The sequence below is a fragment of the Halomonas sp. WWR20 genome, assembly GCF_054602495.1.
This window is the reverse complement of sequence record NZ_JBTRHR010000004.1, coordinates 285,862-342,000: the sequence shown is the minus strand read 5'-3', so window position 1 is coordinate 342,000 and position 56,139 is coordinate 285,862. Positions and strand designations below refer to the sequence as shown.

The following is a 56,139-nucleotide window of genomic DNA, read 5'->3' as shown; positions in this document are numbered from 1 at the left end:
TCAAGCCCCAGTGCCGATGTTCGACGATGGCGTTGAAACCCAGGTCGCTGGGGCCGGTGACCAACAGCTCCACGGGCTGGCCCACGTGATAGCGCGCCGGGGTCGTGTTGAGATGCTTGTTCAATCGCATGGTAGCGGTCACCCGGTGGGTGCGCTTGTCCAGGAACACATAGACCACGCAGTCGTCGCCGACCTGCAACGGACGCTTCTCTTCCGAATGCGGCAGCAATAGATCCTTGGGCAGCCCCCAGTCGAGAAACAAGCCGACATTGTTGCGCGCCACGACCTTGAGACTGGCGAATTGGCCTACCTGGGCCTTGGGTGTCTGCGTCGTGGAAATGACGCGGTCATCGCTATCGAGGTAGACGAAGACTTCCAGCCAGTCGCCCACCTCGCTGGGTCGGTCACGGGGGATGTAACGTTTGGGTAGCAGGATCTCGCCATAATCTGCGCCGTCGAGGTACAGCCCGAACCCCGTATGCTTGGTCACCCGTAACGTATTGAAGCGCCCGATAAGTACCATTGCTGCCACCTCGTTAAATAGGCCGTCATTCTAGCCCTCTGGTGGCGTTTTGGTTAGCCATTCTGCCAAGTCCTCTCGGTTCCCGCCCGGGATGAAGATCACGGCACGCAGTAGTAGAAATGGGCGGGAAGGAAATTCATTGGCTCGAAGCTTTTGGTCACCTTGGAAAAGGTTCTTTGCAGGTGAGGCAGGATGTTGGGCGAAAACTGATAGAGCAGAAAGGCGCCATCCGGGGCAATCACCTTCTGCGTGGCGCGAAGAATGCTGTCCTTGACGGCGATGGGCAGGGTGCTCAACGGGATCCCGGCCACCACGTAATCGACCGCATCGAAACCTCTTTGCCGCAGCACTTCCTGAATGTCTTCCGCCGAACCGTGGACGACCTGCAGCCGGGGGTCAGGATAGGCGCGACCGACATACTCGACGAAGTCTTCGTTGGTTTCGAGCACGATCAAGGTGGCGTCGGGGTGCATCTGGCGTAGCATTTCCTTGGTGAAGGTGCCTACCCCCGGTCCGTACTCGACCAGCACGCGCGCTCTTTGCCAGTCGACGTGGCTCAGCATACGCTTGACCAGCGCAGGGGAACTCGGAATGATCGAGCCCAACATTTTGGGATGCTTGAAAAAATTTCTCGCAAACAGCGTAAACTGCTGGCGTCTGGACAAGGCGTTCTCGGAATTGCTCCTGGTATGCTCGTTGACTTCCATGTATGTATCTCTTGCTGGTGAGAAAATAGCTGCTGCCTTCTACAATAGCCCACCGCTTCCTTTAATGAAAAACTCCTGCCGACAAATACCGCCCCCACGCCTGGACACATGACTTGTCCACAAACAATTCCCAGCGCCACGGCAAGTACCGGCGGCGCTTGATTTCCCTACGTTGATGACCTGGCTAAACGCGACAAGCTCGCGTGCCAGGACGTCAGGATTTCGAGTTGTGCTCGGGCTTGCCCTTCTGTTTAGCCGATGCCATCTTTTCCAGCTCTTCTTCGCTCATGGATTCGTACATCGATTTCGAGGCGCCTTCCAACTCGCTGACCTTTTTCTCGCCGCGCTTGGCCGAGAGTGCGGCCCCGGCGGCCATCTGCTGGGCTTGGGATTTGGCGGGCATGGATTCAATCTCCTGTTTGATAAAGCGCTATTCCGGCACCACCGCTGTACGACGGCTCAAACCGGCCTGTATCTTTCAGATTAGTCAGCACGCTGCCGGTTAGCCAAGCGGGGGGAGATATGAATGCCAGACAATACTTGTAGTGCAGGATTAATCTTTGCTGGCGCCAGAGCGTTCGGGATGTGGCAGGCCCTGGCCCGATGGGCGTGCGTGCCGAGCTGACGCCGACGAGCGGCGTCAACCCGGGCGCTGGTTTTTTAAATTCACGCTTCAGATGGCTGCTAGCTCCTCGCGCCGAGGCAGGTCCGGCCCGCGCCGGGAGCAAGTCAATGCGGCGGCGGCACTGGCAAAGCTCAGCATCGCCTCGATCTGCGGTGCGCTCAACGCCGCCACGCCGGCGGGCGAGGCCAGATCATGCTCGTCGAGCCAGCACAGCATGGCGGCCTGGAAGGTGTCACCGGCCCCCACAGCATCGATCATCTCGACCGGGCAGGCGTCCAGGGTCGAATGTCCATGAGTGGCTGAAAACGCTTTCACGCCCTTGGCGCCGCGGGTCATGATGACCAGTGCACAGCGCTCGGAGAGCCATCCTGCGGCGATGGTCTGGGCATCGTGCCCGCCGTACAGTGTCTCGAGGTCCTCTTCGCTGACCTTTATGATGTGCGCCATACGCGCCATTGCCTCGATTCGTTCACGCCAGCGGGCGATATCCGGTTCGATCTGCAAGCGTATATTGGGGTCGAGCGAGATCAGCCGATGCTGGCTTTCCCGCTCGACCAGGGCCTGGAGCGTTTCGGCGGTGGGCGATACCACCAACGAGTAGGAGCCGACGTGAATGCCGCGCACATCATCGTCGAGATGAGGCAGGGCATCCGGCGTCAGGCCGCGATCGGCCCCGCGATCGTTATAGAAGGCATATTGCGGCGAGCCGTCGGCATCGAGTGCCACCATCGCCAGCGTAGTGGGGGCGTCAAGATGCACGAGATAGTCGCCGTTCACCGCTTCTCGAGCCAGGACGCGTACCAGGCGCTGGCCGAGAAAATCGTGGGATATCCCGGTAAACAATGCGGAATCACGTCCCAGCCGTCTGAGCCCGATCGCCACGTTGAACGGCGACCCGCCGGCCACGGCCTCGAAACTCAGCGATGACGCATCACTGTCGGCCGCCGTGGACTCCGCAAAGAAATCGAACAACGCCTCGCCGCAGACAAGAAACATATTTGTGCTCCGCCACATAAAATGAAGACTTGGGTTATGTCTGAAAAGTCAGCGAGCAGTGGCCAGACAAGGCAGAAATTGACGAAAGAATGGACCGGGCTCGCGTAAGAACTTGCAGAGTGTAAACGAGCATCAATTTTTAATGCCGTATGGGCATGCACAGGCACTGTTCAGACAGGCTCTAGCTTACTGTAGGAGGTCGGCTAGCGTCTCGAGGGTATTATTGCCAAAAGCGGCCTTGGGTTAAGGCGTGCCGAGAGAGGTGGCATCAAAACATCTCGCCGGCGCCTGAAATGCCGGCGGATGTCTTGATGCCAGAGCTGGAGCGGGACAGGAAGGCCTTATGCCGGCTCTTCCACTTCGGCGTTGTGATAGACGTTCTGCACGTCGTCCAGGTCGTTGAGCATATCGAGGAACTTCTCGAACAGGGCCACATCGTCGCCTGCGATCGGGGTGGCGGTCTGCGGTAGAAACTGGATCTCATCCACCTCGAAGTCGAGCTCGCCAAAGGCATCGGTTAGCGCCTGCTTGGCCTTGGCATACTCGGTATGGGGCGCGAATACGGTGATGCGGCCTTCCTCGTTCTCAAGGTCGGTGACATCGACGTCGGCCTCCATCAGCGCCTCGAGCACGGCTTCCTCGTCGCTGCCGTTGAAGGCGAGGATGGCGCAGTGGTCGAACATATGGCTCACGCTGCCCTGGGTGCCGATCTTGCTCTTGGTCTTGGTGAAACAGGCGCGCACGTCGCCGAAGGTGCGGTTGGGGTTATCGGTGAGACACTCGACAATCACCATGCAGTTGCCGGGCCCGAAGCCCTCATAGCGGGCCACGGAATAATCTTCGCCACCCCCGCCCTTGGCCTTGTCGATGGCCTTGTCGATTACGTGCGAGGGCACCTGATCCTTCTTGGCGCGATCGATCAATCCACGCAGCGCCAAGTTGCCGTTGGGATCGACGCCGCCGGACTTGGCGCAGACGTAAATCTCGCGACCGTACTTGCTGTAAACCTTGGTCTTGGCGGCGGCCGTCTTGGCCATGGATTCCTTGCGGTTCTGGAAGGCCCTACCCATGTCATTGTCCTGTTACGTTGTCATCGACGCCCGGATTTTACTCAACAAGCGAAAGAGGGGATAGCGATATTGGCCCGATCGGTGGGGATTGATCCGTCAGGGGGGGCTTGCGGGCCCGGTTTTGGGGCATTGATGACTGAGGCAGGCATCTGCGGGCCGTCTCTGTTATTCTATCCCTCTCTCTTTTCCGGGCCTCAAGGCCTTGCCCCCAGGCGCTTCGCTCAGCCTGTATCGCAATCCGTTCGCTTACTCTGTCCCAACATCTCCTACAGGACCGCCGCCGTGTCTGACCCTATCCCCGATGCCGCTTTTGCCTCCCTGCCGCTGGCGCCCGAGCTGCTGACTAACCTGGACTCGCTGGGGTATCAGGCCATGACGCCGATTCAGGCCCAGAGCCTGCCGCTGATCCTGGCGGGGCAGGATGTCATCGCGCAGGGCCAGACCGGCTCGGGGAAAACGGCGGCCTTCGGCCTCGGTCTGCTGTCAAGACTCGAGGTGGCGCGCTTTTGCGTACAGTCGCTGGTGCTATGCCCGACCCGCGAGCTGGCCGATCAGGTCGCCGGGGAACTGCGACGCCTGGCGCGCACGCTGCCCAACGTCAAGGTGCTGACCTTGTGCGGTGGCACGCCCTTCGGTCCGCAGTTGGGCTCGCTGGAGCATGGTGCGCATATTGTCGTGGGCACGCCGGGCCGAATCGAGGAGCATGTACGCAAGGGCACGCTGTCGTTGGCCGCGCTCAACACGCTGGTGCTGGACGAGGCCGATCGCATGCTCGACATGGGCTTTCAGGCCGCGCTGGAGGCCATCGTCGGTGCCGCCCCGAAGGCGCGGCAGACGCTGCTGTTCAGCGCCACTTACGCCGAGGGCATCCGCCCCATCGCCGAGCGGATGATGATCGATCCGGCCTCGGTGGAAGTCGCTTCGACCCATGATGACACCAGCATTCGTCAGCACTTCTATCGGGTCGCCAGCGAGGCGGAGCGGTTCGAGGCACTGCACCTGCTGCTGCTCAAGTACCGTCCCGAGTCCAGTGTGGTGTTCTGCAACACCAAGCGCGAGACGCAGGAAGTCGCCGAAGCCTTGGGCGATTCCGGTTTCAACGCCCTGGCCCTGAATGGCGATCTTGAGCAGCGCGACCGCGACCGGACGCTGGTCATGTTCGCCAACAAGAGTGCCTCCATCCTGGTGGCCACCGATGTCGCGGCGCGCGGGCTGGATATCGATGCGCTGGATGCAGTCTTCAATTATCAGATCGCCCGCGATCTCGAGGTGCATGTACACCGTATCGGGCGCACCGGGCGTGCCGGCGGTAGCGGCATGGCCTGCACCTTGTTCACTGCAAAGGAGGAGCATCGTCTGGCGCGGTTGAGCGAGTTTCTGCAGCAATCGCTTGATCCCGAGCCGCTGCCGCCGCGCAGCGTGCTCGAACGTGCGCCGTTTGCGCCACGCATGGCCACGCTGCAGCTCGACGGGGGCAAGAAGCAGAAGGTACGTCCCGGCGATATCCTGGGCGCTCTGACCGGCGAGGAGGGTATCAGCGGCGATCAAGTGGGCAAGATCAAGGTGCTTGAGCGCAGCGCTTACGTCGCCGTCAGACGCGACGTGGCCAAGGTCGCACTCGCGAAGCTCAGTGCGGGCAAGCTGAAGGGGCGCTCGTTTCGGGCACGCCGTGTCGGGCGTTAGCTACGCTTGCGACGTAATATGTCAGAATATATCCGAAAGCCGGTGAGCGACGAGCAGAAGGACCTATTAAAGGTGTTATGAAAATCCCCAAGAGATTACAACCGTTGGTCGACGATGGCCTGATCGATGAAGTCGTCAGCCAATTGATGAGCGGCAAGGAAGCCCAGGTGTTCGTGGTGCGTTGCGGCGAGGAGTTGCGTTGCGCCAAGGTCTTCAAGGAGGCCAAGCAGCGCAGTTTCAAGCAGGCGGTGGAGTATCAGGAAGGCCGCAAGGTGCGCAACACCCGCCGGGCCCGGGCGATGGCGAAGAAGACCCGCTATGGGCAGAAGGAGCAGGAAAATGCCTGGCTGAACGCCGAAGTCGATGCCCTGTATCGGCTGGCGGCAGCCGGTGTACGCGTGCCCAAGCCGTACGGTTTCGTCGATGGTGTGCTGTTGATGGAGATGATCGCCGACGCCGATGGATTCGCCGCCCCGCGGCTGGATGACGTGGTGCTGAGCGAGCAACAGGCCCGCGAGTATTACGCCCAGGTCATTGCCGATGTGGTACGCATGCTCTCCGTCGGGCTGGTGCATGGCGATCTTTCCGAATTCAACGTGCTGCTCGATCGCCAGGGCCCGGTGATCATCGACCTGCCGCAGGCGGTGGATGCGGCGGGTAACAACAGCGCCGAGAGGATGCTGGAGCGTGACGTCGACAACATGCGAGCCTATTTCGGACGCTTTGCCCCGGAGCTGTTGAGCACCGATTACGGCAAGGAAATCTGGGCGCTCTATGAAGCCGGCGAGCTGCATCCGGACAGCCAGCTCACCGGGCGCTTCGAGCACGATACGACCCACGTCGACGTCGACAATCTGATGGCGGTCATCGACGATGCCCTGGAGGAGGAAGCCGAGCGCCGCGAGCGCGAACGCGACGACGAAGAGGATGATTAGGGCAGGCCAGGACGTTTTCTTTATCCTGTTCGGGACTGGTATTAGGCATCACCGCCCGGTCATCTCCGGTGAGGCCAGAATGCGTTCGATGTCCTCGGCTTCCAGCGTCTCGCGTTGCTCCAGCGTGGAGGCCAGCGTATCCAGCTGGTCGCGGTGACGCTCGAGCAGCTCGCGGGCGTGCGCCTCGATTCCGGTAAGCAGCTTGCTCATTTACCCTACATCAAACAGCGCGCAGTCAACCGGTGGAGAATGATATACCGTCGTTAATGGCTCTTAACATGCGCATCGCGTCGTCCTGAGAGAAGGGGGCCTGGCGAGGGGGATCGTAGACGTCGCCGTGAGTGCCTTGCACGATCAGATCGATGGCGTAACAAGTGCCGTCGACAATGGCGCGGTAACCCTCGACATGCTGAAAGTGGTTCATGCCTGCGTCTCCCAGTATGAAACCATGGAAAGGTTGTCCCCCAATCGTAGTGTCGCTGGACATGGTCTGAGCATTGTCGGGTGGCGTCAGGCAGTGATTCACGGCTGCAGAATTGCGGCTCGCCCCCAAACGCCAGAGGCCGCCGGTAATCTCGTCGGAATCGGGCAGGGAGAGGGTAATGAGTCGATCGCCGGGGGCATCGTCGTCGACCTGCCAGTGACCGTTGTCGAAATAGCCCGAACTCGGATCGTTTACCTGTTGCAATGCGTCGTCGTAATGCAGCTCGATCGGATAGTCCGCTGGCGCGAAGGTCGTTTTGTCGTTCGCGGTGGTGGTGGTGGCGTGACTGTTGGCGATGTCCGGTTGCCCACAAGCCGTCAGGCTGGCCAAAGGCAGAATGGCTAGCATGGCGTGGTAAATTGTCATCTTCATTCATCTCTCCTCTGCGGTGCCTACTGGCCAGTTTAAAGGCCGCTGAGCGGGAAAGACGCTAGCGACGATACTGAAGCTCTCGCCGTAGGCCGACATTGACTAGTATGGGCAGCATGTCAATCAGATGAGGAGAGCGCTATGAAGGTCGTCACACTACGCAAACCCGGTGGGCTGGATCATCTCGAGGTCGGAGAACAGGATGCCCCCGGAGAGCCGGGGCCGGGCGAGATGCGGGTGCGCATTCACGCCAGCTCGCTCAACTACCACGACTACGGTGTAGTCTCGGGAGGCATGCCTACCGCGGACGGGCGCATTCCGATGTCCGACGGTGCCGGCGTGGTCGAGGCGGTCGGCGAGGGCGTCGAGGAGTTCAGAGTTGGCGATGCGGTCGTCTCCACCTTCTTCCCGCACTGGCTGGATGGTCCCGCGCGGGTCGGGGACTTCACTACCACGCCCGGCGACGGTGTCGACGGTTATGCCCGCGAGCAGGTGGTGCGTCCGGCCCACTGGTTCACCCACGCCCCCCAGGGCTACAGCCATGCCGAGGCGGCCACGCTGACCACGGCGGGACTCACCGCCTGGCGTGCGCTGGTGGTCGATGGCGGGCTCAAAGCCGGCGACACGGTGCTTGCGTTGGGTACCGGTGGCGTGTCGATCTTTGCGTTGCAGTTCGCCAAGATGATGGGCGCGCGGGTCATCGCCACGTCTTCGTCGGACGAAAAGATCGAGCGCCTCAAGCAACTCGGCGCCGAGCATACGCTGAATTACAAGGCCGAGCCGCAGTGGGGCAAGCGGGTCAAAGAGCTGACCGACGGGCGCGGCGTGGATCACGTCATCGAGGTCGGCGGCCCGGGGACCCTGCCGCAGTCCATCGAGGCGGTGCGCATCGGCGGACACATCTCGCTGATCGGCGTGCTCACCGGGCGCGGCGGTGAGGTGCCCACCGCGGCCCTGATGGCCAAGCAGGCCCGGCTGCAGGGGTTGATCGTGGGCAGCCGTATCCATCAGCAGGAGATGGTGCGTGGCATCGAGGCCGGTGGCCTGCGCCCGGTGATCGACCGCTCGTTCGCACTCGACGAGATCGCCGATGCCTTCCGTCATCAGGAAGCGGGACGCCACTTCGGTAAGATCTGCCTGGAATTCTGATCTGCGCGTTCGGAGCGTCAACGTCAAAGGGCCGCCCGGCTAGATAGCCGGGCGGCCCTTTGCAGTACGCATCTCCTGCGATGAGCGAAGCGCTGCCGCGCTAGCGCTTCTGGGCCTCGGCCAGCTGCCGGCGACGGTACTCACCCTGGCGCTCAAGCATCCAGCCGGGGTATTCGGACGGCAGGGCGCTGACCTTATCGAGAGCGGCGAGTTCGTCTTCGCTCAGTGTCACCTCGGTAGCGCCGATATTGTCGTCGAGCTGCTCGATGCGCTTGGCGCCGACGATTACGCTGGTGACGGTTTTCTGGTGCAGCAGCCAGGCCAGCGCAATCTGGGCGACGGAGACGCCGCGATCCGTGGCGATTTGGCGCATCACGTCGATGCAGTCGTAGGCACGTTCGGTGTCCACTGGCGGAAAATCGAAGGTGGTACGCCGACTGCCGGCTTCGGCCTGGGTGTCGCGATCATACTTGCCGCTCAGCAATCCGCCGGCGAGCGGGCTCCACACCATCAGACCGAGATTCTCGCTGTCGAGCATGGGGATGAGTTCGCGTTCGAGGTCGCGTCCGGCAAGGGTGTAGTACGCCTGCAGCGATTCGAAACGCGCCAGCCCGTGACGCTCGGCGATGCCCTGCGCCTTCATGATCTGCCAGGCCGCCCAGTTCGACACGCCGACATAGCGGACATGGCCGTGTTCCACGAGGGTGCTGAGCGCCCGCACGGTCTCCTCGATCGGTGTCGCCGCGTCGAAGCCGTGGACCTGATAGAGGTCGATATGATCGAGCTGCAGGCGCTTCAGGCTGGCCTTGACGCCCTCCATGATGTGAAAGCGCGAGAGTCCCCGCGCGTTGACCCCCGGGCCGGTTTCGCCGAAAACCTTGGTGGCGACGACCACTTCCTCGCGCGCGATGTTCAGGTTCTTCAGGGCCTGTCCGGTAATGACCTCCGAGCGGCCCTGGGAATAGACATCGGCGGTATCGATGAAGTTGATGCCGGCCTCGAAGGCGCGACCGATCAGCTTGTCGGCATCGGCCTGTTGCAGATCGCCGATCTGGCTCCACATTTCTCCCTCGCCGCCGAACGTCATGGTGCCGAGGCAGAGCTCGGAGACGAACAGACCGGTATTGCCGAATTTCTTGTAGCGCATGACTTGGGCTCCTTGTGCCGATTCGATCAGGGGGAAACCTGACGGGTCGGCATGATCAGCACTTCCTGCAGATTGACGTGGCCCGGCTGGGCGAAGGCGTAGGTCAGGGCGTTGGCGATGTCCTCGGCCTGCAGGGCTTCCACCTTGTCGCGGCGCTCCTGCATCTTCTCCGCCGGCACGTTGTGGCCCCAGTTGGTGTAGACCGCGCCGGGTTCGATCAGCGAGACGCGGATACCCTCTCCGCCGAGCTCCTTGCGCAGGGCGTCGTGAAAACCCACCACCGCGAACTTGGTGGCGTTATACACAGACCACCCGGCGATACCGTAGCGGCCGCCGACGCTGGAGACACTCGAGATCATCGCCCCTTCGCGTCCGCGCATCAGCGGGATGGCCTGATGCGTGCAGTTGAGCACGCCGTAGAGGTTGGCATCGATGGTCGCGCGCCACTCCTCGCGGGTGCTGTCCTCGAACAGGTTGTTGTAGCCGACCCCGGCATTGTTGAACAGCAGGTCGACACCGCCGAACTCGGACTGGATCTCGCTAAACAGCCTGGCGACCGCATCTTCATCCGCCACGTCCGCCGCCTTGACCGTGGCACGTTCACCAATCTCCTCGGCCAGATCGCGCAGCTTGTCCTCGCTGCGCGCGACCAGCACGACGCGCACGCCCTCCTTGGCCAGGGCGCTGGCCGTGGCCTGGCCGATTCCGCTTGAGGCACCGGTGATGACGGCGACGCTATCCTCGATATTGCGCAGTTCCATGCAACGACTCCTTGGGTAGGGAGGTTATCCTCGAAAAGAGTTTTGACTATCTTGAACGTTCACGCCCGATCTTATTAGAGAAGGCTGAAGCCTAGTCGCAATCGTTCGATGCGGCCAAGCGGTCGGTCGTCAGCTTGTGAGGGTGGATTTTTTGTCAGCAGTCATACAAGGAGAGAGACATGAACGTGGCCTTTATCGGGCTTGGCATCATGGGCAGCCGGATGGCGCGCAACCTGATGCAGCATCCCGAGGTGAATCTGACCGTCTACAATCGTTCGCCGCAGCCGAGACAGGCATTGGCCGAGGCGGGAGCGACAGCGGCGGATTCCGCCGCGCAGGCGGTGCGCGACGCCGAGATCGTATTCACCATGCTGGCCTCGCCCGAGGTGGTCGAGACGGTGGCGTTCGGCGAGGAGGGGTTCGTGGCGTCAATGCGTGAGGGGGCGTTGTGGGTCGACTGTTCCACGGTCAATCCCTCCTTCAGCGTGGCGATGGCCAAGCGTGCCGACGCGCATGGACTGCGCTTTGTCGATGCGGCGGTGGCGGGCAGCAAGCCACCCGCCGAGGCCGGCGAACTGTCGTTTCTGGTCGGGGGCGAGACGGCCGACTTCGAGCGCATCGAGCCGCTCTTGCAGTGCATGGGCAAGAAGGTGATGCATGTCGGCAAGATCGGGCAGGGCACCGCCTTCAAGATGCTGGTCAATGCACTGCTGGCACAATCGATGCTGGCCTACTCCGAGGCGGCGGTACTCGGCGAGAAGCTCGGCTTCTCCAGGGACTTCCTGATGGATACGCTGTCCAAGCTGCCGGTGGCTGCGCCATTTCTCGCCGGCAAGGCCGAACTGATCCGCAGCAATGATTACGAGGCGCAGTTCCCCCTGGAATTGATGCACAAGGATCTGCATCTGCTCGAACTCACCGCCTACGAGCAGAATCAACCGCTGTACCTCGCCAATCTGGCCAAGGAGCTTTACGCCAGCGCCAAGGCGGCTGGGCACGGGCGGGACGACTTCGCCGCCATCCACGCCTTTCTCGACGGACGCTGAGCGGTATCGCCCCAGCCCGATCCACGCTTCTGCCCCGGAGACCCCACATGCCTTACCGCTCCATTCTGCGCCAGCACCCCGCCTACCGCGACGACATCGGCGATCTGATCACCCGCCGCCCCTTGCCGGGCCCTGCGATCGAGCTGCTCGATCCGTTTCTGTTCCTCAATCATCACGGACCGCAGGTTTACCCGCCCGGCAATCAAGGGCTGCCCTTCGGGCCGCACCCTCACCGAGGCTTCGAGACGGTCACCTTCATTCTCGAGGGGGAGCTGGCGCACCGGGACAGCGGAGGGCACGAGAGCGTGATCGGCGCCGGCGGCGTGCAGTGGATGACCGCCGGTTCGGGACTTGTCCACGCCGAGCTCTCGCCCGAGTCGTTCAAGCGGCGCGGCGGCCCGCTGGAGATTCTCCAGCTATGGGTCAATCTGCCGGCACGGTTGAAGATGACGCCCCCCGCCTACGTCGGCGTGCAGGCTGAGCAGATCCCGGCGATTGCGGCGGACGGCGGCCGGGCCACGATCCATCTGGTATCCGGTGAATTCGATGGACATGCCGGCCCCATCGCCTCACTGACCGGCGTCACGATGCTGACTGTCGCCCTGGATAGCGGGGGGCGGGTCACGCTGCCGGCCCCGGCCGGTCGCAGCGTGTTCCTGTACATGGTGCGCGGGGAGGCGAGTCTCGATGACACGCTTCTGGAGTCCCATCATCTCATCGAGCTGAACGATGACGGCGACGAGGTCCGTATCGTAGCGCGCGCCGAGACGGTGCTGCTGTTCGGCCATGCCGAGCCTTTCGAGGAGCCGGTGGTGTCGCACGGCCCCTTCGTGATGAACACGCGTGAGGAGATCCGCCAGGCCATGCAGGATTATCAGAGCGGCCGCTTCGGGGCGGTGCCCGGGGGCTGATCTCCGGTCTGCTTGAAGGTGTCGGTTCCGGCTGCGAAAGGGCCGTCACGTGACGCATTCGGCAGCGGGCGTGGAAGGCAAACTATTACCTAAGTGATTGTCAGAGCTATCTTATCCGGTATCGTTGAAGCGGCGATCCTGACGGAGGTCAGGCGCATTGAACCGCAAATCCACGTAACTGGAATGGATTCTCCATGGCAAAGAAGTTCCTTGGTTGTTCCCTGCTGGTGGCAGGGCTGAGTGGTGCGCTGCCGGCATTTGGCGCAGGCAGCACCTCCTGGTCCTACGCCGGCGAGCATGGGCCCTCGCATTGGGGGGCGCTGGACCCGGCGTTTGCAACGTGCGAGGCCGGCAGTAACCAGTCGCCGATTAATCTCGAAGGGATGCTGGATGGCGATCTGCCCGCACTGCATGTGCACTATGGGGCAAAGAGTAGGAAAATTGTGAATAACGGCCATGCGCTGCAGATCGACTACCCGCAGGGCAATGCGATATCGCTCGAGGGGCGTCGTTATTCGCTGAAGCAGGCTCATTTCCATACGCCTAGCGAGCATGCGGTCAATGGCAGACGTTATCCGATGGAAGGGCATCTGGTACATGCCGACGATGACGGCAATCTCGCCGTGATTGCCGTCATGTTCGAGCGCGGCCAGGAGCATGCGGCACTGGCCGATGCCTGGGATCAAGTGCCGCAACAGCAGGGCGAGGCCCTGTCCCTGCTCGAGGGGATAGACGCTACGGCGCTGCTGCCGGATGACCGCGGTTATTATCGCGCCAATGGCTCGTTGACCACGCCGCCATGTACCGAAGGCGTGCGGTGGCTGGTCATGAAGCAGCCCGTGCAGGCCTCCAGGGCGCAGATGGATAGCTTGGCCGAGGCCGTGGGCCATCCCAACAATCGGCCATTGCAGCCGTTGAATGCGCGAGTCATCGCACGCTAATCCGTACTCAAGCCCCTGTCATGGCATCCTCTTTCGGCATGCAGGGGCTGCGCGAAGGGCTGCCAGTCCCGTCTGCAGGTCAGCCAATACAGTAGGCGACGACACGCTGCCCAACGGGACAGTAATGACAGCCGGTGCCTCTTGAACATGACTCATGACGTGTCCCGCTGATGCGGGGCATTACAGCCGCGAGGCAGGGCGCAGGTCGTAGTCGAAGTACTGTTCCATCAGCTCGACGAAGGTGCCGTCGGCATAGACGCTATCCAGCGCTCGGTTGAGCGACTCGGCGAGCGCTTCGTCGCGCGGGCGCACGGCGATGGCGTTGCCACGCCCGAAGATCGATTCGGGACTGTTGATGCGCGGTCCGACCTGGACGAACCTGGCATCGCTTTCGTCGATGTCCAGGGTGTCCAGTGCCACCGGATAGTTGATGAAGGCCAGGTCGATACGCCCCGACTCTAGATCCAGTACCGCGTCGGCGGCGGTACCGTAACGGCGGATGTCCAAGATGTCGCTATAGCGTTCGGTGACATAATTGTCCTGGGTGGTGCCACGCTGAACGCCGACCGATAGCCCTTCCAACGATGCTGCTTGGGCCAGGTCGATACTGTGGTCGGCGCGCGCCACCCACACCTTGGGCGACATGGCATAGGGCTCGGTGAAGCGCACCTGCTGCTCGCGGGCAGGGGTGATGCGCATCGACGACAGGATAGCGTCGTACTTGCGCGCCAGCAGCCCGGGAATGATGCCGTCCCAACCCTGCACGACCCATTCGCAGTCCAGCTCGGCGCGCCGGCAGAGCTCGTTGCCCAGGTCGATCTCGAAGCCCGCCAGTTCGCCGTCGGCGTTGCGGTATTCGAACGGCGGGTAGGGCACGTCGACGGCAATGCGCACATGACGCTCGTCTGCGGTCCGTTCGTCAGCGAGTGCGACGGAAGCGCCGGCCAATGCGGCGCCGAAGAGCGGGCCGGCGATGGCCAGCTTGAGCGATGCGGTCACTGTCGGATGAAGGTCCAGCAAGCGTGAAGGCGACATGAGCGATTTCCTTGTTGTCATCGAAGCTATTGTCGAGGCGGCCCCCGCAGGGGCCGGGTCAGGCGGGTTTCGCGGCGTGGCGCTGGCGCAGCCGGTGGCGAATCGCGAAGGCCACCGACACCACGGCGAGGATCAGCAGCGTCAGCGAGATCGGCCGGGTGAAGAACAATGTCCAGTTCTCGTCGGTCATCAGCGCGCGGCGCAGGTTGGTCTCGGCGATCGGCCCGAGGATCACCCCCAGCACCAGCGGCGCCAGCGGGTAGTCGAGCTTGCTGAGGATGTAGCCGAAGATGCCCACCCCGAGCAGCAGGTAGATGTCGGTGACGCGGTTGTTGAGGGCGAACGCGCCGATCACGCAGCACACCAGCACCACCGGCACGATCACCGAGCGCGGCACGTCGGTGACGCGCAGGAAGAAACGCATGCTGAACAGGCACACCACCAGCACCATGAACGCGGCGAGCAGCATGGCCATGAACATGCCGTAGACCAGATCGCCGTGATCGAGGATCAGTCGCGGGCCGATGCCGATGCCATGAACCATCAGCGACGCCATCAGCACCGCATCGACGGCGCTACCCGGGATACCCAGCGCGATCATCGGGATCAGCCCGCCGCCGGAGGTCGCCGAGTTGCCGGACTCCGAGGCGATCACCCCTTCGGGCGCGCCGGTGCCGAACTTCTCGGGGGTTCTGGAGGCGCGCTTGGCCTGGTCGTAGGCCAGCAGGTTGGCGATGCTGCCGCCGGCGCCGGGCACCGCGCCGATGAACACTCCGACCAGCGACGAGCGGATCAGGTTGACCGGATGGGCCAGTGTTTCGCGCAGCGCGTCGAGCGGCTTGAAGGCCACGTCGGCGGTGATCAGCTGCTTGCCGTGCTGGGTCTGTTCAGCGTCCTCGACTTCCTGGAGCAACTGGCTGACGGCGAAGATGCCGATCAGTACCACCAGGAACGGGAAGCCGTTGGCGAGCAGATCGACGTCGAAGGTGAAGCGTGCCACGCCCATCATCGGATCGGCGCCCACGGTAGCGATGAACAGTCCCAGCAGGCCGGTCATCAATCCCTTGAGCATCGACTTGCCGACCAGGCTGGCGACCACCGTCATGGCGAAGATGATCAGCGAGAAATACTCCCAGGCACCCAGCTTGACGGCGATCATCGCCAGCGGCGGCGCGGCGATGATCAGGATGATCGCGCTGACCAGGGCGCCAAAGAACGATGCCCAGATGCCCAGTGCCAGGGCACGACCGGGCTGGCCGCTGCGCGCCATCGGGAAGGCATCGAAGGTGGTGGCCACCGACGACGGCGTGCCGGGAATGCCCAGCAGGGCGGCGCTGATCAGCCCGCCCGAATAGCCGCCGACGTAGACCGCGAGCATGGTCGCCACGCCCTGCAACGGATCCATGGTGAAGGTCAGCGGCAGGGTCAGTACGATGGCCATGGTGATGGTGAAGCCGGGGATCGCCGAGGCGATGACGCCGGCGACCACACCGAGCAGCATGGTGATCATCGTCGATAGCGTGAACAGCTGGTCCATGCCGGCGAACAGCGCTTCCGTCATGTTGCTTCTCCTCTCGAGGGCGGTCGCGAAGCCGTGTGATCAGCCGGAAATCAGCTGAACGGGCCGCGGGGAAGGCTGATGATGAAGACGTCCCGGAACAGCCAGTCGATGCCGAACGAGAATGTCACGGCGATGACCGCGGCGATCGCCAGGCTACGTGGGCGGCGTACGCCGAGCGCGAGCTGGACCAGAATCAGGAACGCCAGCGAGGCCAGGCGAAAGCCCAACGCCGGCACGCCGACGATGTACAGGGCGAACAGCGCGAGCACGCCGAACGCCAGCCGGTGGCGCCACAGCCAGTGCTTGACCAGCCCCGGCGCGGCGGCCGGTGCGCCGCGATAGCGTCGCCATTCCTGAACCATGATGCCCAGGTTGATCACCATCAGAGCGGCCAGCACCAGGCGTGGAAAGCTGCCCGAACCCAGCGGTTCCCACATCGACGAGGGCAACGCCCCGGCACGCACGAACAGCGCGGCGAACAGCACAACCAGCGCGCCGTTCAGCACCAGGTGGGCGAGGGCGTTGGCGCGGCGGGTATCGGTGTCGGCGACCCGGTCCGACGACCGGGTCTGCTGCGAGGGAACCGGTGAGCTCATTTGGCCAGCTTCCCAGACAGCCGCTCGATGGTCTCGTCGGTGGTCTCGAGGTAGTCGGCGAATGCCTCGGGCCCTTCAAAATGCACCTGGGCGCCGGCGTTGTGCACCGCCTGGACGAAATCCGTATCCTGACTCATGGCCTCGAGAGACTCGGCAAGCGTCGCGATACGCGCTTCAGGGGTGCCTTTGGGCGCCACGATGCCCCGCACGATATTGAGCTTGAGCTCGGGGTGGTCGAGTTCAGAGAAGGTTGGCACGTCGGGGGTCTCCGACTGGCGCTCTTCGCTGCCGACGGCCAGGAATCGCAGGTCGCCGTTCTTGACGAACTCGCCGCTCGAGGAGACATCGCCGATGGCGGCATCGATGTGGCCACCCACCAGGGCGCGAATGCGCGATCCGGTGCCTTCGAACCCCACGTAGCGGAACTCAAGCCCCTCGGCCTCCTCCATCATCGCGGCGTGGATGTGGGGAACCCCGCCCAGGGTGACGCCGAAACGGATCTCGCCGGGATGCGCCTTGGCATAGTCGACGAATTCCGCATAGGTGGTGTAAGGGCTGTCGGCGTTGACGGTCAGGTACTGGGGCGATTGGGTGAGCGCCGCCACCGGTTCGAAATCGTCCCAGTTCTGGGGAGTGAGGCCGGTGTGGTGAGCGACCAGCAGGCCTTCATGGACCTGGCCCACCGTGTAGCCGTCGTGCTCGCGCTTGGAAAGCTCCTTGAGGCCGATGGTGCCGCTGACCCCGGGCATGTTGATCACCGGCATCGGCTGGCCCAGGTACTCCTCGGCATGGTTGGAGATCAGGCGCATCAGGGTGTCGCTGCCGCCACCCGGCGACCAGGGCACGATGAATTCCACCGGCTTGCTGGGGTAGTCTTCGGATTGGGCCAGCGTCGCGGCGCTGGCGCCGAGCGCGGTGCCCAGCACCAGGCCGCCGATGGCCAGCTTGAGCCGCATGGAACGGGGCTTGCCTGGGTATTGCGGAGTAAAGAATGACATGGCTGTTTTGTCCTTGTAGGTCATCTTATTGGTTCATTGCGTCGTTGCTGGCCCGCGAGGGCCTTGCGCGGTTCGTACGGCGCACCGCTGTACCGCGAACGGGCAGGTTCCGGCCGTTCGCTAGCCGAGTAGCAGGGCGCCGTAGCCGAGTCCGAAACACACCACAAACGCCGGATGGATCCGGGTCGCCAGGAGTAGAACGCCGGCCACGCCACCGATGATCGCGGTGTGCAGGGCACCGGCGGTTTCCAGCCCTTCGTCGAGAAAGCGCCAGGTCAGGTAGGCCATCAGCGTCATCACCACCGGGCGTACCCACTGGCTCATCGACTTGACCTTGATCGACTCGCGATAGCGATACAGCGTGCCCAGCGCGATCAGCATCAGCAGCAGCGACGGTGCGACGGTGGCAAAGGTGGCGATCAGCGAGCCCGGCACACCGGCGACATCGTAGCCAATATAGCCGGCCATCTTGGTGGCGATCGGGCTGGGCAGGGCGTTGCCCAGCGCCAGGGTCTCGGCGAAGGCCTGCGAATCCATCCAGCCGTAGCGACCGACCACCTCGTTCTCGATCAGCGGAATGATCGCCGGGCCGCCGCCGTAGCCGACGATATTGGGGATGAAGAACGCCAGGAACAGCTGCCAGTAGATCATTTGCTCACCTCGCTCGCTTCGCTGGTCGTGCGGCGCGGTTCGGGGCGCAGCAGCGCAGCGAGCAGGATCGCCCCGATCACCAGCCCCGGATGCACATCGAGCCAGTAGATCAGCCCACCGGCGGCGGCGCCCATCGCCAGCGTCAGCAGCCAACCGAGGCTGGCCCGCGACTTGTCGAAGAAGTCCCAGGTCAGCTTGGCCATCATCACCATCACTACCGGCACCACACCTTGGCCCATGCCCTGTACCCAGCGCTGGTCGCCGTGACGGGCGTACAGGCCGAGCAGTGCGATCATCGCCACGATTACCGGCACGATCACCGCAATTACCGCATTGAGCGCGCCAGGAATACCGCCGACGCGGTAGCCGATATAGCCGGCCATCTTGGTGGCGATCGGCCCGGGCAGGGTATTGCCGATCGCCAGCACGTCGGCGAACGCCTCGTCGTCCATCCAGGCATGACGCTTGACCACCTCCTGATGGACCAGCGGAATCATCGACGGGCCGCCACCGAAACCGAGCAGGCCGATGCGCAGGAAGGCTAGAAACAGCTGGGTCTGGGTACGCAGCATGGTCATAGCACCGCGATGCTGGCGTCGGTGCGCGGCTCGGTGCCGCCACAGTAGATGCCGGTTTGGGGGTCGCGGATGATCATCTGCCCGCGGCCGAAGCCGCGCGGATCGTGATCGATCTGCATGTCGTGGCCGCGCTCGGCCATCGCCCGCACCAACGGCGCCGGGTAGCCGTGCTCGATGCCGATGCGCTTGCCGCCCATCCACTGCCAGCGCGGTGCGTCGAGCGCAGCCTGAGGGTTGAGGCCGAAGTCGACCAGGTTCATCACCACCTGGACGTGGCCTTGGGGTTGCATGAAGCCGCCCATCACACCGAACGGCCCGAGCGGGGTGCCATCGTCGCGGCTCAGAAAGCCGGGGATGATGGTGTGGAAGGTCTTCTTGCCCGGCGCGAGCACATTGTCGTGACTCGGGTCGAGACTGAAACCGTGACCACGGTTCTGCATCGCGATGCCGGTGCCGGGAACCACCACGCCGGAGCCGAAACCGTGATAGTTGCTCTGGATGAACGACACCATGTTGCCGTCGCCATCGGCGGTCGCCAGGTAGACGGTACCGCCGGCCCGCGGGGTGCCCGGCACCGGCTCGAGCGCGGATTCGCCGATCAGCGCGCGACGTTCGCGAGTGTAGGCGTCACCGAGCAGCGCCTCGACGCTGTGGATCATGTGCTCGGGCTGGGTGATGTGGGTCTGACCGTCGATGAACGCCAGCTTCATCGCCTCCAGTTGACGATGCAGCACCTCGGGGTTGTCGCGGTTGTCGATCTCGAAGCCTTCGAGGATGCGCAGCGCCATCAGCGCGACCAGCCCCTGGCCGTTGGGTGGAATTTCCCAGACTTTGTAGCCGCGGTAGTCGGCAGCGATCGGCGCGACCCACTCCGGCTGGTAGCCGGCGAGGTCGGCGGCGCGCAGGTAACCCCCGGTCTTGCGCGAGAAGGCGTCGATGCGCTCGGCCAGCTCGCCACGGTAGAAGCTCTCGCTACGGCTTGCGGCGATCGCTTCCAGGGTCTGTGCCTGGTCCTCGCAGCGATGCCATTCGCCGGCGCGCGGGGCGCGCCCGGTCGGCGTGAAAGTTTCGAACCAGCCGGCGGTGGCGGCATCGCCGAGGTGTTCGCGAAAGGTCGCCTCGGCGCGCTGCCACAGGCTGGCGATCACCGGCGAGACCGGAAAGCCTTCGCGGGCCAGGCGGATCGCCGGGGCCAGCAGCGTCTGGAAGTCGAGCTTGCCGAAGCGCTGCGACAGCTCGGCCCAGGCCGCGGGGATACCGGGTACGGTAACCGGTGTCCAGCCATATAGCGGCATGTCGTCATGACCGGCGTCGCCAACCGCCTGTGGGGTCAGCGCAGCGGGGGCGGTACCGCTGGCATTGAGGCCATGAAGCTCCCCGCTACCGGTATGTTCATCCGCGATCCACACCAGCGCGAAGGCGTCGCCGCCGATCCCGCAGCCGGTCGGTTCGACCACGGTGAGTGCCGCGGCGGTGGCGATCGCGGCATCCACCGCATTGCCACCCTGGGCGAGGATGTCGCGACCGATCTGGCTGGCCTGGGGCTGGGAAGCGGCAACCATGCCGTGGCGGGCGTAGGTGGGGCTGCGCTGGGAGGCAAAAGGGGTGGCCGGGGCAAAGGGCGTCAACATGCCGTCTCCAATCGATTGTTGTGTTATAAATCGTTTTGAAAGAAAAAATCGATTTTCTTGGAATGACTATGGCGCGCGACTTGTCTAACGTCAACATGGGATTCCCGTGACGTAGCAACGTCGCCGCGGGAAAAACTTCTGAAGAACGCTCACGGGAGCGCCTTGCACACTGCATCGGGAACCACGCCATGACCGCATCGCCATCCGCCAATAGCGCCATGGCCTCCAGCCGGATATTCGAGACGCTCAAGCAGGACTTGATCCGCGGACGCTTCGCGGCCGGCGAAAAGCTCGCCATCAGCGCTCTGAAGGCTCACTACCGGGTCGGGCTCAGCCCATTGCGCGAGGCGCTCAACCGGCTGGCGGCCTACGGCCTGCTCGAGCAGGTCAATCAGCGTGGGTTCCGAGTGCCGCCGATGCGTCTGGAGGAGCTCGACGATATCGCCGGGCTGCGCACCCAGCTCGAATGCATGGCGCTGACCCAAGCCTTTCAGGAAGGCGATCCGGAGTGGGAATCGCAGCTGCTGGCGGCGCACCATCGACTGCGCCGCGCCGACGAACACCCCGAGCGGGTGGAGGAGTGGGAGCAGGCGCACCTGCGCTTTCACCGCGCGTTACTCGCCTCGTGCGGCTCGCACTGGCTGCTGCGTTTCATCGAGCAACTGCACGACCAGTTCGACCGCTACCGTCGCCTGGCGCCGCCCAACCCGGCGGTGCGCAAGGTGCTTGACCATCAGCACGGCGAGCTGGTCGAGCTGGCGCTGAGCCGTGACATAGCTGCCGCGCGAGCGCTGTTGGACGACCATATCCGGCTCTCACATGGGGTCGCTCGTGGCGGTTTCCCGCCCTCGTCGCCTGCTTCCTATGACGACTGAACAGGGGAGGGCCGACTGGCAAGTGGCCCGAAGCCTTAAGACTTCATAGTCATTGAGGGGAGTATCTGAGACGCGACTGTCCAGTTTGCTTATTCCAATATTCTATTGTCGCCATGTTTGGGCCTGGATTCACGCTTCTGTAGTGCGGGGGCTCTCGGGGCTGGTTGGGAGTTCCGCTTAACATAGTGCTCTGGGGAACGAGGCGTGGTAGCACGCGGGTTTGATCGGGGAGTTGATCGACTGGCTTCGGTTGCCGGAACCGAGGCTCGCTGAGCCCTATCCGGCGGCGACGCAATAAGGCTCGTTCATGATGCGATTTCGGTGACATGGGCGGGGGCGATACGTCATGACGGCAGTCTGGAGCGCGGGGGGGCTTGCGGCGCAAAGCGTGTCGGCAGATGTCAAGAAGCCGGCACATGGCCGGCTTGGGTTGGCGAGAGCCTAGCGAACGATTCAGGCGAAGGTATTGAGACGCGTGCCGACTGACCCCTCGGTGGCGAGCGGTGCCGTTGGCGCCGCCGACGCCATCAACTGCGATATATGATCCGCCTGGGTATCCATCGATGTCTTCATCAACTTCGCTTGGGTGTCCGTGGCGGCCTGTACCTGCTGCATGGCGAGCACTGCGCTGACTGCGCTGTTAACACTTGAGTCCATGAATATCTCCCTGTTAGAGGTATGAAAACCTCATACCTCTTTATCGGTATCGGCAGGCGAGAAGAAACATTGAAAAGGCCTTGGAGTTCTCTAAAGGGCAAGGGGTTTAATCTTTTACGGGATCAATACCGGGCGCTGAAGTAACGCCGGGCCTGCATGAGCCCGGCGGATGTGCGGCCAGTCAATCGTGCGAACTGCGCCGGACGAGGGCGACGATGCCGAGTGCCGCGCCGGCAAACAGGGCCGTTTTCAGTGCCGGATGCAGCGCTGCGCTGGTGTACGGACTCGACGTGTGAACACGGTTGGGATACTCCGCACGTTCGCGCATGTCGGTTGCCGGCTCGTGCAGGGAAAAGCGATAGCGATGCTCGGGCCGGTCGAGCTTCTGTTGGCCGATCATCTGGGACTCCATGAGCTTGTCCGCCAGGCGCGGGGCACAATTCCCCAGCAGGGTGATCAGCTTGCCGCCGCCACCGACATAAACGTCGCGCTTGGGTGACTCGGCACAATGCAGAATGCTGCGAGCGACTATGCTGGGGTCGTAAAGCGGCGGCGGCAGGGTGGGCTCCTCCGTCATGATGTTCTTGGCGTGCTCCGCGAAAGGCGTGGCGATGCTGCCCGGCTTGATAAGCGAAACCGCGACCGGTGCACCCATGTCCTCGAGTTCCATGCGCAGCGCATCGGTGAATCCCTTGACGGCATGTTTCGAGGCGGAGTACATGCCTTGCATGGGAATGGCACGGTCCGAGGCAACCGATCCGAGATTGATGATGACTCCGCCATGCTCGCCATGCTGCTCGCTGAAGTAGCGCGCGGCTTCCAATGAGCCGTACACGACGCCCCAGAAGTTGGTTTCGAACAGCCGCTGATGATCCTCGGGGGCCACGTCGAGCATGGGGCCGAAGATGGAGACCCCAGCATTGTTGATCCAGGTATCGAAACCGCCGAAGTATTCGATCGCGGTGCTGGCGATGTCGCTCACCTGAAGCTGCTTGCCGACATCCGCGACCACATAGACCGCCTCGCCACCGGTCTGGTGGATCTCGTCGACGAGCTGGCGCAGCGAGTTCTCGTCGCGCGCCGCCAGTACCAATCGCGCACCGCTCTGGGCCGCCATGCGCGCCGTGGTGAGTCCGATGCCTGTGGTCGCGCCGGTGATCACGAGGGTTTGGTCTTCGAGCTTCTTGAAGCGCACTGCCATGTCACTCTCCTTGTTGCTATCGTTCCCGGCTCCATCGCCATCGCTTCGGCTCGCCATGAGCGGAAGAGGCTTCCTTGTTACGCTGCCGGGGATATCCGCTTAAGGATAGAAGCCATGCGCGGATTGCCAAAGCTTCTCTGTCTATTCGCCCTTGGCAACGCTCTCTTGTGGATGCCGTTCACTACGCTGATAGCAGGGTGTCGGCCCGATAGCCGCTCCGGATAACGTCGCCTGTAGGGTGAGATGAGATCGCTTCGCGAACGCGTCACGGCATATACGCCATAAGTGATAAAATGCCGGTTTTTGCCGGAAGCCAGCCCCGTGTCGATCCCCTCTGCCATTGCCTTTTTCGTTATCGTTTTCATGACATCGGCCCTGTCGGGGGTGTTCGGCATGGCGGGCGGGCTGATCCTGCTGTGGTTTTTGCTGCTGGCGCTGCCGGCGAGCGTGGCGATCGTCGTCCACGGGGTCATCCAGTTGTGCGCGAACGCCTCGCGGGCGTGGTTCTCACGCCACTACATCGACGTGCGCATCGTTGCGATCATCGCCTCGGGCGGAGCGCTGTCGGCGATCGCCTTGGCATTGGCCGGCTATCATCCCAATACGGCGATCGTCTCGCTATTGATCGGTGTGATGCCGATCCTGGTGTGGATTCCCAAGGCCTGGTTCCATTTCGATGCGGCGCGGCCGAGTCACGCCTTCTGCTGCGGCATCGTCGCCGGCGGGCTGACCATCGCCGCGGGCGTCTCGGGGCCGACCATCGATCTGTTCTTCATCCGCACCGCCATGGACCGGCGCCAGATCGTGGCCACCAAGGCGGCGGTGCAGGTCATCTCGCACGCCATCAAGATCCTCTTCTACGCCGGCTCGGCGCTCGCCCTGAGCGAGGGGCAATGGGGCGTGGTGGCATTGGCGGTGCCGTTCGCGATTCTCGGCACACGTGCCGGCAACGCCGTCCTGCGCCGGCTGACCGATGCCAATTTCCGCTACTGGACGCGCTGGATCGTCACCGTGATCGGCAGCTTCTACTTTCTGCAGGGGGTATGGGCACTGGTCTGACGCTCAACCGGCTGTCGGGCGGTGGCGCTCGCTGACCGGCGGCACGCCGAAGTAGCGTTTGTAGTCGCGGCTGAATTGCGAGGCGCTCTGATAACCCACCGTATTGGCGGCGCGCGCCACGCTGTAGTGGTGCTGCCCGAGCAGCACGCGCGCCTTGAGCAGCCGCAGGCGCTTTAAGTACTGCATCGGCGCCAGCCGCGTGGTGTGCTTGAAATGATGATGGAAGTGCGAGGCGCTCATGTTGACTTGCCGGGCCAGTGCATCGACCGTCAACGGCTGGGTGTAATGCTGGTGGAGAAAGGCCAGCGCATCGGCGATCTGGGCGTACTTGCCGGATTCGCGGATCAGCCGCCGCAAAGAGTCGCCCTGGGGGCCGCGCAGTGCCCCGAAGATCACTTCGCGGATGCGTCCGCCGCCCAGCGTATCGGCGAGCAGCGGGTCGTGCAGGCATTCCAGCAGGCGCAGCACGTTGTCGCCCATCGAGGCGTTCATCGGCACCGCGGCCATCGGCGAGGGGCTTTCGCCTTCGCCATGCGTGGCGGGCAGCGAGCGGGCCAGCTCGCCGAGCATCACCCGGTCGAGACGTACCATGACCCCCAGCAACGGCTGTTCGGGGCTGGCCAGGGTCTCGCACTCGAAAGGCAGCGGCAGGGCTTGAATCAGGTAGTTGCCGGCACCGTAATGAATTACCCGGTCCTCGAGATAGCCTACCTTGCCGCCCTGGGCGACGACGATCAGGCAAGGATCGTAGATCAGCGGTGTGCGTGACTGGCCGTGGCAACTGGTGAAAAGCTCCACGCCGGGCATACGTGTCGTCATGAACCCTTCGCCGTCGACCAGCGGGGCGATCAGTGCGGCCATGCGGCGGCCGAGGTCGGCGGCCGGGGCGGCCTCGTGCAGCAGCGTGGCGGGATGGGCGGCGGGGGACATGCTCTCCTCGCGTTCGGTGGCGGTTGGGTCATCATAACATTAGGCATGCAAGAAGCCTTAAGTATGCTTGATCGACTGTAATTAAAAAGTATCGGGCATGTATCAAGCAGGATCAAGCATGGCTTGTTCGGCGGGCAGTGGCCACACTGGAGGCGTTCGCTCATTTGCCATCGGCCGTGCTCAGCGGTCGATCCTGTCTGCTGAAAAAGGAGTCTTTCATGTCGCAGGCCAAGGGTTACGCCGCGCATTCCGCTGAATCCCCGTTGACGCCGTACGCCTTCGATCGCCGTGAGCCGCGCCCCGACGACGTCGCCATTGATATCCTCTACTGCGGGGTCTGCCACAGCGATCTGCACTTCGCCCGTGACGACTGGGGGATGGCCTCCTACCCGGTAGTGCCGGGTCACGAGATCGTCGGGCGAGTGACCCGCGTGGGCAGCGAGGTCAGCAACTTCAAGGAGGGCGATCTGGTCGGCGTGGGTTGCATGGTCGATTCCTGCCGCCACTGCCAGGCCTGCAACGACGGCCTCGAGCAGTACTGCGCCGAAGGGTTCGTCATGACCTATGGCAGCCCGGACCGTCACGACGGCAGCCTCACCCAGGGCGGCTATTCCGACAAGGTGACGGTCAGCGAGCGCTTCGTGCTGCGCATGCCCGAGGGCATCGATCTCAAATCGGCCGCGCCGCTGCTGTGCGCCGGCATCACCACTTATTCACCGCTCAAGCACTATGGCGTCAAGCCGGGCGACAAGGTCGGGGTGATCGGCATGGGCGGGCTTGGCCACATGGGCGTCAAGCTGGCCAAAGCCTTGGGCGCCGAGGTGACGCTGTTCACCCGCTCGGAGAGCAAGGTCGAGGAAGCCAAGAGCAACGGTGCCGATCACGTGGTGGTCTCCACCGACGACGAGCAGATGGCGGCCATCGCCGAAACCTTCGACTTCATGCTCGATACCGTGCCGGTGCCGCATGACATCAACCCCTACCTGGCGGCGCTGAAGTACGACGGTACGCATATTCTGGTTGGCCAGTTGCAACCGCTCGAGCCCGCCGTCGAGGGGGTCAACCTGATCTTCCGGCGCCGCGTACTGGCCGGCTCGCTGATCGGCGGCATCCCCGAGACCCAGGAGGTGCTGGATTTCTGCGCCGAGCGCGGCATTAGCTGTGATGTCGAGATGATCGACATTCAGGACATCAACACTGCCTGGGAGCGGATGCAGAAGGGTGACGTGCGCTATCGTTTCGTCATCGACATGGCGTCTCTGAAGGACACGGCCTGATACTGGTCCCGCCGGCCGACCCGCCCGAAGGCGGGTCGGCTGTCTTGCTTGTCTTCCCTGAATCCTTCCTTGCGCTCGAGCGTCACTTGCTCGAGCGTCACTTTCGTTGCATCGACGACGGCTTGCCGAGGTTCTCGGGGCCGAAGGAGTCGGGCAACAGGGCATCCATGGTGTAGTGCTTGAGCATGTTTCCCTGCCCGTCGAGCACCATGATCTCGGTGTACGGCGTGGCGAATTCGCGGATGCGCTGGCGACAGTCGCCACAGGGCGAGCACAACGCCTCGCCGGGGCCGATCACATAGAGCGTGTGGATCTCGCGCTCGCCGGCGGAGACCAGCGCGGCGATGGCGCTGGCTTCGGCGCACAGGCCTTTGTAGTTGGCGCTTTCCACGTTGCAGCCCCAATAGTGCGTACCACTTTCGCTGATCAACAGCGCGCCGACCGGATGGTCCGAATAAGGCACGTAGGCGTTGTCGCGCACCTCGATCAGTGCCTGGCGCAGCGTATCGGATAGCGGTGCTGCTCTCATGACGTTGGCTCCTGCTGGTCATCGCGCAGCACGGCGTCGAGCGTGATGGCCATCATGTCGTGGAAGCTGGTCTGGCGCTTCTCGGCGCTCAGCGCCTCGCCGCGCAGAATATGGTCGGATACCGTGCACACGGTCAGTGCCCGGGCACCGTATTCGGCGGCCACGCCGTAGAGCCCGGCGGCTTCCATCTCGACGCCGACGATGCCGTAGCGCTTCATCAGTTCGAGCAGTGCCGTCTGCGGCGAGTAGAACAGATCTGCCGAGAACAGGTTGCCGACCTTGACCGATACCCCGCGTGCCGCGGAGGCGTCGACAACATGGCGCGTCAACTCGAAATCGGCGATGGCGGCGAAGTCGTGGTCCAGAAAACGCGTGCGGTTGACCTTGGAGTCGGTACAGGCACCGATCCCGACGACGATATCGTGGATCCGCACGTCGTCGCACACTGCACCGCAGGAGCCGACGCGGATTAGGGTCTTCACGTCATAATCGGTGATCAGCTCCTTAGCGTAGATCGACACCGAGGGAATGCCCATGCCGTGGCCCATCACCGAGATGCGCCGGCCTTGATAGTAGCCGGTGAACCCCAGCATGTTGCGTACGCGGTTGACCGTCGTGACCTCGTCGAGAAAGGTCTCGGCGATGAACTGTGCCCGCAGCGGGTCGCCGGGCATGAGTACGGTGTCGGCAAAATCGCCGGGCCGGGCTTCTATATGGGCGGTAGCCATGGATGACTCCTGTTGTTGTGGTCTTGGACTTGGACATTAGCGGCTGGCAAGAAAGGAGCGGCCGTAGGCCATGTCGCTGACACCGAAGTAGCCGGCCAGCGACTGGCCGATATCGGCGAAGGTCTCGAGCCGACCCAGCGAGCCGGCGCAGACGCCGTTGCCCAGCGCCAGCACCGGGACTTGCTCGCGGGTGTGGTCGCTGCCCTGCCAGGTCGGGTCGCAGCCGTGATCGGCGGTCAGCAGCAGCAGGTCGTCGGGGCGCAGCCGCTCGAGCAGTTCGGGCAGGCGGCGATCGAAAGCCTCCAGGGCGGCGGCGTAGCCGAGAGGGTCGCGGCGATGACCAAAGAGCGTATCGAAATCGACGAAGTTGGTCATAATCAGCGTGTCGCCGTCGTCGGGGCGCTCGATCTCGGCCAGCGTGGCGTCGAACAGCGCCTCGAAGCCGCTGACCTTGACCTGGCGGCTGATGCCGCAGTGGGCGTAGATGTCGCCGATCTTGCCGATCGCCACCACTTGGCCGCCGCGCTCGTCGCACAGCTTCTGCAACAGCGTGGGCGACGGCGGTTCGACGGCGTAGTCGCGGCGGTTGCCGGTACGCAGGAACTCCCGGCGGCTCTCACCGGTGAAAGGGCGCGCGATGACTCGGCCGATGTTGTAGGGCATCAATAGTTCGCGGGCGATCTCGCACAGTCGGTAGAGCCGATCGAGGCCGAAGTGGGTCTCGTGGCAGGCGATCTGGAACACCGAGTCGGCGGAGGTGTAGACGATCGGCTTGCCGCTGGCGAGATGCGCCTCGCCCAGCGACTCGATGATCGCCGTGCCCGAGGCGTGACAGTTGCCCAGCACGCCGGGCAGTCCGGCGCGCTTCACCAGTTCCTCGAGCAGCTCGGGCGGGAAGCTGTCCGTCTTGTCGTCGAAGTAGCCCCAGTCGAAGAGCACCGGCACGCCGGCGATTTCCCAGTGGCCGGACGGCGTGTCCTTGCCCGAGGAGATCTCTCCGGCGGCGGCGTAGGCGCCGACGACTTCCTCGGGTGGCGTCATGCCCGCGGCCCAGTCTCCGCCACTCAGCTGGTGGGCGTGCAGTAGGCCTAGGCGTGCCAGGTTGGGCAGCGCCAGGGGCTGGCCTCTTGCGGCGCGCTGCTCGGCAATATGCCCGAGGGTGTCGGCGCCGGCATCGCCGAACGCGGCGGCATCCGGAGCGCCACCGATGCCGAAGGAATCGAGAACCAGAACGATGGCGCGAGTCATGAGCGTGTCTCCTCGTGAATGACGGCGTGAATCAGCGTGGGCGGGGCGATGGCGTCTCCAAGCTGGAAGGCCTGGCGGATCCGTTGACGGGCCTGCTCGGCATCACGCGCGGTGCGGGCGTGGATCAACGCCAGCGGCTCGCCGGCTTCGACGTGCTGACCGAGTTCGGCGATCTCGCTGAGGCCCACGCTGTGGTCGATGGCGTCGCCGGCGTTGCGCCGCCCACCGCCCAGCGCGACCACCGCCATGCCCAGCTCGCGAGTCTCGATGGCGGCAACAGTCCCTGCATGCGGCGCAGGCACGGCCACCACCGTTTCAGCGGCAGGTAGGTGCGATTCGGGGTGCTCGAGCAGGTCGGCGGGCCCGCCGAGCCCGGCCACCATGCGCGCGAAACGCTCCGCGGCATCGCCACTGTCCAAGGCCCGGGCGAGGCGTGTGGCCGCCGCCTCCGACGTCGTGGCCAGGCCCGACTGCAGCAGCATTTCCACGGCGAGCGCCTGGGTGACCTGGTAGAGGCGGCTGGTACGGTCGTTACCGGTGAGCAGCGTCAGGGCCTGCTGGATCTCCAGCGCGTTGCCGGCGCTTCTCGCCAGCGGTTGGTTCATGTCGGTGAGCAGCGCGCTGGTGCGCGTGCCGGCACCGCTGGCAATGGTCACGATCGCCTCGGCGAGCTCGCGGGAGGCTTCCAGCGTGGGCATGAAGGCGCCGCTGCCGACCTTGACGTCCATGACCAGTGCCTCTAGTCCGCAGGCGAGCTTCTTGCCGAGGATCGAGGCGACGATCAGGGGGAGCGACTCGACGGTGGCGGTGACGTCGCGCACCGCATAGAGGCGCTTGTCGGCGGGGGCGAGACTCGCCGTCTGGCCGATGATCGCCACGCCGACCTCGCGCACCAGTCGCCGGAAGGTGGCGTCGTCAGGCGTGACGTCATAGCCGGGAATCGCCTCGAGCTTGTCCAGCGTACCACCGGTGTGGCCCAGGCCGCGTCCCGAGACCATCGGCACGTGAGCGCCGCAGGCGGCGACCCACGGGCCGAGCACCAGCGATACCAGGTCGCCCACGCCACCGGTGGAGTGCTTGTCGGCCACCGGGCCTTCGAGGCCGGCATCCTCCCAGCGCATGACGTGACCGGAGTCGCGAATCGCCGTGGTCAGTGCGATGCGCTCCTCGAGATTCATGTCCTGCAGGTAGACGGCCATGGCGAAGGCGCCGATCTGTGCATCGCCGATGTCGCCCGAGACGATACCCTGCATGAAGGTGCGGATCGCCGCAGAGGGCAGCGTCTGGCCGTCGCGCTTCAGGCGAATGATCTCCTGGGCCAGCATGCTCAGTAGCCTCCGGAAGTCGCCGGCGCACCGGCTGCATCAACGCCGAGCGTGACGAGCAGGTCTTTCAGCAGCCCCGAAGCGCCAAAGCGGAAGTGGGCCGGCGTCAGCCAATCCTCGCCCATCAATTGTGTCGCCAGGTCGAGATAGGCCTGGGCCTCCGCGGTGGTGCGGATACCGCCGGCGGCCTTGAAGCCCACGTCGCGGCCGCTGTCGCGGATGGCGGTGAGCATGATCTCGGCGGCCTCCAGTGTGGCGTTGACGGCAACCTTGCCGGTGGAGGTCTTGAGAAAGTCGGCGCCCGCATCGAGAGCGACCTGCGACGCGTGGCGGATGAGTTCCGGTGTCTTGAGCTCACCGCTCTCGAGAATCACCTTCAGCGTACGTTGACCGCAGGCCTTGCGACAGGCGGCGATCAGTTCGTGTCCCACGTCTTCGTTACCCGCCTGCAGCGCCCGGTAGGGGAATACCACGTCGACCTCATCGGCCCCGGCGGCGATCGCCGCATGCGTCTCGCGCACGGCGCGTGCCACGTCATCGCTGCCGTCGGGAAAGTTGGTTACCGTGGCGATACGCACCTGTCCGGACAGGCCGAGAGCCTCGAGCTCGCGGTGGGCGTCGGCAATGAAGCGCGGATAGATACATACGGCGGCGGGCGTGCCCGCGGGCGTCTTGGCGCGACGGCAGAGCTCGGCGATACGCGAGGCGTCGTCATCGTCATTGAGCGAGGTGAGATCCATCAGGGTCAATGCCTGACGGGCGGTTTGTTGTAGTGACGTCATACCGTGGCGTTCCTGTGCAGTTGGCGTGCGGGTGGGCGAAACGAGATATCATAAGGCCCGCGCTCGTAGATTATCGTTGTGGGCCGCTTAAGAAGTAACCATGCCATATTTCAGTGATGTTATTTTTTTAACATCTTTTTGTGATAAAAGTCACTGCTGTTCTTTGACGAGCGTTTGTTTATGCCATTGGCGCTCAGGGCGGGAGTTGGGGTAACGTTGGTCGAATGACAGCAACGTCCTGACCCGCAAGACAATTCGCCAGGAGAAGAGGATGAATGGCCGCAGTGCCGCTCGGCTTGAGCATCTGTGTGAAGTGCTGAAAGGGGGCGGGATGATCCAGCTCTCCGAGGCCGCCAGGATGTGTGGCGTCTCGGAGATGACCATTCGCCGCGATATCGCTGCCAGCAAGGGCACTATCGTCTCGCTCGGCGGACGCCTGGTGATGGGCGACGACCCTCAGTTCGTGTCGGTCTACAACCTCGATGCCCAGAAAGGCCGTTATGCGCCGGCCAAGCAGCGCTTGTGCAAGGCCGCCGCGGCACTCATCGAGGACGGCGACACGATCTTCATCGATTGCGGCACGACGCTGACGGCACTGGCGACCACGCTGAGCCGTGACATCAGCCTGACGGTGGTGACCTATGCGCTCAATATCGTCAATGCCTTCAACCAGCGGCAGCTTTCCAACGTCAGGATGATCCTGCTTGGTGGGCTCTACTATCCGGCCTCGCAATCGTTCGGTGGCCAGGAGATGGCCACGGCGATCCGGCGCCTGGGCATCAACAAGGCCTTCTTTTCCGCGGCCGGCGTGCATGTGGAAAAAGGCGTGAGCTGTTTCCACTTTCACGAGGTTACGCCGAAGCAGGCGGCCATAGAGAGCGCCGAGCAGCGCATTCTGGTGGTGGACGAAAGCAAACTGGACAGTGTGCGTCCGGCCTTCTTCGCCGATCTGAAAATGTTCGACATTCTGCTGACCAACGATGAACCGGGCAGGGCGCTGCGCGAGCGAGTGCAGTCCATGGCCGGGCGCGACTGGCCCGAGGTGCAGGTGGTCTGAAGGGATCTTCCCGGCGGTGCCCTGCGGCGGGCAGTGTCAATCGCAGACGCAGTGGTGTGTGGTCTGCCTGTCGATAGTGCGACCCGCGCCGCAGCCGCCCGGATCAGACCCAGGCAGCCGTCTACTCAGGAGGTCGGTATGGGAATTCTCGACAGGGGGGAGGCAACATGACAACGGATGCCTCTCCCCTGGCGGCCTATCAACAGGCGATCCTCGACCAAGGCTTTGTGCCCGACAGTGCCCAGCAGCATGCAGCCACGCTGCTGGATGAGTGCTTTCAAGCACTTCATCGCCGCAGTGACCACGCGGGGCAGGGCGATCCGATTGCGGGCGTGTATCTCTGGGGGCCGGTCGGCCGTGGCAAGACCTGGTTGATGAACGCCTTCCATCAGCGGCTTGCCGTGCCCGCTCGGCGTCAGCATTTTCATCACTTCATGCATTGGGTGCATCGACGCCAGTTCCAGCTGGCGGGCGTGGAAGATCCGCTGATGCAGCTCGCCGGGGAGCTGAGCGCCGAAATTCGAGTGCTGTGCCTCGATGAGCTGTTCGTCAACGATATCGCTGATGCGATGATTCTCGGCCGTCTGCTGCGCGCGATGTTCGAACAGGGCGTGGTGCTGGTGACGACCTCCAATCAGGCACCGCAACAGCTCTATGCCGAGGGATATAACCGTGAGCGTTTCACTCCCGCCATCGCCGCGATCGAGCGTCACATGCGAGTGGTCCCTCTCGACGGGGGGCAGGATCACCGCCTGCATCCCGGCGAGAAGCACCAGCGCTATTGGCTGCGTAAGCCGGGCCAGACAAGTGCGTTGGCCGCGGTGTTCGATCGGCTCGGGGCCGGCCAACCGCTGAGTGCCGAGCCCATCGTCGTCGGGCACCGGTCGATTCCGGTGGTGCAGCGAAGTGAACATGTCCTCTGGTGTCGCTATGCCGACCTGTGCGAGTCGCCGCTGGCGGCGCTCGACTTCATGGCGCTGTGTGACCGATACACGCATATTCTGTTGGGCGAGGTGCCGCGACTGGGCGGTCAGCCGCGAGAGGGCGTCATCGCGCGGGGCACCGAGGATGGGGTGGCGCGAGTCGATGCCGGAGATCGTCAGCTTCCCGAGCTGTCCAGAAAGGACGATGGGGTACGCCGCTTCATCGCTCTGGTGGATGAATGTTACGACCGCGGCATACCGCTGTATCTGGAAGCCGATGTTCCTCTGCCCGAACTGTACACGCAGGGCTATCTGATCTTCTCGTTTCGCCGTGCTCTGAGTCGATTGCAGGAAATGCAACTGGCGCGCTTTGCCGTCCAGTAACCTCCTGGGTTCCAAGTCGCCTTCATGGCTTCGCGGCTTACGCTACGGTGATGCATAGTCGCTACGGGTGACTGAAAAACACTGTCCCGCCGATTTCCAGATGAGACCTGACCGCGTCTCTCACCGGAGAAGTTCCGTATGGCCGATGATGTGCGAATCGTGCAGCTGTCTACCGCTTCGTCTCACGTCGTTAGCGTTGCCGCGTGGCAGAATGCGCAGTGGGGGCATCTGGGTCCCGAGATGTCCCTTCAGGAGCGCATCGAGGAAGTCCGCGGTGAGTGCGCCGCGAGCTGACGCCATGGCTGGCCTCGGTGTATGTGCTGCCCGCATGGCGCGGGCAGGGTGTCGCCTCCGCGCTGGTCCGGCGGGTGGAGCAGCAAGCCCGCGCGGCAGGTATCGGACGCCTTTATCTGTACACGCCCGATCAGCGGACACTTTATCGGCGTCTCGGCTGGGAGGATCGGGAAAGCCTGGGCTACCGGGGCGAGGCGGTGACGGTCATGTGTCGCTTGCTGGACAACGACGCGCCCCCGACCTGCACGCAATGAGGGACTATCTGGGCGATCAGCGCTTGCGGATCAGCCCTTCCTGGGCGACGGACGCTACCAGCTCGCCGTCGCGGTTGAAGATATTGCCGCGGGCGAAGCCACGCGCGCCGCCGGCCCAGGGGCTGTCCATATCGTAGAGTAGCCAGTCGTTGACCTGGACGTCGCGATGAAACCACAGCGAGTGGTCGAGGCTGGCCGCCTGCAGGCGCGGATCGCTGAAGTCGGTGTCATGCGGCTGCAGGGCGGTCCCCAGCAGATTGAAGTCGGAGCTGTAAGCGAGCAGGTAACGGTGCAGGGCGCTATCGTCGGGCAGGTCGCCGGCCAGGCGGAACCACAGTTGCTTGGTGGGCGGCGTGATGCCCTCGCTGTGGATGGAGCCCTTCACCGGCAGCATCTCGATGGGATGCCCGGTGACGTCGCCAATGCTCGAGGCGGTGACTCTCTGGTCCATCAGCGACTCGGGGGACGGTACCTGGGGCGCGTTGGTCTGGTGTTGGAAGCCTTCCTCCTCGCCGTGGAAGGAGGCGCTACAGAAAAAAATCGGCTTGCCGCCCTGGATAGCGGTGACGCGACGCGTGGTGAAGCTGCCGCCATCGCGCACGCGATCGACCTGGTAGACCACGGGACGCTTGGCGTCGCCGGGGCGCAGGAAATAGCCATGCATCGAGTGTGCCTTGCGCTCGGTGTCGACGGTCTGGCTGGCGGCCGACAACGCCTGCCCCAGCGCCTGGCCACCGAACAGTTGAGGAAAGCCGAGATCCTGGCTGCTGCCGCGAAACAGGTTTTCCTCGAGCATTTCCAGGCCCAGCAGGGCCACCAGATCATCGAGTGCTTGTGTCATAAACCGTGTCCTTCACAATCAGCGTTGAGTTTGGTGCCGCATGGCGCGGTGCATAGGGCAAGACCGTAAGCATACCGGAGAGTGATATTTTGCGCAGCGACACCTATTACATGCATCGTGCCCTGGATCAGGCGCGCCTGGCGTTCCAGGCGGGAGAAGTGCCGGTCGGGGCGGTGGTGGTAGACGTCGCCGGCGAAATCGTCGGCAGTGGTTTCAACGCGCCGGTTTCGCGCCATGATCCCAGCGCCCATGCCGAGATTCAGGCGTTGCGCGATGCCGGCATCCGGCGCAGGAACTACCGTCTGGACGGCTGTACGCTATTCGTGACGCTCGAGCCCTGCATCATGTGTGTCGGCGCCATTATTCATGCGCGCATCGCGCGTGTCGTCTATGCGGCAGCCGAGCCCAAGACCGGCATGGTCGAGTCGAAGGCTAACCTGATCGCACAACCCTGGTTCAATCATACGGTCGCCGTCGAGGGCGGTATCCTGGCCAGCCGCGCTGCGGCGCTGCTGCGTGAGTTTTTCGCTGCCTGTCGGGCCGGAGATCGCTGAGGTGCCGATGGGGGGCGCTTGCTTACAGTGAGACGGCACGCTCGACACGATTGCGTCCGTTGGCTTTGGCCCGGTAGAGCGCTTCGTCGGCGGCCTGAATGAGCGCTTCCAGTTCCATTGGCGGGCCTGCCGCGGTGGCGATCCCCACGCTGAGCGTCACCGGCGAAATGCCGTTGGGCTGCTTGAGTCCGGTATCGTATGTGGCGTGGCGCAACTGCTCGGCCAGCGCCAGGGCCTGCTCGGCATCACACTCGGGAATGCAGGCCACGAACTCCTCGCCGCCATAGCGCGCCAATAGCCCGCCTGCGGCATCTACCGGAATACGTCCGGCTTGCGCCAGACGCTGTAAATAGCGATCCCCCTCCAGATGGCCCAGGCTGTCATTGACCGCCTTGAAGTGATCGATGTCGCAGATCATCACCGTAAGCGGCAGGCGTGTCTGCTCCGCGGCGGCCCACTCCATCAGCCGGCGGCGATTGGGCAGTCCGGTCAGCTCGTCGTGGTGCGCCAGCCAGGCGATCTCCTGCTGCAGACGCGAACGTTCGATCACTTCCTCGCGCAGCGAGGTGTTAGCGCGGAATAGGGCGCCCTGCTGGGTTTTCAACCGGCGATAGATGTACAGCACTAGATACACCAGATAGGCGAAAACCAGACTGCAGGTGAGGGTGATTTCCGGCAGGCGCGGGCGCAAGGCGAGCAGAAACGGCAAGCTGGGGCGAATGCTCAATTGCAGCGTGTGGCCCCCGAAATCGATGTCGACGTCGTGCTGCCAGTCGGCCAACTGCCGGGTCGGTCCAAGCCGAACGTATTGCTGCTGGTTTGCGGTCAGGCTGATGGCCAGGTTGCGCGTGTCGACCCGTTCCAGGATCGTTTCGAGCAGCGTCTGCAGGCTAACCACCATGGCGATGGCGCCGAACAGAGTGCCGTCGACGGGGTCGCGCACCGGCAGGTAGCTGATCATGCCCCTGCCGCCCTGCAGCAGGTCGATGACGCCGGTTTGCCCCTCGACGCCCCAAATCAGCGGGCGCTCCAGGGCCGCGTGAGTTGCCGGCTGCGCGTCAAAAAGGCGCACGCCGAGCACGTTGTCGTTGTTCTGGTAGGGATAGAGACGCAGGACCCAGCTGTCGCGGTCGATGAAGGCGATGGCGCGAAAATAGCCGAAGTCCTGAGAGTAGCGGCTCGTCTGCTGCTCCCATTGCGCGACGCTGGGGATATGGCCGAGCATGCCCCAGAAGCTCGAGAAACGACGCATGGCCTCGAGATGGGTCTGTACCTCGAGGCTCAGCAGCTGGCCGAGCTGATTGCCGGTGTCGGCGATGTTGCGCGAGACGTGAATATCCTCGAGATGCTTTTGTTGCATCCAGCTAGTGATGCCCAGCAGGGCAATAGCGATACTGAAGCTCAACGGCAGGCGAATGCGCCGCCAGCAACGCCGCAGCAACGGCAGTAGTTCGACGCAGTGAGCGCCCCATAACAGGGCCAGGGCCAGCAGGATGCCGGGCGAGGCGGCGTAGGCATGCGTGTCGAAGGCGCTCTCATCCAGAGAATGCATAAAACTTTCATAGAACAGCGCTCCCAGAGCCAGGCCCTGCGTGGCCAGCAGGATAGGAATACCCAAGCCTAGCCGTTGTTGGATGAGAGTATTGATGGCCAGTCCGTAAAGCAGTGTCAGTACCAGTGCCGGTGGGCGTAGCTGATAGAAACTCCAGGGGCCGGGCAATAGTTCGATAAACTGGTTCCAGCCGGGCTGAGGCAGCCAGCTTCTCGTCAGCAGGTAGCTCAGCGACAGGGGGACCATGAGAAGTATCAGCCCCAGCAGAAGCCACCGGCTAGTTCTGAGCCAGCGCTGCTGCCAGGCCAGTTGTCCGGCCACCAGTAACCCGCACAGCAGGGCGAGCAGCCAGCCCTGACCGGGTGTATCGGTCGACAGGGCGCCGAGCAATACGGCGGGCAGGGCCAGCAGAACGACAGTGCGGGGCAACGTCATCAGAGCATCGCGCCTTTGTTAAGTTATGTTTCAGACGTTACCTATAATACCGGGGAAATTGTATCGAAAAGCGTTTCGGGGTCCTTTTCTCTGCGTTCTCCCAACTGATGGAACTGCTGCTGGCTGCGGTCGACGTAGTTGAGAATCTCATAGTAGCGGCGGATATTGCGCACATAGATGACCGGCTCGCCACCGCGCGCATAGCCGTGACGGACCTTGGAGTACCATTCGCGCTTCTGCAGCAGCGGTAGCGCCTCGCGAACATCGCTCCAGGCATACGGGTCGCCGCCGCGCATCTCGGCGATCTTCTGCGCATCGTAGAGATGCCCCAGGCCCACGTTGTAGGCTGCCAATGCCATCCAGGTGCGGTCGGGCTCGGGTATCTCCTGCTGTAGGCGATCCTTGACACTGCGCAGATAGCGCGCGCCGCCTTCGATGCTCTGTTCGGGATCGAGCCGGTTATCTACGCCCACCTGCTCGGCGGTGGGCAATGTCAACATCATCAGCCCGCGCACCCCGGTGGGTGATGTGGCCTCGGGTTTCCAGTGCGACTCCTGATAGCCCAGGGCGGCGAGCAGCTTCCAGTCGAAGCCCGTATTGCGCGCCGCTTCGCGAAACAGCGCCGTATACTCCGGCAAGCGGCCTTGGACATGGCGGATGAACAGTCGGGCGCCGACATACTCCAGATAATCGTCGTGACCAAAATACCTGTTCACCAACCGCATCAGGGTGCCATCTGCCTGCAGGCTGTCGAGAAAGCGGTTGGCTTCCTCCAGCAATTCCAGTCCCGCGCCTTCGGGAAAGGCCCAGGCGAGGCTCAACGGCTCGCCGAGCACGAAGGCATTTTCCACGCCGGGGAAGAACAGCCGGTTGAGCTTGAACTGGTGGGCGTAGATCACTGCCGCGTCGAGTTCGCCGTCCTCGACCATGTGCAGCAGATCGGCGACTTCCAGATCGGCGGTCTCGCGCCAGCTCAGGTCGGGCCACTGGGCTTGCGCTTCACGCAGCACCAAGCTGGCGCCCGAGCCATGGATCACGCCGATATCCAGGTTAAGCAGATCCTCCGCCGACTGCGGCGGTGGCAGGCCGCGGCGATAGACCACCAGCGGCTGCAATGCCAGGATGGGCCGGCTGTAGCGAATGCCGGGCAGGGTCGGGTCCAGCGGCAGCGCCGCCGCCGCCAGGTCGGCGCGACCGCTGCGAACGGCCTCCAGCACGCTCTGGATGTTGCCTTCGTTGTCGATCGCCAGGCTCACTCCCAGGTGCTCGGCAAAGCGGCGCACCAGCTCGTATTCGAACCCGGTGGGACCGTGGCGGCCTTCGTAGTAAGTGGTCGGCGTGTTGCGGGTAAACACCTGAATGAAATCGTGTTTACGTATCGCTCTCAGCCCATCGTCGACATAGAACAAGGGCTGGGCCGGAAATAGCAGCGACAGGAGCGCCAGCAGAGCCGTAACGACGCGGCGTAGGTAATATCTAAAGGCAGCTCGCATGCAGTCGGGTCGGTAGGGAGACGGTAGACAACCTTAACGGTAGCGAACCAGACTGTCATCTGTGGCAATTCCACGCACGCCCCGATCCGGCTTGCCGGGTTTCGCGCTTTCATCCGCTTTCCAGTATCATGGCGGGCATTACTCGCCGCTCACGGCACCCTTTCCATGTTGTCCTAGAGGCTTCTTTCGACATGCTCGAACTGCGAGGAGCGCCCGCCCTTTCCGCTTTCCGTCATGCCAAGTTATTGGCCGTCCTGCGTGCGGCCGTGCCCGAGGTCGAGGCGCTGCATGCCGATTACGTGCATTTCGTCGATCACGACGGCGAACTGGATGCCAGCGCCCGCAGGGTTCTCGAAAACCTGCTGGACTATGGTCATTCGCGTGACGCTGCACCGCCGACCGACGGTTACCTGTTCCTGGTGGTACCGCGCCTGGGCACGTTGTCGCCCTGGTCGTCCAAGGCCACCGATATCGCCCGCAACTGCGGGCTCGAGCAGATTCGGCGTCTCGAGCGCGGCGTGGCCTACCGGGTGTCGTTAAACGGTACGCTCAGCGAAGAGGCTTTCGCCGCTATCGTAGCGGCCCTGCACGACCGCATGACCGAATCGGTGCTGGCCGACCCCAGCGATGCCGTCAAGCTTTTCGCCCATCACGAGCCTGCACCGCTGGGGCAGGTGGATATTCTCGAGGGCGGGCGCGCGGCGCTGGAAGCCGCCAATGGCGAGCTCGGCTTGGCCTTGGCCGACGACGAGATCGACTATCTGCTCGAAGCCTTTCAGGGGCTGGGGCGCAATCCCAGCGATGTCGAGCTGATGATGTTCGCGCAGGCCAACTCCGAGCATTGTCGGCACAAGATCTTCAATGCCGACTGGATCATCGACGGCGAGGCGCAGCAGCGCTCGCTGTTCAAGATGATCAAGCACACTTACGAGTGCGCGCCCGACGATATCCTCTCTGCCTACAGTGATAACGCCGCAGTGATCCGCGGTACCGCGGCGGCGCGCTTCTACCCCGAGCCGCTGTTGTTTAAGGCGCCCGATGCCGCGCAGACGGCCGGTACGCCCAATGCGGCGGGGACCCGGGATGAACATGGTGCCCGCTACGTGGCGAGCCACGAGCCGATCCATATTCTCATGAAGGTGGAGACGCACAACCATCCTACCGCCATCGCGCCGCACCCGGGCGCTGCTACCGGGGCGGGCGGCGAGATTCGCGACGAGGGCGCCACCGGTGTCGGCGGCAAGCCCAAGGCCAGCCTCACCGGTTTCACGGTATCCAACCTGCGCATCCCCGAGTTCGTTCAGCCCTGGGAGGCCTTCGACTACGGCAAGCCCGAGCGCATCCAGAGCGCATTGGAGATCATGCTCGAGGCGCCGGTCGGCGGGGCGAGCTTCAACAACGAGTTCGGGCGCCCCAACCTTACCGGTTACTTTCGTACCTACGAGCAGGACGCGGTCGGCGCCGGCGGCATAGAGCGCCGCGGCTACCACAAGCCGATCATGCTCGCCGGCGGTTACGGCAACATCCGCGAAGGCCACGTGGCCAAGGGCGAGATTCCGGTGGGCGGCAAGCTGATCGTGATGGGCGGGCCTTCGATGCTGATCGGGCTCGGCGGCGGTGCGGCCTCCTCGATGGCGTCGGGTGCCTCGAGCGAAGATCTCGATTTCGCTTCGGTGCAGCGCGGCAATGCCGAGATGGAACGCCGTGCCCAGGAAGTCATCGACCGCTGCTGGGCGCTGGGGGAAGCCAACCCGATTCGTTTCATTCACGACGTGGGCGCCGGCGGGCTGTCCAATGCCTTGCCGGAACTGGTCAAGGACGGCAATCGCGGCGGACGTTTCGAGTTGCGCGCGGTACCCAATGCCGAGCCGGGCATGAGCCCGCTGGAAATCTGGTGCAACGAGGCGCAGGAGCGCTACGTACTGGCGGTAGCCGCCGAAGACCTCGACACCTTCGATGCGTTGTGCACGCGTGAGCGCTGTCCCTATGCGGTGGTGGGCGCAGCGACCGAGGCGCATCATCTCAACGTGCATGACGGTCACTTCGACAGCCAGCCGATCGATCTGCCGATGAGCGTGCTGTTCGGCAAGCCACCGAAGATGAGCCGCGAATTCAACCGCGAAAGCCGCGAGATGCCGGGCATCGGGCTGGACAATCTCGACCTGCGCGAGGCGCTCGATCGAGTCCTGCGTCTACCAGCGGTGGCCTCCAAGAGTTTTTTGATCACCATCGGCGACCGCTCGATCACCGGACTGGTGGCCCGCGATCAAATGGTCGGCCCCTGGCAGGTGCCGGTGGCCGATTGCGCGGTGACCACGGCGAGTTTTGATACCCACGCCGGCGAGGCGATGGCGATGGGCGAGCGTCCGCCGGTGGCGCTGATCGACCCGGCGGCCAGCGCGCGGCTGGCGGTCGCCGAGGCGATCACCAACCTGGCCGCGGCACCCATCGGGAAGCTCTCCGACATCAAGCTCTCCGCCAACTGGATGAGTGCAGCCAATCACAGCGGCGAGAACCAGGCGCTGTATGACGCCGTGCATGCGGTGGGTATGGAATTGTGCCCCGCGCTGGGCATCGCCATTCCGGTGGGCAAGGACTCGATGTCGATGCGCACCGCCTGGCAGGAGACGGATGACAAGGGCAGCGAGGATAAAAGCGTCACCGCACCGCTGTCGTTGATCGCCACCGGCTTCGCCCCGGTGACCGACGCACTCAAGACGCTGACACCGCAGCTGCGCCTCGATCAGGACGAAAGCGATCTGATCCTCATCGATCTGGGCCGCGGCCAGAACCGCTTGGGCGGTTCGGCGCTGGCCCAGGTCTACGGCCAGGTGGGCAATGCGTGTCCCGACCTCGACGACGCCGAGGATCTCAAGGCGTTTTTCGCCGTCATTCAGGGGCTCAATGCCGACGATAAGCTACTGGCCTATCATGACCGCAGCGATGGCGGCCTGCTGGTCACGCTGCTGGAGATGGCTTTCGCCGGACGTGGCGGGCTTGAGATCAAGCTCGACTGGCTGGTCGACGATGCCTATGAATCCTTCAATGCGCTATTTGCCGAGGAGCTCGGCGCGGTGATTCAGGTCAATCGTCGCGATACCGAATTCGTGCTGGCGCAGTTCGCCGCCGCCGGCCTCGACTCCTGCGGCGTCGTCGCCCGTCCGCGCTACGATGACCAGGTGCGTGTCACGCTGTTCGAGGAGCCGCTGCTCGAAACCACCCGCGCGATCACCCAGCGTACCTGGGCCGAGACCAGTTACCGCCTGCAGGCGCTGCGCGATAATCCCGACTGCGCCAAGTCCGAGTTCGATGCACTGCTCGACCTGCGCGACCCGGGCCTGTCGGCGACGCCGAGTTTCGATGTCGACGAGGATATCGCCGCGCCCTTCATCAATGTCGGCACGCGCCCGCGTGTGGCGATCCTGCGCGAGCAGGGCGTCAACGGCCATGTCGAGATGGCGGCCGGGTTTGACCGTGCCGGTTTCGCGGCCATCGACGTGCATATGAGCGACATTCTCGAGGGTCGGGTGAGCCTCGACGCCTTCAAGGGCGTCGTGGGGTGCGGCGGTTTCTCCTATGGCGACGTGCTGGGTGCCGGTGGCGGCTGGGCCAAGTCGGTGCTGTTCAACGTCCGTGCCCGCGAGCAGTTCGCGGCATTCTTCGCCCGAGACGACAGTTTCGCGCTGGGCGTGTGCAACGGCTGCCAGATGTTCTCCCAGCTCAAGGAGCTGATTCCCGGCGCCGAGAACTGGCCGCGATTCGTACGCAACGAATCCGAGCAGTTTGAAGCGCGGGTCAGCATGGTCGAGGTGGAAAAGAGCCCATCGCTGTTTCTGGCCGGTATGGAGGGCTCGCGGTTGCCAATCGCCGTGGCGCATGGTGAAGGGCGTGCCGAATTCCGTGACAGCGCCCATCTGCGCGCCATGCAAGGCAACGGGCAGATCGCCCTGCGCTACGTGGACAATTATGGGCAGGCGACCAGCCGCTATCCGGCCAATCCCAACGGTTCGCCGGCGGGCATTACCGGGCTGACCACGCCAGACGGGCGCGTCACCATCATGATGCCGCATCCCGAGCGCGTGACCCGTGCCATCAACAACTCCTGGCGTCCTCAGGGGTGGACCCGTGACGGTGCCTGGATGCGCATCTTCCGCAATGCGAGAGTGTGGGTGGGCTGATCCGTCCGGTCACGCGTCATGTCACGAAACCCGCAGTTCAATTTAACTGCGGGTTTTTTGCGTATCCGTGAAGGGGCGCGCAGCCTTGCTATGCTGGGGCATAATGGGAGCTTGGATGAAGCTCCGATATTGCAGGGTGTGACGGGAGGTGCGCGTGGCGGATCAGGGACGAGACGGGCAAACCGATATGGCGTTTCACGCCGAGTCGGCGCAGACGGTGGTCGATCATTTCGAGGGCGATACCGATAACGGCCTGAGCGGCGAGGAGGCGAAGCGACGCCTCGAGCGCTACGGTCCCAACGAACTGCCCGAGGACAAACGTGCCGGTCTGGTGCGCATCTTCCTGCGCCAGTTCACCGATCCGCTGATCTACATCCTGCTGATCGCCGCCGGCGTGTCCCTGGTTGCCGGTAGCGTCGCCAATGCCGGGTTCATCGCCGCCGTCCTGCTCATCAATGCCGTGGTCGGCTGCTTCCAGGAACGCCAGGCGGAGTCCAGCGCCGAGGCGCTGCAGTCGGTAGTGCGCATGTGTCCCAAGGTGCTGCGTGACGGCAGGCAGAGCGAGATCGAGGCCTCGGCGCTGGTGCCGGGCGATATCGTGCTGCTCGAATCCGGCAGTCAGGTACCGGCGGATCTGCGTCTGGTCGAAAGCTCCAGCCTGCAGGCTGATGAATCCATGCTCACCGGCGAATCCAATCCGGTCGACAAGGACGCCGAGGCGCAGCTCGACGAAGAGACCCCGTTGGCGCAGCGCCAGACTCTGCTGCATTCGGGAAGCGCCGTGATGGGCGGACGCGCCGTGGGTGTGGTCATCCGCACCGGCAGGGACACCGAGATCGGTCAGATCGCCGAGGAACTGGCAGAGGGCGAGAGCGGTACGCCGCCGCTGGTGCAAAAGCTCAAGCGCCTGACCCGCTGGATCGCGGTGTTCACATTGGTCGTGGTGGCCGGGGTCGCGGCGATCCAGTTCGTCCGCGGCATGGCGCTCATCGACATCTTCACGCTATCCGTGGCGTTGTCGGTATCGGCGATTCCCGCCGGGCTGCCGGTGGCCATTACCGTGGCGCTGTCGGTGGCCTCCTCGCGGATGGCCAAGCGCAACGTGATCGTGCGCCGCCTGGCCGCCGTCGAAGGGCTGGGCTCCTGCACGCTGATCGCCAGCGACAAGACGGGGACGCTGACGGCCAACAAGCTGGCCGTACAGCGGATATGGCTGGACCCGCAGCAGCATGCCGAGATCGGCGGTGAGGCACGCGCACTTGAAGGCGAGGTGACGGTCGATGGCGAGACGCCGGATGACGACACCCAGGAGCGCTTGTGTACGCTGGCCATGGCCGGGGCCCTGGCCAGCGAGGGGGCGCTGGAGATCGATAACGGCGAGATCGAAAGTACCGAAGGCGACAGTACCGATCTCGCCTTTCTGGTGCTCGCCGAGAAGCTGGGGATCGACCGTCAGGCGCTGGGCAAGGACTATCCCGAGCAGGAACGCATTCCCTTTCAGTCGTCCAAGTTTTTCAGCGCCGTGTTCAATACCTCGCAGGATCGGTTGGTGGGGCATGCCAAGGGCGCGCCCGAAGCGATCATGGACATGTGTAATCTGGATGACGACACGCGGCGAGCCATCGAGGCGCAGCAGAAGGCATGGGCCGACGAAGGCTTTCGCATGCTGGCGGTCGCCGGCGGCCGGGTGGACGGGACCGAGGAAAGCGACTTGCATGATCTGGAATTCCTGGGCCTGGCGGCGATGATCGACCCGGTGCGCGACGAGGTGCCCGAATCCATCGAGCGGTGCTACGGGGCCGGCGTCGTCGTGCGCATGGTCACCGGTGACCATCCGGATACGGCGTTTGCCATCGGTCATGGTCTCAAGCTGGCGGAGGATCGCGATCAGGTGATCACCGGCAAGGCGCTGTCCGAGGCGGGCGACAAGGCCGACGAATGCATCGGCCGGGCGCGGGTCTTTGCCCGGGTCGAGCCGTTGCAGAAGACCGAGATCGTCGAATCGCTGCAGCGCGCCGGACATTTCGTTGCGGTGACCGGCGACGGGGTCAACGACGCCCCGGCGCTGGACCGGGCCAATATCGGCATCGCCATGGGCGCCAGCGGCACGGACGTGGCACGCAGCAGCGGCGATCTGATTCTGACCGACGACAACTTCGCCTCGATCGTGCCCGGCATCGAGTGGGGGCGTACCGCCTACGACAATGTGCGCAAGGTGGTGTGGCTGCTGCTGGCGACCGGTGCCGCCGAGGTGTTGTTGTTCCTGCTGGCGCTGGGGTTCGGTATGCCGATTCCGCTGACCGCGGTGCAGCTGTTGTGGCTGAACATGGTCACCAATGGCATCCAGGACGTCGCCCTGGGCTTCGAAAAGACCGAGCCGGGCGTGTTGAAACGGCCGCCGCGCTCGCCCGACGAGCCGATCTTCAACCGGCGCATGGTCGAGAACGTGCTGGTGTCGGGACTCTATATCGGTCTGGTGGCGTTCGGGGTGTATTTCTATCTGTATTCGGTGATGGGCATGGGCGAGGACCAGGCCCGCAATATCACATTGCTGCTGATGGTGCTGTTCGAGAATGTCCATCTGCTGAGCTGTCGCTCCGAGAGTCGCTCGCTGTTTGCGATACCGCTGCGCAGCAACCCGCTGTTGCTGATTTCGATTCTCGCCGCCCATGGCCTCCATATCGCCGCGATGTACATACCCGGGCTCAGCGACGTGCTCGGCATCGCGCCGGTATCTCCGCAGACCTGGGCCGTTCTGCTGGGCATCGCCGCCACGCTGTTGGTGGTCGATGAAAGCGCCAAGTGGTTACGGGCGCGAACCGCCAGGACAAAGGGGGAATAAGCCAACGCGAGATACTTCCTCGGCGCTGGGCTGAAGGCGTTGCGTTACGAAGACTTGGAAGCTGGCCCGCATCGTCGCCGTGTCTTGGGTCGCGGCGCCGGAGCGCGTAGAATGACCCTTTCATGTCGATAGCCTCTTTCATGTCCGCTACGCCTCCCGCGCTACGTCCCTATCAGCAGCAAGCCGTGTCCCGCGTCGTCGAGCATTTTCGCGGCTCCGACGATCCGGCGGTGGTGGTATTGCCCACCGGCAGCGGCAAGTCGCTGGTCATCGCCGAACTGGCGCGCCTCGCCCGTGGCCGGGTGCTGGTGCTCGCCCACGTGCGTGAGCTGGTCGAGCAGAACCACGCCAAGTACCAGGCCTACGGCCTCGAGGCGGATATCTTCAGTGCCGGACTCGGGCGCAAGGAGACGGAGCGTCAGGTGGTGTTCGGCTCGGTGCAGTCGGTGGTGCGCAATCTCGCGGCGTTCGAACGGACCCGGAGCGACGGAGGGCCGTTCACGCTGCTGGTGATCGACGAATGCCACCGTGTCTCGCTGGACGACGATTCCAGCTATCGCCAAGTGATCGTCCATTTGCGCAGGGCCAATCCGCGCCTCAAGGTGCTGGGGCTGACCGCCACGCCGTTCCGGCTCGGGCAAGGATTTATCTACCATCGCCATTATCACGGCATGGTGCGTGGCGAGACTGACAGCTTCTTCCAGGACTGCGTGTTCGAACAGCCGCTGCGGCTGATGGTCAAGCAGGGCTATCTGGCGCCACCGGTGCGTGTGGACGCGGCCGTCGAACGCTACGATTTCTCGCGGCTTGCACCCTCTACGCGCGGGCTGTTCGCCGAGGAGGAGCTCAATCGTGTGGTGCGCAGTCACCGCGCCACGCCGATGATCATTGGCGAGATCATCGAGCGGGCCGCCGAGCGCCGTGGGGTGATGATCTTCGCCGCCACCGTGGCCCATGCCGAGGAGATCATGGGTTATCTGCCCGCGGGCGAGGCGGCGCTGATTACCGGGGCGACGAAATCCGCCGAGCGTGAGCGCTTGATCGCGACGTTCAAGGCGCAGCGACTCAAGTATCTGGTCAATGTGTCGGTACTCACCACCGGCTTCGACGCCCCGCATGTCGATCTGATCGCCATCCTGCGGCCCACCGAGTCGGTAGGGCTTTATCAGCAGATCGTCGGCCGCGGCCTGCGTCTGGCGCCGGGCAAGCAGGATTGCCTGGTTCTCGATTACGCCGGCAATCCCTGGGACCTGTATGCGCCGGAAGTGGGCACGCCCAAGCCGGCGTCAGACAGCGAGCCGGTGCAGGTGGAGTGTCCCGCCTGCGGCCACGCCAATCTGTTCTGGGGTAAGCGTGACGGTGAGTGGGTCATCGAGCACTACGGTCGACGCTGTCAGGGACTGGTCGAGCAGGAGAGCGGAAATGACGGCCGGGCTATTCATTTCGCCCTTCGCGCGGGGTCGGGCGCGATAAATAGCCGCGCCCGACCCCGTGCGAAGGGCACCGCGTCGAAAACGTCAACGCCGGCGATGGAACAGTGCTCGTTCCGCTTTCGCTTCAAGACCTGCGAGCAGTGCGGCGCGGAGAACGACATTGCGGCGCGGACCTGCCATGGTTGCGGCGAACGGCTGGTCGACCCCGACGACAAGTTGAAGGATGCTCTGCGTCTCAAGGACGCCAAGGTGCTGAGGGTCAGCGGCATGCAGCTCGCCGCCACCGTCAACGGCCGCGACCTGCCGCGACTCAAGGTGACCTATCACGACGAGGATGGCGCGACGCTCGACGAGTGGTTCGCGCTGGAAACCCCGGGCCAGCGCGGCGCGTTTGCCGCGGTGTTCCTGCGCCAGCACCTGCGTGCGCCGGGGCAGTCCTGGCGTCCCGAAAATCCCGATGAGGTCATCGCCGGCCGGGATCGGCTGCGTGCACCGGACTTCGTCATCGGCCGCAAGACGGGGCGCTACTGGCAGATTCGTGAAAAGCTTTTCGATTACGTAGGGCGCTACCGCAAGGCGGACAATGCCGAATCGGAGCCCTGATCCGGTCCTGATAAGGAGATGACCATGCCAGGATGGCCAGTGTGTCCTACAGCTATTTCTTTCTACAGCAGAGTGTGTCGCGAGTGATTAAGAGGATGTTTACAATTCATGCTGGCCATTGCTTAAGTTACGCGTAGTTAACTTTTCATACTGTCATATTTACATGATGTTTTTAGAAAACTTTAATGTGTTTTCCTTTTTGCTGATTGTTCAGGCTTGGAGATTAAATAAATTCCTGTTCCTATCAAGCCTCCTCCTAATAGTTCATGTGCTTGTATGACGTTGCCAGTGATGAAAAAAGAAATCAGAGCTGCAAATAAAGGGCATAAAAAAAGAAAACCGCTGGTATGGATAGCCCCGCCTATTTTTAGTGCCGCAAACCATGTGCCCATGGCGCCGGTCGAAGCAGGAATGGCTAACCATAAAAAAGCCAGCCAATGGTATGGTGTGCTGGGTAATGACAGAGGCGTTCCTTCCATAAAGGCTATTGCACATAGTAAGACTGATCCGATCAACATTTGCCAGAAAGTGATGATCCATGGAGATATACTGAGTGCCGATTTCTTATTGAAAAGCGTGGACAGGGCCCAGCAGGTCGAGGCTAGCATGACATATATTTCTCCAATGCCGATACCGTTGTGCCCCAGTTGGCCACCTCCAATACAAGTAACGACGCCGACAAATGCCAACAAGATACCGCCAATGCCTCTACGAGATACCTGCTCCCTCAATACCACACCCGCCAAGGCGGCTACGAGTAAAGGATTGCTTGCCATCAAGATTGCAGCGGTGGACGAGGTGGTATAAAGCAATCCAATGTTGAGGAAGGCCATGACGCCTGTGGTTTGTAATAAACCTAATATACAAAGCCTTCCCCAAGGGAGGCTGCGTAAGGATGCATTGGATTGAAAATGATGTGCTATGGCAACAGGAAGCAAAGATAATGCCGCAACCAAAAACCTCAGTGCTGCAACCCAGAGTGGTGGCATGTCAAGTAAGGAAATTTTTGCAGTGACAAAGGATGAACCTTGGAGGAAGGTCGATAATAAAACGATAGGGTAGTAGGATGTGTACTGGCTCGACAAAACTTTATTAAGGGATTTGGTCATAATTTAACTTCCATCAAGGGGTGTTATCTGCATTCTATGGAAGTTCGATTTTTGGAGTGTATGTCAGAATGACATGTATTCCTTGGGGAAAGACATTTTCAATTGGCCTTGGCTTCTTTGATATATTGTCTGGGAGTTCGTCCCGTGATACGTTTGAACATGACCGTGAAAGCGCTGGGTGTAGTATATCCCAAGGATTGAGAGACATCCGTCACGGATTCACCCTGCAACAGGCGTGGCAGGGCATTCATGATTCTCAATTGCTGGCGCCAATATATGAATGTCGTTCCAAATTCATTAGTAAATAGCCGAGTCAATGTACGCTTGGTTGCGCCGACTTCACGCCCCCAGTCTTCCAGTTGGCGGTTGTCCGAAGGGTTTTCAATTAATCTGTTACATATTTTTTGTATTCTTCTGTCGGCTGCAATGGAAATGCGCAAAGAGGTGTCTCTTGTCCATTTTATTTCGTCAACGATTAGTCGTATCACACGGCTTTCATAGCTGTCATCTTCATATTCAATAGGGAATGTTGAGGCGCGTATCAATAGCTCTCTCAAGAGTGGGCTGATGATAATACCTAAAGGTGAATGGGGAAATGTATGTCCTTTATAACTTACGTCCAAGTATAGTGTGCGTAGAGAGACAGGGGTGCGGGCGTGCATGGAGTGCCCTGTATCAGGAGGTAGCCATACACCACGCATTGGGGGAATAATCCAAAGCTCTGAGTCTGTACGCAGTTCCATAAGCCCCGAGCAAGCATATACGAGCTGGCCTCGTTCGTGTCGATGCGCCGGAATCGTAGTGCCTAGAGAATACTCTTTAGGCATGACCGCGCCCAAGCACTTGGTCCGCTGGTAGTCTTCTCGGTTGGTACTCTTGTTTCGTGAGATATAGCCTTGGGCTATCATGACTAACTTTAAATTAGGTTTTTTGTATATTTACCATTGTTTTTTGTCAATGTCCATAGTATGGGTTTTTTTGCATAACCTCCGCTATTTTTTTGGCATAGTAAGTAATAATAATATCCGCTCCTGCTCGTTTGAACGCAAATATAGATTCTCTGATCGCAGACTCCTCATCCAAAGCTCCCGCTAGTGCGGCATACTTGATGGCTGCGTATTCCCCACCCACTTGATAGGCCGCCAATGGTAAGTTGGTATGCATGTGTAGCTGAGCCAATATATCCAAAAAAGGCAGGCCGGGCTTTACGATAAGTATATCAGCGCCTTCTTTTTCGTCCAACAAGGCATCGCGTAGGGCCGCGCGTTGATTGGCCATATCGAGCTGATAAGCTTTTCGGTCATCTCTAATGTTACAGTCTACTGCGGATCGGAATGGACCATAATAGGAAGAAGAGAATTTTGCTGCATGAGCCATAATGGCAACATGTGTAAAACCATGGGCATCTAGTGCATCTCGTATGACTTTTACTTGCCCATCCATGCTTGAAGATGGTGCTAGCATGTCCGCCCCAGCTTGGGCAGCTGCGACTGCTTGTCGAGCCAGGTTGGAAAGCGTGGCGTCGTTGTCAACCTTGTCGTTTCTTACGATGCCGCAATGGCCATGGGTTGTATACTCGCAAAAACATATATCGGGGATTACGATCATCTCGGGAGCAGACTTTTTAATCCTTTTTATTATTCTGGATAGTAATCCGTTTGGCTGCCAAGTGTCTGAGCCAGTGTCGTCCTTATGGTGCGAAATACCAAAGGGCATTACGCACTGTATGCCTAATGACTTTAGTTCTAATATTTCTTTGGTCAATCTGCTTTCTGGTAGACGATACAGGCCGGGGAGGGAGCTTATTTCCAAGGGGGACTCGATATCTTCTTCTATGAAGATTGGCTGAACTAGTTCCTTCGGATGAAAGCTGGTTTCGCGAACGAGTTGGCGAATACCTGAGTTGGTGCGCAATCTTCTTGGTCGTATTGAGGGCGTGTTCATGTTGCTGCTTCCGTTAGTTGGTTAGGATTTTTTATGCCTAAAATTTTGCGGGTGTCGGTTGGCGATGCTATTTCTCGCCCAAGCTCAAATGACAATTTGGTAATTCTTTCTACTAGTTGTGCGCTGCTAGTGGCTAGTTGGCCGCGTCGATAATATATGTTGTCTTCAAGACCGGTGCGTACATGGCCACCTAAAAGGATGGTGTGGTATTGATGGGAAGTTGTGCTTTGCCAATGCCTAGGGCCGACCAATGGCTATTTGGAGGTAAAGATTCGACTAGGTGTATCAAATTTTTACAAGTTGGCGTGACTCCACCATGGATGCCCATGGCAAATGAAAATAGCATTGGTTTTTCGATGTAACCTTGGTTCATGTGGGTGATGGCTTCATTTATTACGCCTGAGTGATATATTTCTATTTCGGGCTTTGTTCCATGGTTTTTGATAGCTGTGGCTAGTTCTCGCGCTAAGGATGGTGGATTTATGAATGGCTTTTCTCCATGGTTTACCGATCCGCAGTTATAAGATGCTATTTCTGGTGATAGCTTTAAATGATTCCAGGCTTGTGATTGTGGGTATGTATCGGGGAGGTTCAGTCCAGAAGTAGATAAGTTGAGTAAGATGTCGCACCTCTCACGGATTTTTTCAACTATATCTTGCCATGTTTCTAACTTGTATGAGGGGGAGCCATCAAGGTGGCGGGCATGAATATGGACTATTGATGCGCCTGCGTTCCAACATTGGTATGCAGATTCAGCTATTTCTTCAGACGTATAGGGAACATTTGGGTTCCTATCCCTTGATGTGATGCCGCCATTGACGGCAGCAGTAATAATAAGCTTTTCCATATGTTGCTCTCCAGCATATCGTTATGACGAGCCGGGCTTGGCCGGAGATGATTAGCTTACATGGACTTTGCTTTAGGTTTTTGTGGCCAAGGGACAATAATTATTGCGAAAAGGAAAACTACCCGTTGTGCTGTCCTGCCCAGGCAAGCTGCCGGCTAAATGCTCATTACACCATGGAAGCCCGAAATGCGGGCCCAGTCCGTTTATCGCTGAATTCTGCCTTGCCTACGCGCGCGCCCCGAGCGTTGTCCGTAAATTTTTCAGATAGAACGTAGGGTCTGCTGACGTTTCATGCACGATTGCGCCGCTGCCCGTGATTGTGCGCGGTAGCGCAGTTCGTGCCGAAATGTACAGGCCCTGGCATCGCCCCTGGAACGAGAGGTCCGGATGCCAGCGGCATGCATGTCGCTGGCATTTTCGGCCGTCGGTGCATTCAGTGCCTGGGGTTTGCTTGGTAAACTGCGCGTTTTGCTTCCCGTGAATCCGGCGTGCCCCGCCGGGTCATCGCACTGTAGGTCATCCGATGAGCGAGACGTTCGACATCGCCGAGTCGCCCGAGCAGAACGCCGTGCTGTCCACGGCGACGGTGCTGGCGCGCCTGCACGACCAGCCGATCACCGAGTTTCCGGAGGATCTCTACATCCCGCCGGAAGCGCTGCGCGTCTTTCTCGAAACCTTCGAGGGCCCGCTCGACTTGTTGCTCTACCTGATCCGGCGCCAGAATCTCGATATCCTTTCCATCGACGTGGCGGCGATTACCCATCAGTACATTGAATACGTCGAGCTGATGAAGGCGTTGGAGATCGACCTGGCCGGTGAGTATCTGCTGATGGCGGCCATGCTCGCCGAGATCAAGTCGCGCTCGCTGCTGCCGCGCCCGCCCAAGGGCGATCCCGAAGACGATGAGGCGGACCCGCGTGCCGAGCTGATCCGCCGGCTGCAGGAGTATGAGCAGTTGAAGCTCGCCGCCGAAGGACTCGATGGCCTGCCGCGTCTGGGGCGTGACTGGTTTCCTGCTCAGGCCGGATTGCCCCGGCTCGAGTTGCGGGTGGTGCATCCCGATGTCGAACTCGACGAGCTGTTGCGGGCGATTTCGGGTATTCTGCGCCGCGCCGAGCTGACGCAATCGCACCAGATCAGCCGCGAGGTGCTGTCGACCCGCGAACGGATGTTGAGAATCATGGAACGCCTCGACGCCGAGCGCTTCACGCCTTTCGAAGCGTTGTTCTCGCTCGAGGAGGGGCGCGCCGGGGTGATCGTGACCTTCATGGCGATTCTCGAGCTGGCCAAGGAGGCGATGATCGAAATCGTGCAGAACGCGCCGCTTTCGCCGATCCATGTGCGCGCACGCACGGCTGCTCCAGGCGATACGGACGAAGCGTTCGCGGAAGATGACGAGAACGCGGGCGAGAGCGCCTTTTCCGACGCGCAGAGCGACGAGCCGGTGTCAATGCAGAGTGAAGATCCTTGATGAGCGAGCGCGACGCAGGTCTGGACGAGATACTCGAAGCGGCGCTGCTGGCGGCGGGCGAACCATTGACGCTGGAGCGGCTGGAGACGCTGTTCACCGAGGATGCCTGCCCATCCCGGCGCGAGCTTCGCGAGGCGCTGAGCGTACTCGAGACGCGGCTTGCGGGCACCGCGCTGGAACTGCTCGAGTCGGCATCGGGCTACCAGCTTCGCATTCGTCAGCGGTTGTCGCCGTGGGTGTCGCGGTTGTGGGACGAACGCCCGCAACGCTATTCGCGGGCGCTGCTCGAAACCCTGGCATTGATTGCCTATCGCCAGCCGGTGACCCGCGGCGACATCGAAGAGGTGCGCGGCGTGGCGGTAAGCAGTTCGATCATGCGTACCTTGGGCGAGCGCGGCTGGATTCGGGTGGTCGGTCATCGCGACGTGCCCGGTCGGCCGGCGGTATATGCGACCACCCGGCAGTTTCTCGACGATTTCGGGCTCAAGACGCTCGACGCATTGCCACCGATGCATGAACTTAAATCCTTCGAGACACTCGAAGCCCAATTCGAAGAGAGCCTCCCTGAGCCTGCGCACGCTCTGCGGGATCAGGCGGCCGAGAGCGAAACTGAAGGCGGCCCCGCCGAGGGGCCGGCAAGCGACACGACGGCCGGGATGGCCGACGTGGATTCACACGCCGGGATGGCGTCCGACCGGCCGGGACTGAGCTTCGCCGATCTCGAAGCCCGCTTGGCCGAACGTGCCCGTCAGCAGACCGCCCGCCACGAGGAGGCTTCCTCGGAGCCGGGCGACGAGCCGATGGATACGGCACATTCATCTGACGAGAATACGTCCGAGTCATGAACACGACTAACACCGAAAAACTGCAGAAGGTATTGGCCCGCGCCGGGCTGGGCTCGCGCCGGGAGATGGAAACCGCCATCAGTGCCGGACGCATCAAGGTCAACGGCAAGGTGGCAAGCCTTGGCGACCGCATCGAGATGCGCGACCGGGTCACCTTCGACGACCGGCCGGTCAACCTGCGCTCCAGCGAAGAGACGCCGCGCCGGGTCATCATGTACAACAAGCCCGAGGGGGAGTTGTGCACGCGCAAGGATCCCGAAGGCCGGCGTACGGTTTTCGAGCGTCTGCCGCGTCTCAAGGGAGAGCGCTGGATCGCCATCGGGCGCCTGGACATCAATACCAGTGGTCTCCTGCTGTTTACCACCGATGGCGAGCTGGCCAATCGCCTGATGCACCCCTCCACCCAGGTCGAGCGCGAATATGCGGTGCGCGTAATGGGCGAGGTGCGTCGTGAGCAGGTCGTCAACATGGTCGAGGGGGTCATGCTCGACGACGGCCCGGCGCGTTTCACCGACGTGCAGGAGTTCGGCGGCGAGGGCATCAATACCTGGTTTCACGTAGTCATCATGGAAGGGCGCAACCGCGAGGTACGTCGTCTCTGGGAGTCGCAGGGGCTGACCGTGAGCCGCCTCAAGCGCGTGCGCTATGGCAATATCTTCATCGACAAGCGTGCCAAGGCCGGCGAGTGGGTGGAGCTGACTCAGGACGAGATCGATGAACTCTCGACCCTGGCCGAGTTGGAGAAGCGCAAGGTCCCGGATCTGACCCCCGACGAGAAGAATCGCTGGAGCCGCGACAAGCATAAGCGTCGTCCGGTGACTGCGTTGAAGAAGCCGCGTACGCCGCGTCGTCCGCGCTGATTCTACCCGTGCGTCAAGGCGCAGCAGTCCCAGCGCTGCGCCGTTGAAAAAATGCTTGTCACATCCGAACGTTATCAGTAATATGTGCGCCCTATCGGGAGGGTCGTTAGCTCAGTTGGTAGAGCAGTTGGCTTTTAACCAATTGGTCGTAGGTTCGAATCCTACACGACCCACCACTTATCCTCGACGCGAGGAATGCTTCGCTGAGTTCGATGCGAAGGGTGGGAGATCCCGATGGCTGCGGCGGGTCGTTAGCTCAGTTGGTAGAGCAGTTGGCTTTTAACCAATTGGTCGTAGGTTCGAATCCTACACGACCCACCATACCGCCGCCGTGACTGTCATGGGCTTTTCATCAGGCTTGGGCAGATTGCGGGTCGTTAGCTCAGTTGGTAGAGCAGTTGGCTTTTAACCAATTGGTCGTAGGTTCGAATCCTACACGACCCACCAGATACCGCCCCCGCATCCTAGGATGCGGGGGCGTTTTCGTTTGTCGGAGAGTGGCCGATCGTGGTGAGGGGTCTCGGGCTTTAGTGGCATAGGGGCTGGGCGTCAGGGGTGGGGCGCAGTACCATGGAGAGTGGAGCGTCTCCCACCGAAGCGATCGGGGCGGAGGCGTACCTGAAAAATGCAGGGGGAGCCCCTGCCAGTCACAGTGGTAGACACGATGACGATCATGACGACACCTCAAGCCCTGGTGCAAGAGCACCTGGCCCGCGCCTACTGCCCGACGCGGATTCCTGCCGAGGACGAAGCGCGCATCGACGAAATCAAGCGTTTGCTGGTCGAGCGCAATGCCGTGCTCGTTGCCCATTACTATACTGACGATGCCATCCAGCAACTCGCCGAAGAGACCGGCGGTTGTGTGGCGGATTCTTTGGAAATGGCCCGCTTCGGCGCACGCCATCCCGCCTCCACGCTGGTGGTGGCCGGAGTGCGCTTCATGGGCGAGACGGCCAAGATTCTGTCCCCGGAGAAGCGTGTGCTGATGCCGACGCTGGAGGCGACCTGTTCGCTCGACATCGGCTGCCCGGCCGAGGCATTCAGTGCCTTCTGCGACCAGCATCCCGAGCGTACCGTGGTGGTCTATGCCAACACCTCGGCGGCGGTGAAGGCCCGCGCCGACTGGGTGGTCACCTCTTCCATCGCGGTGGAGGTAATCGAACACCTGCAGGCTCGCGGCGAGAAGATCCTATGGGCGCCTGACAAGCACCT

51 protein-coding genes, 3 tRNA genes and 1 pseudogene (2 of these 55 cut by a window edge) are annotated in these 56,139 nt (G+C 62.4%); 24 read left to right on the top strand and 31 right to left on the bottom strand.

Translation table 11 applies throughout. From position 1 onward, the window contains the following. The 5 genes from ACW4DH_RS10085 to ACW4DH_RS10065 form a co-directional block, all read right to left on the bottom strand. Nucleotides 1-523, bottom strand: the 5' portion of a protein-coding gene (locus ACW4DH_RS10085) for a CvfB family protein (RefSeq protein WP_459636264.1). Its footprint begins 317 nt before the window's first position; 523 of the gene's 840 nt are visible here — the first part of the coding sequence; the start codon lies at nt 521-523; its stop codon lies beyond the left edge, outside the window. A gap of 98 nt (nt 524-621) precedes the next feature. Then, entirely contained in the window at nt 622-1,230 is a 609-nt protein-coding gene (locus ACW4DH_RS10080) for a class I SAM-dependent methyltransferase (RefSeq protein ID WP_459636263.1), read from the bottom strand. Nucleotides 1,231-1,444: 214 nt separating this feature from the next. Further along, entirely contained in the window at nt 1,445-1,633 is a 189-nt protein-coding gene (locus ACW4DH_RS10075; RefSeq protein ID WP_459636262.1) for a DUF3008 family protein, read from the bottom strand. 270 nt (nt 1,634-1,903) lie between these two features. Further along, a complete protein-coding gene (locus ACW4DH_RS10070) occupies nt 1,904-2,851 on the bottom strand; it encodes a carbohydrate kinase family protein (protein WP_459636261.1) in 948 nt (315 codons plus the stop codon). Nucleotides 2,852-3,192: 341 nt separating this feature from the next. Beyond that, a complete protein-coding gene (locus ACW4DH_RS10065; protein WP_459636260.1) occupies nt 3,193-3,921 on the bottom strand; it encodes a YebC/PmpR family DNA-binding transcriptional regulator in 729 nt (242 codons plus the stop codon). Between the two features lie 282 nt (nt 3,922-4,203). On the opposite strand from ACW4DH_RS10065, the gene dbpA reads away from it, so the two are divergent. Further along, nucleotides 4,204-5,604 (top strand): ATP-dependent RNA helicase DbpA, encoded by a 1,401-nt coding sequence (gene dbpA / locus ACW4DH_RS10060; protein WP_459636259.1) that lies wholly within the window; start codon nt 4,204-4,206, stop codon nt 5,602-5,604. A 77-nt stretch (nt 5,605-5,681) separates the two neighbouring features. After that, nucleotides 5,682-6,539, top strand: coding sequence for a PA4780 family RIO1-like protein kinase (locus ACW4DH_RS10055; RefSeq protein ID WP_459636258.1), 858 nt, complete (start codon nt 5,682-5,684; stop codon nt 6,537-6,539). Nucleotides 6,540-6,587: 48 nt separating this feature from the next. On the opposite strand, the gene ACW4DH_RS10050 is transcribed toward ACW4DH_RS10055, so the two are convergent. Both ACW4DH_RS10050 and ACW4DH_RS10045 read right to left on the bottom strand, forming a co-directional pair. Continuing rightward, nucleotides 6,588-6,749, bottom strand: coding sequence for a hypothetical protein (locus tag ACW4DH_RS10050; RefSeq protein ID WP_459636257.1), 162 nt, complete (start codon nt 6,747-6,749; stop codon nt 6,588-6,590). Between the two features lie 25 nt (nt 6,750-6,774). Further along, entirely contained in the window at nt 6,775-7,395 is a 621-nt protein-coding gene (locus ACW4DH_RS10045; RefSeq protein WP_459636256.1) for a hypothetical protein, read from the bottom strand. A gap of 138 nt (nt 7,396-7,533) precedes the next feature. On the opposite strand from ACW4DH_RS10045, the gene ACW4DH_RS10040 reads away from it, so the two are divergent. Continuing rightward, on the top strand, nt 7,534-8,541 hold the full coding sequence (locus ACW4DH_RS10040) for a zinc-dependent alcohol dehydrogenase family protein (RefSeq protein ID WP_459636255.1): 1,008 nt from the start codon (nt 7,534-7,536) through the stop codon (nt 8,539-8,541). Between the two features lie 100 nt (nt 8,542-8,641). Here ACW4DH_RS10040 and ACW4DH_RS10035 read toward each other — a convergent pair whose 3' ends face one another. Then, nucleotides 8,642-9,688, bottom strand: coding sequence for an aldo/keto reductase (locus tag ACW4DH_RS10035; RefSeq protein ID WP_459636254.1), 1,047 nt, complete (start codon nt 9,686-9,688; stop codon nt 8,642-8,644). 26 nt (nt 9,689-9,714) lie between these two features. Then, on the bottom strand, nt 9,715-10,449 hold the full coding sequence (locus ACW4DH_RS10030; protein ID WP_459636253.1) for an SDR family oxidoreductase: 735 nt from the start codon (nt 10,447-10,449) through the stop codon (nt 9,715-9,717). 179 nt (nt 10,450-10,628) lie between these two features. Here ACW4DH_RS10030 and ACW4DH_RS10025 point away from each other — a divergent pair, with 179 nt between their 5' ends. From ACW4DH_RS10025 to ACW4DH_RS10015, 3 genes are all read left to right on the top strand, one after another. Continuing rightward, nucleotides 10,629-11,495 (top strand): NAD(P)-dependent oxidoreductase, encoded by an 867-nt coding sequence (locus ACW4DH_RS10025; protein WP_459636252.1) that lies wholly within the window; start codon nt 10,629-10,631, stop codon nt 11,493-11,495. A gap of 47 nt (nt 11,496-11,542) precedes the next feature. Further along, on the top strand, nt 11,543-12,406 hold the full coding sequence (locus ACW4DH_RS10020) for a pirin family protein (protein WP_459636251.1): 864 nt from the start codon (nt 11,543-11,545) through the stop codon (nt 12,404-12,406). Between the two features lie 194 nt (nt 12,407-12,600). Next, nucleotides 12,601-13,347, top strand: a complete 747-nt coding sequence (locus tag ACW4DH_RS10015) for a carbonic anhydrase (protein ID WP_459636250.1) — start codon at nt 12,601-12,603, stop codon at nt 13,345-13,347. 180 nt (nt 13,348-13,527) lie between these two features. Here the strand turns inward: ACW4DH_RS10015 and ACW4DH_RS10010 are convergent, their stop codons facing one another. The 7 genes from ACW4DH_RS10010 to ACW4DH_RS09980 form a co-directional block, all read right to left on the bottom strand. After that, nucleotides 13,528-14,382 (bottom strand): transporter substrate-binding domain-containing protein, encoded by an 855-nt coding sequence (locus tag ACW4DH_RS10010; RefSeq protein WP_459636249.1) that lies wholly within the window; start codon nt 14,380-14,382, stop codon nt 13,528-13,530. Between the two features lie 58 nt (nt 14,383-14,440). Continuing rightward, nucleotides 14,441-15,943 carry a tripartite tricarboxylate transporter permease gene (locus ACW4DH_RS10005; protein WP_459636248.1) on the bottom strand — a complete coding sequence of 501 codons (1,503 nt, stop codon included), beginning with the start codon at nt 15,941-15,943 and terminating at the stop codon, nt 14,441-14,443. A gap of 50 nt (nt 15,944-15,993) precedes the next feature. Next, complete coding sequence (locus ACW4DH_RS10000) at nt 15,994-16,539, bottom strand: tripartite tricarboxylate transporter TctB family protein (protein WP_459636247.1); 546 nt, start codon at nt 16,537-16,539, stop codon at nt 15,994-15,996. After that, nucleotides 16,536-17,537, bottom strand: coding sequence for a Bug family tripartite tricarboxylate transporter substrate binding protein (locus tag ACW4DH_RS09995; protein ID WP_459636246.1), 1,002 nt, complete (start codon nt 17,535-17,537; stop codon nt 16,536-16,538). The genes ACW4DH_RS10000 and ACW4DH_RS09995 overlap by 4 nt, the downstream gene beginning before the upstream one ends. Nucleotides 17,538-17,657: 120 nt before the next feature. Further along, a complete protein-coding gene (locus tag ACW4DH_RS09990; RefSeq protein ID WP_459636245.1) occupies nt 17,658-18,188 on the bottom strand; it encodes a chromate transporter in 531 nt (176 codons plus the stop codon). Then, on the bottom strand, nt 18,185-18,760 hold the full coding sequence (locus ACW4DH_RS09985) for a chromate transporter (RefSeq protein WP_459636244.1): 576 nt from the start codon (nt 18,758-18,760) through the stop codon (nt 18,185-18,187). The genes ACW4DH_RS09990 and ACW4DH_RS09985 overlap by 4 nt, the downstream gene beginning before the upstream one ends. A gap of 2 nt (nt 18,761-18,762) precedes the next feature. After that, complete coding sequence (locus tag ACW4DH_RS09980) at nt 18,763-20,397, bottom strand: gamma-glutamyltransferase family protein (protein ID WP_459636243.1); 1,635 nt, start codon at nt 20,395-20,397, stop codon at nt 18,763-18,765. A 188-nt stretch (nt 20,398-20,585) separates the two neighbouring features. Here ACW4DH_RS09980 and ACW4DH_RS09975 point away from each other — a divergent pair, with 188 nt between their 5' ends. After that, a complete protein-coding gene (locus tag ACW4DH_RS09975; protein ID WP_459636242.1) occupies nt 20,586-21,272 on the top strand; it encodes a GntR family transcriptional regulator in 687 nt (228 codons plus the stop codon). Nucleotides 21,273-21,725: 453 nt separating this feature from the next. On the opposite strand, the gene ACW4DH_RS09970 is transcribed toward ACW4DH_RS09975, so the two are convergent. After that, nucleotides 21,726-21,929 carry a hypothetical protein gene (locus tag ACW4DH_RS09970; protein WP_459636241.1) on the bottom strand — a complete coding sequence of 68 codons (204 nt, stop codon included), beginning with the start codon at nt 21,927-21,929 and terminating at the stop codon, nt 21,726-21,728. Between the two features lie 181 nt (nt 21,930-22,110). Continuing rightward, on the bottom strand, nt 22,111-23,130 hold the full coding sequence (locus tag ACW4DH_RS09965) for an SDR family oxidoreductase (protein ID WP_459636240.1): 1,020 nt from the start codon (nt 23,128-23,130) through the stop codon (nt 22,111-22,113). A gap of 321 nt (nt 23,131-23,451) precedes the next feature. On the opposite strand from ACW4DH_RS09965, the gene ACW4DH_RS09960 reads away from it, so the two are divergent. Continuing rightward, nucleotides 23,452-24,189, top strand: a complete 738-nt coding sequence (locus tag ACW4DH_RS09960) for a TSUP family transporter (RefSeq protein ID WP_459636239.1) — start codon at nt 23,452-23,454, stop codon at nt 24,187-24,189. Nucleotides 24,190-24,192: 3 nt separating this feature from the next. Here the strand turns inward: ACW4DH_RS09960 and ACW4DH_RS09955 are convergent, their stop codons facing one another. Continuing rightward, nucleotides 24,193-25,119 (bottom strand): AraC family transcriptional regulator, encoded by a 927-nt coding sequence (locus ACW4DH_RS09955; RefSeq protein ID WP_459636238.1) that lies wholly within the window; start codon nt 25,117-25,119, stop codon nt 24,193-24,195. A gap of 218 nt (nt 25,120-25,337) precedes the next feature. Between ACW4DH_RS09955 and ACW4DH_RS09950 the strand changes: the two genes are divergently transcribed. Next, nucleotides 25,338-26,396, top strand: coding sequence for an NAD(P)-dependent alcohol dehydrogenase (locus ACW4DH_RS09950; protein WP_459636237.1), 1,059 nt, complete (start codon nt 25,338-25,340; stop codon nt 26,394-26,396). 97 nt (nt 26,397-26,493) lie between these two features. On the opposite strand, the gene cdd is transcribed toward ACW4DH_RS09950, so the two are convergent. From cdd to deoC, 5 genes are read right to left on the bottom strand one after another with little or no spacing between them, the layout of a single operon-like run. Then, the gene (cdd, locus tag ACW4DH_RS09945) at nt 26,494-26,925 is read right to left on the bottom strand and encodes a cytidine deaminase (RefSeq protein WP_459636236.1); all 432 of its coding nucleotides are present in this window, start codon (nt 26,923-26,925) and stop codon (nt 26,494-26,496) included. Then, the gene (gene deoD, locus ACW4DH_RS09940) at nt 26,922-27,653 is read right to left on the bottom strand and encodes a purine-nucleoside phosphorylase (protein ID WP_459636235.1); all 732 of its coding nucleotides are present in this window, start codon (nt 27,651-27,653) and stop codon (nt 26,922-26,924) included. Before deoD ends, cdd begins: the two co-directional genes overlap by 4 nt. A 36-nt stretch (nt 27,654-27,689) precedes the next feature. Continuing rightward, nucleotides 27,690-28,901, bottom strand: coding sequence for a phosphopentomutase (locus ACW4DH_RS09935; RefSeq protein WP_459636234.1), 1,212 nt, complete (start codon nt 28,899-28,901; stop codon nt 27,690-27,692). After that, nucleotides 28,898-30,226 carry a thymidine phosphorylase gene (gene deoA, locus ACW4DH_RS09930; protein ID WP_459636233.1) on the bottom strand — a complete coding sequence of 443 codons (1,329 nt, stop codon included), beginning with the start codon at nt 30,224-30,226 and terminating at the stop codon, nt 28,898-28,900. The genes ACW4DH_RS09935 and deoA overlap by 4 nt, the downstream gene beginning before the upstream one ends. Before the next feature lie 2 nt (nt 30,227-30,228). Further along, nucleotides 30,229-31,008: a deoxyribose-phosphate aldolase gene (deoC, locus tag ACW4DH_RS09925; protein ID WP_459636232.1), complete on the bottom strand. Its 780-nt coding sequence runs from the start codon at nt 31,006-31,008 to the stop codon at nt 30,229-30,231. Between the two features lie 271 nt (nt 31,009-31,279). On the opposite strand from deoC, the gene ACW4DH_RS09920 reads away from it, so the two are divergent. The 4 genes from ACW4DH_RS09920 to ACW4DH_RS09905 all read left to right on the top strand — a co-directional run bounded on the left by ACW4DH_RS09920 (nt 31,280) and on the right by ACW4DH_RS09905 (nt 33,920). Continuing rightward, complete coding sequence (locus tag ACW4DH_RS09920; RefSeq protein ID WP_459636231.1) at nt 31,280-32,065, top strand: DeoR/GlpR family DNA-binding transcription regulator; 786 nt, start codon at nt 31,280-31,282, stop codon at nt 32,063-32,065. 167 nt (nt 32,066-32,232) lie between these two features. Then, nucleotides 32,233-33,372: a cell division protein ZapE gene (gene zapE, locus ACW4DH_RS09915; RefSeq protein WP_459636230.1), complete on the top strand. Its 1,140-nt coding sequence runs from the start codon at nt 32,233-32,235 to the stop codon at nt 33,370-33,372. A 138-nt stretch (nt 33,373-33,510) separates the two neighbouring features. Further along, nucleotides 33,511-33,666 carry a hypothetical protein gene (locus tag ACW4DH_RS09910; protein WP_459636229.1) on the top strand — a complete coding sequence of 52 codons (156 nt, stop codon included), beginning with the start codon at nt 33,511-33,513 and terminating at the stop codon, nt 33,664-33,666. Between the two features lie 23 nt (nt 33,667-33,689). Then, complete coding sequence (locus tag ACW4DH_RS09905; protein WP_459636228.1) at nt 33,690-33,920, top strand: GNAT family N-acetyltransferase; 231 nt, start codon at nt 33,690-33,692, stop codon at nt 33,918-33,920. 16 nt (nt 33,921-33,936) lie between these two features. Here the strand turns inward: ACW4DH_RS09905 and ACW4DH_RS09900 are convergent, their stop codons facing one another. Continuing rightward, nucleotides 33,937-34,761: an acyl-CoA thioesterase gene (locus ACW4DH_RS09900; protein WP_459636227.1), complete on the bottom strand. Its 825-nt coding sequence runs from the start codon at nt 34,759-34,761 to the stop codon at nt 33,937-33,939. A gap of 89 nt (nt 34,762-34,850) precedes the next feature. On the opposite strand from ACW4DH_RS09900, the gene tadA reads away from it, so the two are divergent. Further along, the gene (tadA, locus tag ACW4DH_RS09895) at nt 34,851-35,315 is read left to right on the top strand and encodes a tRNA adenosine(34) deaminase TadA (protein WP_459636226.1); all 465 of its coding nucleotides are present in this window, start codon (nt 34,851-34,853) and stop codon (nt 35,313-35,315) included. Nucleotides 35,316-35,337: 22 nt separating this feature from the next. Here the strand turns inward: tadA and ACW4DH_RS09890 are convergent, their stop codons facing one another. Together ACW4DH_RS09890 and mltF are read right to left on the bottom strand one after the other, a co-directional pair. After that, nucleotides 35,338-37,302: a sensor domain-containing diguanylate cyclase gene (locus tag ACW4DH_RS09890; RefSeq protein ID WP_459636225.1), complete on the bottom strand. Its 1,965-nt coding sequence runs from the start codon at nt 37,300-37,302 to the stop codon at nt 35,338-35,340. 41 nt (nt 37,303-37,343) lie between these two features. Continuing rightward, nucleotides 37,344-38,795 carry a membrane-bound lytic murein transglycosylase MltF gene (gene mltF / locus ACW4DH_RS09885; RefSeq protein ID WP_459636224.1) on the bottom strand — a complete coding sequence of 484 codons (1,452 nt, stop codon included), beginning with the start codon at nt 38,793-38,795 and terminating at the stop codon, nt 37,344-37,346. 191 nt (nt 38,796-38,986) lie between these two features. Between mltF and purL the strand changes: the two genes are divergently transcribed. The 3 genes from purL to ACW4DH_RS09870 all read left to right on the top strand — a co-directional run bounded on the left by purL (nt 38,987) and on the right by ACW4DH_RS09870 (nt 47,851). Beyond that, nucleotides 38,987-42,973: a phosphoribosylformylglycinamidine synthase gene (gene purL, locus ACW4DH_RS09880; RefSeq protein ID WP_459636223.1), complete on the top strand. Its 3,987-nt coding sequence runs from the start codon at nt 38,987-38,989 to the stop codon at nt 42,971-42,973. 154 nt (nt 42,974-43,127) lie between these two features. After that, nucleotides 43,128-45,815 carry a cation-translocating P-type ATPase gene (locus ACW4DH_RS09875; RefSeq protein ID WP_459636222.1) on the top strand — a complete coding sequence of 896 codons (2,688 nt, stop codon included), beginning with the start codon at nt 43,128-43,130 and terminating at the stop codon, nt 45,813-45,815. A 122-nt stretch (nt 45,816-45,937) separates the two neighbouring features. Next, nucleotides 45,938-47,851 carry a DEAD/DEAH box helicase family protein gene (locus tag ACW4DH_RS09870; protein ID WP_459636221.1) on the top strand — a complete coding sequence of 638 codons (1,914 nt, stop codon included), beginning with the start codon at nt 45,938-45,940 and terminating at the stop codon, nt 47,849-47,851. A gap of 182 nt (nt 47,852-48,033) precedes the next feature. On the opposite strand, the gene ACW4DH_RS09865 is transcribed toward ACW4DH_RS09870, so the two are convergent. The 4 genes and pseudogenes from ACW4DH_RS09865 to ACW4DH_RS09850 form a co-directional block, all read right to left on the bottom strand. Beyond that, complete coding sequence (locus ACW4DH_RS09865; protein WP_459636220.1) at nt 48,034-48,960, bottom strand: DMT family transporter; 927 nt, start codon at nt 48,958-48,960, stop codon at nt 48,034-48,036. A 98-nt stretch (nt 48,961-49,058) separates the two neighbouring features. After that, the gene (locus ACW4DH_RS09860) at nt 49,059-49,787 is read right to left on the bottom strand and encodes an AraC family transcriptional regulator (RefSeq protein ID WP_459636219.1); all 729 of its coding nucleotides are present in this window, start codon (nt 49,785-49,787) and stop codon (nt 49,059-49,061) included. 127 nt (nt 49,788-49,914) lie between these two features. Then, entirely contained in the window at nt 49,915-50,904 is a 990-nt protein-coding gene (hemB, locus tag ACW4DH_RS09855; RefSeq protein ID WP_459636218.1) for a porphobilinogen synthase, read from the bottom strand. Then, nucleotides 50,901-51,751, bottom strand: a pseudogene (locus ACW4DH_RS09850) (beta-keto acid cleavage family enzyme). The gene hemB and the pseudogene ACW4DH_RS09850 overlap by 4 nt, the downstream one beginning before the upstream one ends. Before the next feature lie 523 nt (nt 51,752-52,274). On the opposite strand from ACW4DH_RS09850, the gene ACW4DH_RS09845 reads away from it, so the two are divergent. The 7 genes from ACW4DH_RS09845 to nadA form a co-directional block, all read left to right on the top strand. Beyond that, the gene (locus ACW4DH_RS09845; protein WP_459636217.1) at nt 52,275-53,222 is read left to right on the top strand and encodes a segregation and condensation protein A; all 948 of its coding nucleotides are present in this window, start codon (nt 52,275-52,277) and stop codon (nt 53,220-53,222) included. Then, nucleotides 53,222-54,067 (top strand): SMC-Scp complex subunit ScpB, encoded by an 846-nt coding sequence (gene scpB / locus ACW4DH_RS09840; protein WP_459636216.1) that lies wholly within the window; start codon nt 53,222-53,224, stop codon nt 54,065-54,067. Before ACW4DH_RS09845 ends, scpB begins: the two co-directional genes overlap by 1 nt. After that, entirely contained in the window at nt 54,064-54,927 is an 864-nt protein-coding gene (rluB, locus tag ACW4DH_RS09835) for a 23S rRNA pseudouridine(2605) synthase RluB (RefSeq protein WP_459636215.1), read from the top strand. The genes scpB and rluB overlap by 4 nt, the downstream gene beginning before the upstream one ends. 100 nt (nt 54,928-55,027) lie before the next feature. Continuing rightward, nucleotides 55,028-55,103: transfer RNA gene (locus ACW4DH_RS09830), tRNA-Lys, on the top strand. A 69-nt stretch (nt 55,104-55,172) separates the two neighbouring features. Then, nucleotides 55,173-55,248: transfer RNA gene (locus ACW4DH_RS09825), tRNA-Lys, on the top strand. 50 nt (nt 55,249-55,298) lie between these two features. Continuing rightward, a tRNA-Lys gene (locus ACW4DH_RS09820) sits at nt 55,299-55,374 on the top strand. A gap of 217 nt (nt 55,375-55,591) precedes the next feature. Beyond that, a protein-coding gene (gene nadA, locus ACW4DH_RS09815) for a quinolinate synthase NadA (RefSeq protein ID WP_459636214.1) crosses the window boundary here: on the top strand, nt 55,592-56,139 show its 5' portion. The gene runs 484 nt beyond the window's last position; the window shows 548 of its 1,032 coding nt (coding positions 1-548); its start codon is at nt 55,592-55,594; its stop codon lies off the right edge, out of view.

Bases quoted from the DNA above. Each gene is read 5' to 3' on its own strand.
- ACW4DH_RS09990 (WP_459636245.1), bottom strand. From the start codon at position 18,188: ATGATCTACTGGCAGCTGTTCCTGGCGTTCTTCATCCCCAATATCGTC.
- ACW4DH_RS10050 (WP_459636257.1), bottom strand. From the start codon at position 6,749: ATGAGCAAGCTGCTTACCGGAATCGAGGCGCACGCCCGCGAGCTGCTC.
- ACW4DH_RS10025 (WP_459636252.1), top strand. From the start codon at position 10,629: ATGAACGTGGCCTTTATCGGGCTTGGCATCATGGGCAGCCGGATGGCG.
- purL (WP_459636223.1), top strand. From the start codon at position 38,987: ATGCTCGAACTGCGAGGAGCGCCCGCCCTTTCCGCTTTCCGTCATGCC.
- ACW4DH_RS09985 (WP_459636244.1), bottom strand. From the start codon at position 18,760: ATGCTGCGTACCCAGACCCAGCTGTTTCTAGCCTTCCTGCGCATCGGC.
- ACW4DH_RS09870 (WP_459636221.1), top strand. From the start codon at position 45,938: ATGTCGATAGCCTCTTTCATGTCCGCTACGCCTCCCGCGCTACGTCCC.
- ACW4DH_RS10000 (WP_459636247.1), bottom strand. From the start codon at position 16,539: ATGAGCTCACCGGTTCCCTCGCAGCAGACCCGGTCGTCGGACCGGGTC.
- ACW4DH_RS10045 (WP_459636256.1), bottom strand. From the start codon at position 7,395: ATGAAGATGACAATTTACCACGCCATGCTAGCCATTCTGCCTTTGGCC.
- ACW4DH_RS09970 (WP_459636241.1), bottom strand. From the start codon at position 21,929: ATGGACTCAAGTGTTAACAGCGCAGTCAGCGCAGTGCTCGCCATGCAG.
- ACW4DH_RS10075 (WP_459636262.1), bottom strand. From the start codon at position 1,633: ATGCCCGCCAAATCCCAAGCCCAGCAGATGGCCGCCGGGGCCGCACTC.
- ACW4DH_RS10005 (WP_459636248.1), bottom strand. From the start codon at position 15,943: ATGACGGAAGCGCTGTTCGCCGGCATGGACCAGCTGTTCACGCTATCG.
- ACW4DH_RS09860 (WP_459636219.1), bottom strand. From the start codon at position 49,787: ATGCCTAAAGAGTATTCTCTAGGCACTACGATTCCGGCGCATCGACAC.
- deoC (WP_459636232.1), bottom strand. From the start codon at position 31,008: ATGACGTCACTACAACAAACCGCCCGTCAGGCATTGACCCTGATGGAT.
- ACW4DH_RS10030 (WP_459636253.1), bottom strand. From the start codon at position 10,449: ATGGAACTGCGCAATATCGAGGATAGCGTCGCCGTCATCACCGGTGCC.
- ACW4DH_RS09900 (WP_459636227.1), bottom strand. From the start codon at position 34,761: ATGACACAAGCACTCGATGATCTGGTGGCCCTGCTGGGCCTGGAAATG.
- ACW4DH_RS09955 (WP_459636238.1), bottom strand. From the start codon at position 25,119: ATGTCCCCCGCCGCCCATCCCGCCACGCTGCTGCACGAGGCCGCCCCG.
- ACW4DH_RS10040 (WP_459636255.1), top strand. From the start codon at position 7,534: ATGAAGGTCGTCACACTACGCAAACCCGGTGGGCTGGATCATCTCGAG.
- ACW4DH_RS09980 (WP_459636243.1), bottom strand. From the start codon at position 20,397: ATGTTGACGCCCTTTGCCCCGGCCACCCCTTTTGCCTCCCAGCGCAGC.
- ACW4DH_RS09920 (WP_459636231.1), top strand. From the start codon at position 31,280: ATGAATGGCCGCAGTGCCGCTCGGCTTGAGCATCTGTGTGAAGTGCTG.
- hemB (WP_459636218.1), bottom strand. From the start codon at position 50,904: ATGAACACGCCCTCAATACGACCAAGAAGATTGCGCACCAACTCAGGT.
- scpB (WP_459636216.1), top strand. From the start codon at position 53,222: ATGAGCGAGCGCGACGCAGGTCTGGACGAGATACTCGAAGCGGCGCTG.
- ACW4DH_RS10080 (WP_459636263.1), bottom strand. From the start codon at position 1,230: ATGGAAGTCAACGAGCATACCAGGAGCAATTCCGAGAACGCCTTGTCC.
- ACW4DH_RS10035 (WP_459636254.1), bottom strand. From the start codon at position 9,688: ATGCGCTACAAGAAATTCGGCAATACCGGTCTGTTCGTCTCCGAGCTC.
- zapE (WP_459636230.1), top strand. From the start codon at position 32,233: ATGACAACGGATGCCTCTCCCCTGGCGGCCTATCAACAGGCGATCCTC.
- rluB (WP_459636215.1), top strand. From the start codon at position 54,064: ATGAACACGACTAACACCGAAAAACTGCAGAAGGTATTGGCCCGCGCC.
- ACW4DH_RS10020 (WP_459636251.1), top strand. From the start codon at position 11,543: ATGCCTTACCGCTCCATTCTGCGCCAGCACCCCGCCTACCGCGACGAC.
- ACW4DH_RS10055 (WP_459636258.1), top strand. From the start codon at position 5,682: ATGAAAATCCCCAAGAGATTACAACCGTTGGTCGACGATGGCCTGATC.
- ACW4DH_RS10010 (WP_459636249.1), bottom strand. From the start codon at position 14,382: ATGTCGCCTTCACGCTTGCTGGACCTTCATCCGACAGTGACCGCATCG.
- deoA (WP_459636233.1), bottom strand. From the start codon at position 30,226: ATGCTGGCCCAGGAGATCATTCGCCTGAAGCGCGACGGCCAGACGCTG.
- ACW4DH_RS09995 (WP_459636246.1), bottom strand. From the start codon at position 17,537: ATGTCATTCTTTACTCCGCAATACCCAGGCAAGCCCCGTTCCATGCGG.
- ACW4DH_RS09975 (WP_459636242.1), top strand. From the start codon at position 20,586: ATGACCGCATCGCCATCCGCCAATAGCGCCATGGCCTCCAGCCGGATA.
- mltF (WP_459636224.1), bottom strand. From the start codon at position 38,795: ATGCGAGCTGCCTTTAGATATTACCTACGCCGCGTCGTTACGGCTCTG.
- ACW4DH_RS09865 (WP_459636220.1), bottom strand. From the start codon at position 48,960: ATGACCAAATCCCTTAATAAAGTTTTGTCGAGCCAGTACACATCCTAC.
- ACW4DH_RS09910 (WP_459636229.1), top strand. From the start codon at position 33,511: ATGGCCGATGATGTGCGAATCGTGCAGCTGTCTACCGCTTCGTCTCAC.
- ACW4DH_RS10070 (WP_459636261.1), bottom strand. From the start codon at position 2,851: ATGTTTCTTGTCTGCGGCGAGGCGTTGTTCGATTTCTTTGCGGAGTCC.
- ACW4DH_RS09935 (WP_459636234.1), bottom strand. From the start codon at position 28,901: ATGACTCGCGCCATCGTTCTGGTTCTCGATTCCTTCGGCATCGGTGGC.
- deoD (WP_459636235.1), bottom strand. From the start codon at position 27,653: ATGGCTACCGCCCATATAGAAGCCCGGCCCGGCGATTTTGCCGACACC.
- ACW4DH_RS09965 (WP_459636240.1), bottom strand. From the start codon at position 23,130: ATGGCAGTGCGCTTCAAGAAGCTCGAAGACCAAACCCTCGTGATCACC.
- ACW4DH_RS09950 (WP_459636237.1), top strand. From the start codon at position 25,338: ATGTCGCAGGCCAAGGGTTACGCCGCGCATTCCGCTGAATCCCCGTTG.
- cdd (WP_459636236.1), bottom strand. From the start codon at position 26,925: ATGAGAGCAGCACCGCTATCCGATACGCTGCGCCAGGCACTGATCGAG.
- ACW4DH_RS10015 (WP_459636250.1), top strand. From the start codon at position 12,601: ATGGCAAAGAAGTTCCTTGGTTGTTCCCTGCTGGTGGCAGGGCTGAGT.
- ACW4DH_RS09890 (WP_459636225.1), bottom strand. From the start codon at position 37,302: ATGACGTTGCCCCGCACTGTCGTTCTGCTGGCCCTGCCCGCCGTATTG.
- ACW4DH_RS09845 (WP_459636217.1), top strand. From the start codon at position 52,275: ATGAGCGAGACGTTCGACATCGCCGAGTCGCCCGAGCAGAACGCCGTG.
- ACW4DH_RS10065 (WP_459636260.1), bottom strand. From the start codon at position 3,921: ATGGGTAGGGCCTTCCAGAACCGCAAGGAATCCATGGCCAAGACGGCC.